Origin of the sequence: Aeromicrobium jepli (assembly GCF_047246605.1) — a bacterium.
GTDB lineage: Bacteria > Actinomycetota > Actinomycetes > Propionibacteriales > Nocardioidaceae > Aeromicrobium.
Genome location: NZ_JBFOKO010000001.1, coordinates 560,072 through 616,971 on the forward strand (window position 1 = coordinate 560,072; position 56,900 = coordinate 616,971).

Consider the following 56,900-nt stretch of genomic DNA (forward strand, 5'->3'; position numbering starts at 1 on the left):
ATCGGCCCGAAGCGCTCGGTGCCGGTCACCCTCCGCCCGACGGCGAAGACGCTGCGTGAGCTTCGTGCGCAGCTGCGCACGAAGCGCGTGGCGACCAAGAAGGTCAAGGTCAACGTCACGTACACCCCGCAGGGCGGCAAGGCGCGCACCCTCTCCAAGACGGTCACGCTGAAGCTGGCCAAGCCCGCCAAGAAGGGCAAGAAGAAGTAGTCCCGGGTCGGCGGTGGGTCGCGGCTGCTGGCCGCGGCCCACCGCTGCGTCGTTCACGGGGCGCGGCGGGCGTAGGCTCGCCCCGGACCGAACGCCGCCGAGAGGAGCCCCGTGCGCGACGACACCCGTGACGCGATCGCGCTCGCGCTCGTGCTTGCCGGTGGCACGGTGGGCACGCTCGCGCGCGCGGCGCTCGAGGAGGGCTTCGGGGCCGGCCGCGGCGAGTGGCCGTGGGCCACGTTCGGGATCAACGTCGTGGGCTCGTTCCTGCTGGGCCTGCTGGTGGCTGTGCTCGTCGTGCGCGGAGGTGACGAGCGCTGGCGGCTCGCGCTCGGGACCGGCGTGCTGGGCGGCTTCACGACGTACAGCACGTTCATCGTCGAGGCCGACCGCCTCGTCGCCGACGGGCACGTGGGGCTGGCCACGGGCTACGCGCTCGGGAGCGTCGTCCTGGGCGTCGCCGCGGCCGCACTCGGCACCGCGCTCGGCCGCGTGGGAGCGGGCCGGTGATCGCGCTCGTGGCGCTCGCCGGCGGGCTCGGGGCGTGCCTGCGGCTCCTCGTGGAGCGATCCGTGAGCCGCCGCGCCCGGATGCCGCTGGGCACGCTCGTCGTCAACGTGACCGGCTCCTTCGCGCTCGGCCTCGCGGTGGCGCTGCTGCCCGACGGCGACGCGCTCGCGGTGCTCGGCACCGGACTGCTCGGCGGCTACACGACCTTCTCGGCCGCCAGCGTCGAGGCACTGGCGCTCGCGCGGGAGTCCCCCGTGCGCGGCGCCGTGCACGCGGCGGCGATGCTGGGGCTCAGCCTCGCCGCCGCGGCCCTCGGCCTGTGGATCGGCTGATCCTCAGAGCACCAGCTCGGCCATGAGCCGCAGCGTCGCCTCGTCGCCGGCGACCATGAGCGTCGTCACGACGGACTCGCGCCACGCGGCGAGGTCGTCGCGGATCTTCTCCTTGGGGCCGATCAGCGCGATCTTCTCGACCAGGTCGAGCGGGACGGCGGCGGTCGCCTCGTCCTTGCGGCCCTCGAGGTAGAGGTCCTGGATCCGCGTGCAGACCTCCTCGTAGCCCAGGCGCGCGACGGCGTCGAAGTGGAAGTTGGCGCCCTTCGCGCCCATGCCGCCGACGTAGAGGGCGATGAACGGGCGGATCCAGTCGGCGGCGGCCTCGAGGTCGTCGGAGACGATGACCTGCACCGGGCACGCGACCTCGAACTGCTCGCGGGGCAGGCGCTCGGCGGCGCGCTTCGCGAAGCCCTCCTCGAGGGCGTTCTGCGCGAACTCCGGATCGTGCGGCGAGTAGAAGAACGGGATCCAGCCGTCGGCGATCTCGGCCGACAGCGCGATGTTCTTGGGCCCCTCGGCGGCCAGCAGCAGCGGGATCTGCTCGCGCACGGGGTGCAGCGTCGAGCGCAGGGACTTGCCCAGCCCGGTCGACTTCATCCCGTAGCGGTCGACGTACGGGATCTGGATCTGGGCGCCGTCGTACGCGACCTTCTCGCGGGCGATGACCTGGCGCAGCACGTCGAAGTACTCGCGCGTGCGGGCCAGCGGACGGGGGTAGGGCTGGCCGTACCAGCCCTCGACGACCTGCGGGCCGGAGACGCCCAGGCCCAGCATCATGCGGCCGTTGGAGAGGTGGTCGAGCGTCATGGCGGCCATCGCGGTGGCGGTGGGCGTGCGCGCGGACATCTGGACGATGCCGGTGCCCAGCTTGATCCGCTCGGTCGAGGCGCCGAGCCACGCCAGCGGCGTCAGGGCGTCCGAGCCGTAGGCCTCGGCGGTCCAGATCGAGTCGTATCCCAGCTCCTCGGCCAGGGCGACCTGCGCGGCCTGTCCCGGCGGCTGTCCCTTGCCCCAGTAGCCGAGGCTGAGTCCGAGCTTCATCCGTTCGCACCTCCGTCAGCGCGCGCACCTCGCACGCGTTCGCCGATCACAGTGCCACATGCGTCACACGCCTGGGAAGGACGTGCCCGCGTCGTCAGCGACGGCGACGCCGGTGGCGCACGAGGAGGCCGATCGCGACGAGCGCCCCGAGGGGCAGCAGCCAAGGGACGAGGAAGCCGACCGCCGCCAGCGCGGCGTTCGCGGCGGCGACGAGGGCGTTCCAGCCGTCGGTCAGCCCACCGGCGAACCCGCCCGGCTCCACCGCCCTGGGCGCCTCGTCCGAGTACAGCGAGACCTGGATCGTGGCGAGCGACGTCCGGTCCGCCAGGACCCTCCGCTGGGCCTGCAGCGACTCGAGGTCGCCTTGGCGCCGGGTCAGCTGCGTCTCGGCCTCGAGCAGGTCCTGCGTGTCGTCGGCCCGGGCGATGATGGCGCGCAGCCGCCGGATCGAGGTCTCCAACGAGGCCATGCGCGCCTCCACGTCGGCCACCTGGGTCGCCACGTCCTCGCGCTGCACGTTCATCGACCGCACGTCACCGGTCCTCTCCACCGCGTCCCGGAGGCCGTCGAGGTGACGGGCGGGCAGCCGGACGGTGAGGTCCGCGTAGGGCGATGAGCCCTGCTCCAGGGTCTCGGCGTCGATGCGGCCCTCGTGCCCGGTGGTGAAGGTGCGCAGGACGCGCACCGCCTCGTCAACGTCGTCCACCTCGGCGGACAGCGAGCCGGTCGTCACGACGGTCTCGGTCTCGACGCCGGTCCGCTCGCCGGCGCCCTCGTCCTGCGGTGCCACCTCGCGGGCCGCGGTGTCGCTCGAGGCGCCCGAGTCCGCCTGCTCGAGCACGGCGCTGCGCTCGCCCAGGACGCCGACGCCCACGACGCCGCCGACGACGACCACGGCGGCGGCCGCGACGGCGCCGAGCGCGAGGCGGGCCCGGCGCCGCCGCGCCCGCCGGTCGGCCTCCACGGCGCCCATCACGCTCGCGCGCATCCGATCGACGCGCTCGGGCTCCAGCACGGCCGGCTCGGTCCGCGTCATGTCACTCACCGTCCTTCGTCAGGTCGCGACGCAGGCGGGCGCGCAGCCGGGAGACCCGGTTCCGCACGGCGCCGTGGGTCACGCCCAGCTCGGCGGCCGCCTGGTCGTAGGTCAGGTCGCCGTCGACGCACAGCTCGAAGAGCCGGCGGTCGACGGGGGAGAGGCGCGAGACCGCCTGCTCGATCGCGGCCGCGACGGCCGCGGCGTCGACCGCGTCCGGCGGCTCGGCGCCGGGATCGAGCGGCTCGTGCTCGAGCGGCACGGACCGCAGGCGGGCGCGCTTGCGGCCGGCGTTGAGGGCCGTGTAGCGCGCCGTGACGAGCAGCCACGGCAGCATCGACCGGTCGACGATCCGGATCTCGTCGAGGCGCCGCCAGGCGGTGACGAACGTGTCCTGCGCGACGTCCTGCGCCTCGTCGGGATCGCGGACCACCTGGTGCGCCTGCCAGTAGACGGCGCTCACATGACGGTCGAACAGCGCGCCGAACGCCGCCGTGTCACCGCGCCGGGCGCGCGCCAGCAGCGCGGTGTCGCTCGCCGGCTCCGTCGCCGGCGCGACCGGTTCGGCCATCGTCTCGATCCTTGCCTCCACGACCTGTCATGTCGCGGACGGCCCGATCGTCTCAGATCCAGCGGTCCCACCAGATGCGATCGCGCCACTGGTCGTACGTGATGATCCGGTTGGACAGGATCGGGTGGAAGTACCAGAACAGCACGACGACGAGCACGACGAACCCGCCGATGCCGATCCACCAGAGCCGGTCGGGGATCCGCCGGCGGATCGCGTTGAACACGAGGCACAGCGCGATGATCATGAACGGCACGATCGCGACGGCGTAGAACGTGAAGATCGGGCGGCCCGAGGTGATCCACCACGGCGCCCACGTGGCCAGGACGCCCACGAGCGGCAGGCTCCAGCGCCACGTGGGGTTGCGGATCCACGCGACGAGGGCGGTCACCAGGCCGAGCGTGCCGACCCACCACAGCGCCGGGTTGCCCAGCGTCAGCACCTGGCGGACGCACTTGGAGCCCTCGGCGGCGCCGCACGCGGAGGCGGCGATGTCGAAGTCGGAGGCGACGTTGGTGGGGCGCCACTGGATGAGCCAGCCGAACGCGTTCGACTGGTACGGGTGCGTCTTCGTGGCCAGGTACTCGCCCGTGTGGAAGCGGTACGTCATGAGGTGGAAGTCCCACCACGAGCGGAACGCGTCGATGATCCCGCCGAGGGGGCCGCGCGTGGGGCTGCTGACGGCGCCCCACACCGGCTCGTCGCCGTACCCGTGGCCGAACCGGGCCTCGAACGCGTCGTGGTGGACGAGCCAGCCGGTCCACGTCAGCACGTAGACGACGAGCGCGACGCCGACGAGCGACACGAACGCCGGCACGCCGACGCGCAGGACGCGCAGCGCGGCGTCCTGCCACGTGGCGACGCGACCGCGCGCCCACACGTCCCACACCACGACCGTGATGCCGAAGGCCGCGAGCACGTAGAGGCCGCTCCACTTCGTGGCGACCGCCATGCCGAAGCAGGCGCCGGCGGCGAGCTGCCACGGCCGCAGCCACATCCACGCGGTGGGACCGACCTCGCGCAGCCGCCGGGTCAGCCAGTCGCGGTCGGCCGCGAGGCACGCCACGGCGCACACGAGCCAGAACGTCAGGAAGACGTCGAGCAGCGCGATGCGCGACATCGTGAAGTGCAGCCCGTCGAGCGTCAGCAGCAGGCCGGCGAGGCAGCCCAGGACGACCGAGCCGGTCAGCCGCAGGACGAGGCGGGCCAGGACCAGCACCGTGAGCGAGCCGAACAGGACGGCGCCGAAGCGCCAGCCGAGCGGCGTCAGGCCGTAGAGCTTCTCGCCGAGGGCGATGAGCCACTTGCCGCCGTCGGGGTGGACGATCCACGTGGGCTCGGTCGTGAAGACGTCCGTCTCGCCGCGCGCGATGCGGCCGTTGGCGTCCTCGACCGCGTCGCGGGCGTAGCCCCACTGCAGCAGTCCCCACGCGTCCTTGGCGTAGTACGTCTCGTCGAACGTCAGCGACCTCGGGCTGCCGACGTTCCAGATGCGGAGCACGAACGCCAGCAGCGCGACCGCGATCGGTCCGATCCATCCCCAGGCCCGCAGGCTGATCCTGTCCAGCAGAGTCACCCGCACACCCTAGCCAGCCCCGGGCCGCAGCGGGAGGGCAAATGAACTCCGAGTTACGTTTCGGGCCGCCACGGTCCGACGGGTGCGTGGCAGGATCGAGGCGTGCTGATCCTCGCCGCGACCCCCATCGGAACCGTCGCGGACGCGTCGGGCCGCCTCGCCACGGCGCTCGCCGATGCGGACGTCGTCGCCGCCGAGGACACCCGGCGCCTGCGCCGCCTCGCGAGCGACCTCGGGATCGAGGTCACGGCGCGCGTCGTGTCCTACTTCGAGGGCAACGAGCAGCAGCGCACCACCGACCTCCTGGAGGACCTGCGCGCCGGTCGCACTGTCGTGCTCGTGACCGACGCCGGCATGCCGAGCGTCTCGGACCCCGGCTACCGGATCGTGGCCGCGGCGGTCGAGGAGGACCTGCCGGTGACCGCGATCCCGGGACCCTCGGCCGTGCTGACCGCCCTGGCCGTCTCGGGCCTTCCCGTCGACCGCTTCTGCTTCGAGGGCTTCCCGCCGCGCAAGCCCGGTGAGCGCGCCCGTGTGCTCGGGGCACTCGCCCACGACCCCCGCACGATGGTGTTCTTCGAGTCCCCGCACCGCACCGCCGCCACGCTGGCCGCGATGGCCGAGGCGTTCGGCGCCGACCGCCGCGCCGCCGTCTGCCGCGAGCTCACGAAGACGCACGAGGAGGTCGTGCGCGGGCCGCTGTCCGAGCTGGCCGCGTGGGCGGGCGACGGCGACCGCGTCCGCGGCGAGATCACGATCGTGGTGGCCGGCGCCGAGCCCGCGCCCGCCGCGGACCTCACCGAGGCCGACCTCGCGGCGATGGTCGAGGAGACCACCGCCGAGGGCGTGAGCCGCAAGGACGCGATCGCCGACGTCGCGCGCCGGACCGGGATCTCGCGCAAAGTGGTCTACGCCGCCGCCCACGCACCGAAGGAGCCGTCATGAGTCAGCCGCTGAAGCTGGGATACAAGGCCTCGGCCGAGCAGTTCGGCCCCCGCGACCTCGTCGAGTACGCCGTCGCGGCGGAGGCGCACGGGATGGAGTCGGTCTGGACGAGCGACCACTTCCAGCCGTGGCGCCATGTCGGCGGTCACGCGCCGTTCTCCCTCGCGTGGATGACGGCCGTGGGGGAGAGGACGCACTCGGTCGTCATCGGCACCTCGGTCATGACGCCGACCTTCCGCTACAACCCGGCGGTCGTCGCGCAGGCGTTCGCCACGATGGGCTGCCTCTACCCGCACCGCATCGTGCTGGGCGTCGGCACGGGCGAGGCGCTCAACGAGATCGCGACCGGGTTCGCCGGCGCGGGCGAGCAGGAGTGGCCCGAGTTCAAGGAGCGCTTCGCCCGCCTGCGCGAGTCCGTGCGGCTCATGCGCGAGCTCTGGACGCAGGAGCGCGTCTCGTTCGAGGGCGAGTACTACTCCACCCACGACGCGTCGATCTACGACCGTCCCGACGAGCCGATCCCGGTCTACGTGGCGGCGGGCGGCCCGATGGTGGCGCGCTACGCCGGACGCGTCGGCGACGGCTCGATCTGCACCTCCGGCAAGGGCGCCGAGCTCTACACCGACAAGCTCATGCCGGCGTTTCGTGAAGGCGCCGAGAAGGCCGGCCGCGACCCCGACGAGGGCGACCGCATGATCGAGATCAAGCTCTCCTACGACACCGACCCGGAGCTGGCGCTGGAGAACACCCGCTTCTGGTCGCCGCTGTCGCTGTCGGCCGAGCAGAAGCACTCGATCACGGACCCGGTCGAGATGGAGAAGGCCGCCGACGCGCTGCCGATCGAGCAGATCGCGAAGCGCTGGATCGTGGGCTCCGACCCCGACGAGGTCGTGGAGATGATCGGCCAGTACGTCGACTGGGGCTTCAACCACCTCGTGTTCCACGCGCCGGGCAACGACCAGACGCGGTTCCTGGAGCTGTTCGAGCGCGACCTGGCGCCGCGGCTGCGCGACCGCTGACCTAGCCGACGATCCCGGCCAGCGACCGGCACATGATCGCGGTCGTGTGGCGCTCCTCGACGGCCACGCGTCCGCGGCCGCCGCGCTGGGCGGCGACGCCGGGGTCGTCCAGCAGGTCGAGGATCGCCGCGGCCATCGCCGGGGCGTCCTGCGGCGGGACGAGCGTGGCGGCGTCGGCGGGGAAGTAGTCCTCCATGCCGGGCGTCGCGCTGACCACGACCGGGCGGCCGGTCGACATCGCCTCGAGCCCCACGGTCATGCCCGAGGCGTGCAGGTTCGGCCGGGTCGCGATCGCGACGACGGTGGCCGAGGCGAGCAGGTCGCGGACCTCGACGTGGGTGAGGCGCGGGACGACCGTGACGCCGTCCGGCGGGGTCTGGGTGCTCGAGGTCTGCACCGTGAGGCGGGCGTCGGGCCGGCGCGTGCGGACGATCTCGAGGGCCGCGAAGAGCGTGCGCGGGTCCCGGTCCCGGTCGCCGCCGACGCTGACGACGTGAGGGGTGGCGGGCTGCTCGGCGGGCGCGTAGAACGTCTCGTCGACCCCGAAGCGCAGGAAGTGCACCGGCGGGGAGTCGGGGCCGAGCCACTCGCGCACGGCCTCCGCCTGCGGGCGGCTCAGCACCCACAGGCCGTCCATCGTGCGCAGCGCGCGCCGGAGGGCGGCCGTCGTGCGGTCCTCGCCGCGTGCCGCGACCTGGTCGGTGACCCAGATGACGCCGGAGAAGTAGGAGCGGGCCCGGACACCGGCGAGCATGGGCAGCGCCGTCGACTCGTCCCAGCACAGCGCCGTGCCGGCACGGCCGCGCCGTCCGGGCGTGCGGACCCGGGCGAGCCGGCCGGCGACCGGGCCGAGCGTCGGCGCCTCGACGGCCCGCACGACGCGCCCGTCCTGGCGCAGCTGGTCGAGGCCGTAGGGCCACGCGCCGGGCACGTGGCTGGCGGCGTGGCGCGCCTGCCAGTGGGGGACGCCCTTGCCCTCGCGGAAGGTCACGAGGAGCTGTCCGTCGCGTGCGTGGGTCGTCATCGCGCCTCCTTCGCCGCCGGGGCGAACAGCCACCGGTCGGCCTCGAGTCGTCCGTCCCGCTCGGGGAGGGTGGCGAGCACCGCCGCCGGGTCGTCGGCCCCGCGCAGCTGCTCGACGATCGCCGCGGCCAGGGCCCCGGGCCGCGTGGGGACGCCCACGACGCCGTGCCCGTGCCGCTCGAGCCACGGGGCCAGCCCGGTCTCGGTCGTGGCGACGACGCGGCAGCCCTGCTCGAGCCCCTCGACGATCGGCAGCCCGACCTGCTCGCGCCACGCCGGCGTGGGCTGCGACGCCAGCACGAGGACGCGGGACGCCGCGAGCTGGCGACGGATCTCGTCGCGGGGCGGGTCGACGACGAGCTCGACCGACGGGTCCCGGTCCGCCAGCGCCCGCGCCACGTCCTCGAGCTCGCCCTTGCCGACGAGGACGAGCCGTGCCTGCGGGACCGCCTGCGTCACGAGCGGCCAGGCCTCGACGAGCTGCGGCAGGCCCTTGCGCTCGGTGAAGGCGCCGACGAACGCGACGCCGGGGCCGCGCGGCGCGGTCGGGACGTCGTCGCTGCGTGCCGGCAGGGCGGGGATCAGGGTGGACTCGGCCCGTGGGGGCCCCAGGACGTCCTCGTAGACCGAGCGCGCCTGGTCCGTGCCGAACGCGACGCGGTCGAGCCGCCGCCAGACGAACCGCGCGAGGGCGAGGTCGAGCCGGGCACGCAGGCGCCGGCGCACGCCTCGCCGCGGCGGCATCCGGAACGGGTCGGCGTTGCCGATCGCGTAGGTCACGACGCGCACGCGCCGCCGGCGGATCCCCAGCAGCGCGAGCACGAGGACCGTGGTCGGCAGGGCGGGCAGCATGAGCGGCTCGTTGACCTCGAGCTCGGTCACGTCGGAGCCGGCGACGAGGCGGGCCGCACCCCACCGCGAGGCCTGCACCAGCTCGAGCCCCTCCGCGAGGTCCTCGTCGAAGTCGTAACGGCGCCCGCGGTGGACGATCGCGGCCGGCGTCAGCCGGTGGGCGCGCTCGAGATGGGCGGTGCGCACGCTCTCGTACACGCGGACCCTCGTGTGCCCCAGTCGCCGCACGTCCCCTCCTCGGTCCCCGCCATCTTGTCAGAGCACGAGCCGGGTCAGGTCGATATCGCCCGGAACGCGGCGCCTGCGCTGTAGGCTTTCGGCGCCGCTCACCATCCACGCGCACGGGGGGACACCGGTGGGAACGACCTCCGACACGACCGCGTCCGTCTGGCGCAAGGTCGGCACCAGCGCGATGGCCAAGGTCGTCGTCATGGGCCTGTCCGGGGTGCTCGGCATCATCACCAGCCGGATCATCATCACGTCCTACGGCGTCGACGCGTACGCGAACTACGGCCTGCTGGCGACGCTGCCGAACCTGCTGCCGTTCGCGGACCTGGGCATCGCGGCCGTCGTCATCAACGCGATCGCCGGCTCCGGCGACCCGCGCCGCGACGAGCTCGTGCGGCGGACCATCACCTCGGCGCTGCGGATCATGATCGTGTCCGGGTCGATCATCGCGCTGGTCTCGGCGCTGCTGTACGTGACCGGCGCGTGGGGAAGCGTGCTGGGGGAGGGGCTGCTCGAGGACGGCGGCGAGCTGTCGGCGTTCCTGTGCCTGCTCGTGTTCGGCCTCGTGCTGCCGCTGACCGTGGGCCAGCGCATCCTCGTGGGCCTGCACCGCAACACGACGCAGGTCGCGGCCCAGTCGGTGGTCGCGCCCTTCATGCTGCTCGTCATCGGCGCGGCCGCGGCGCTGTCGGTGCCGATGGGCGCGTACCTGCCGGTCGTGTCCTACCTCGGCAACGCGATCGTCTCGGTCATCTGCCTGGGCATCGCCGCGCACGCCCTGCGGCCGCAGGTCGGGGCGGCCTTCCGCGACGTCGTGCGGCTTCGGTCGGTGCCGGGCGTGCCGGTGTTCGACCTGGCCTGGCCGATGCTCGTGCAGATGGTGACGCTGCCCATCACGATGCAGACCGGCCGCATCCTGCTGAGCCACCTCGGCGAGGGTCAGGACCTCGCGCAGTACAACCTCGCCTCGCAGCTGTTCGGCCTCGCGCTGCAGACGATCGCGACCGCCGGGATGGCGCTGTGGCCCCACTTCGCGAGCGCCCGGTCGCAGTCGCGGGTGGAGTCGCCGCTCGCGGCCACCGTGTGGTTCATCGCGGGCGGGCTCGTGCTCGCCGGGGCGCTCGCCGCCGTGTCGCCGTGGCTGGCCGACTTCATCTCCGACGGCGAGATCCACCTCGACCTCGCGCTGGTGCTGGCGTACGTCGCCTTCGTCGCACTGCAGGCCTCGAAGTACCCCGTGGGCATGTACATGACCGACGAGCGGGGACTGAGGTTCCAGGTCCTGCCGACGATCGTCATGATCCCCATCGGCCTGGGCGTCGCGTGGGCGCTCATCCCCGCCATCGGCGCGGCGGGCGCGGTCGCGGGTCCCGCGACCGCCGTCCTGCTCTGCCAGGTGGTGCCCAACCTCTGGTACGCCCAGCGCGACGTGGCCAGGCGGCGGCGCGAGCAGGCCGCCGCCTGAGCCGAGCGGCTACAGGGCGATCTCGGGCTTGATCTGCGAGACGCGCCAGATGCGGCGCCGGTACGCCGCCGCGGACGTCAGCGCCAGGCAGCCGACCACGTAGGCGGCCAGCACGGCGATGTCCCTCGGCAGCCCGTCGAGCGAGGCCCCGTACATGAGGTGGCGGATCCCGTCGAGCGCGTACGACATCGGCAGCACCTGGTGGGCGGTCTGGAGGACCGACGGCAGCGTCTGCCACGGGAACGTCCCGCCCGACGCGGCCAGCTGCAGCACCAGCAGCACGAGGCCGAGCAGCTGCCCGACGGGCCCGAGCCAGGCGTTGAGGCAGTGCACGATCGCCACGAACGCCGCCGCGACGAGCAGCAGGAACAGGGCGACCTGCGTCGCGCGCAGCACGTCGATGCCGACCACCGCCATGACCACGCCGAGCATCACGAGCACCTGCGCGGCCGCCAGCGCGAACGGCGTGAGCCAGCCGCCGAGCGCGGTGCGCAGCGGGGACTGCCGGGCCGCGATGGCGCGGTTGGACAGCGGGCGCACGAGCAGGAACATCACGTACCCGCCGACCCACGCGCCGATCGAGAGGAAGAAGGGCGCCAGGCCCGACCCGTAGCTGTCGACCGAGGCCTGCTGGACGTCCTGCGTCCGGATGGGCGAGGCGATCGTGGACGCGGTCTCGTCACGCTGGTCGCTCGTCAGGTCGGGGATCGACCGCAGGCCGTCCTTGAGCCCGTCGGCGAGGCGCGTCGCGCCGGACTCGGCCTCGACGAGCCCCTGCGCGAGATCGGCGCTGCCGTCGCGCAGCCGGTTCGCCCCGTCACGCGCCTCGACCTGGCCGGCCAGCAGCCGGTCCGAGCCGTCCTGCGCGGTCACGAGGCCGCGGTGCAGCGTGGCCGTGCCGTCGGCGACCTGCTCGGCGCCGTCGGCGAGGCGGTCCACCTGCCGCGCGGTGCCCTGCACCCGGTCGTCGATGCGGTCCAGCGGACGGTCGAGGCGGTCGAGCCGGGCGAGGATCCGCTGCTGCTCCTCGTCGCTGAGGCCGGAGTCGGCCAGGGCCTGCTCGATCTCGTCGCGGGCGGTCGCCAGGTCCGCGCGCGCCTGCCGCGCGGCGGCGGCGACCCGGTCGCCGGCGGCGGCCAGCTCGGCCGTCCCGTCCGCGACGCGGCGCGAGCCGGTCTCGAGTCGCGCGCTGCCGTCGACCGCGTCGGACAGGCCGGTGCCGAGCTGCCGCTGGCCGTCGACGAGGTCCTGCTCCCCGTCCGCGAGGGTCGCGGCGCCGTCGGCCAGCTGCCGGCTCCCGGACCGGGCGTCGCCGAGTCCGTCCGCGAGCCGCGCCGCGCCGCGTCCCGCCTCGGCCAGCTGGTCGTGCAGCGTCGAGAACCCGAGCAGGAACTGCGAGGCGGCACGCTCGCTGACGTTCTGGGCGATCGACGAGCTCACCTTCGACAGCACCTGGTCGGCGATCGTGGTGGACAGGTAGTTGTTCGCGGCGTTCGTCGTCAGCAGCAGCGTGCCCTGCTGGGGGTCGAAGTCGGCCGTCGAGGCGAGCGCCTCGGAGAACCCGCGCGGGATCGTGAGCGCGAACAGGTAGTCGCCGTTCTCGACGCCGAGCGCCGCGTCACCGGCCGAGACCTCGCGCCACGCGAACGAGCCGTCCTCGACGAGGTCCTTCGCGACCTCACGGCCGGCGGCGATCTCGTCGCCGCTCGAGCTGGTGGCGGGCCGGTCCTCGACGACGAGGGCCGCCTCGACCTTGGTGAGCCGGCCGTACGGGTCGTGGTTCGCCCACAGGTAGAGCGAGGCGTAGAGCGTCGGGATCAGCACGACCGCCAGGACGGCCAGTCGCGGGAGCCGTCCCGCGCCGAGCCGTCGCAGCTCACTGAGCGCCAGTCGCAGCGAGTTCATCGCGTCCTCCCGAGGGTGGCGCGCGGGACGTCCACGGCGCGCAGGGTGTTCGTCATGAGCTGCAGGCACACCGCGAAGCCGTCGGCGGCCAGCAGGCGGGCCACGCTCAGGGCGGCCTCGGGGCTGGCGCCGTAGCGGTCGGGGCAGCACAGCACGAGGGCGCGGACTCCCGGCCGCCGTGCCGCGAGCAGCGTGAGCAGCCGGATCCGCACGTCCGGCGGCACGTCCTCGACCCGCGTCCGCCGCCACTGCTCGGCGCCGTGGTCGGTGAGCCAATCGCGCACGTGGGAGCGGCCCGCCGGCATGCGCGCCATCGCGAGCTCCTCGCCGATCGCCGTGGCGAGCGAGACCGCCTCGTCGGGCTCGGACACGTCGGGCACGTCGACGACCGCGACCTCGCGGCGCAGGCGCCCGGCGTCCTGCTCACCGTCGACCAGCACCCGGCCCGAGGACGGGATCAGCCGACCGGCCACCGCGAGGCTGAAGGCCGTGTGCCCGGTGCCGGGCGGCCCGTCGACGATCGTGACCGACCCCGACTCGAACTGTGCCGACGTCGGCGCGAGCACGGCCCCGTGGGGTCCGTCCACCGCGACGTCCATCGATTCGACCAGCATGTTCCCTCGCTCCCGGCCTCCCGGACAGGGGCCGACCCTCCACTGTGCTCCATGCCGGCGCGTCAGCCCAAGCCGCGGCGCCGTCCTGTCGCCGAGATCACGGGCGCGCCACCGTCCGCCGGCCGCCACCGCGAGGACCGCGACCGGGACGCGGCCCCGGCGCGCCGCTCACTAGACTCGGAGGCGTGCCCGAGCCCACGTTCTACGCCACGACGCCGATCTACTACGTCAACGACGCGCCCCACATCGGGCACGGCTACACGACCACGATCGGCGACGTCATCACCCGCTGGCACCGCCAGCGCGGCGAGCGCGTCCAGTACCTGACCGGCGTCGACGAGCACGGCCAGAAGGTCCTGCGCAAGGCGCAGGCCAACGGCGTCTCGCCGCAGGAGTGGGTCGACCGCCTGGTCGAGAACGAGTGGCTGCCGATGCTGCGCACGATCGACGCGGCCAACGACGACTTCATCCGCACCACCGAGGCGCGCCACGAGAAGGGCGCGCAGGCGTTCTGGCAGGACCTGTACGACCGCGGCGAGGTGTACAAGGGCGAGTTCTCGGGCTGGTACAGCGTCGGCTCCGAGGAGTTCGTCGCGGACGAGTACGTCACCGACGGCGAGGGCGACGACGAGGGCTTCAAGGTCTCGACGCTCGACGGGAGCCGCCTCGAGCACGTCACCGAGGAGAACTACTTCTTCCCCTTGAGCAAGTACGCCGAGAGGCTGCTCGCGCTCTACGAGGAGCGACCCGACTTCGTCCAGCCCGAGTCGGCCCGCAACGAGGTGCTCGCGTTCGTGCGCGGCGGCCTCAAGGACCTGTCGATCTCGCGCTCCACGTTCGACTGGGGCATCCCGCTGCCGTGGGACGACTCGCACGTCATGTACGTGTGGATCGAGGCGCTGCTGAACTACGTCACGGCCGCCGGCTACGGCGTCGACGACGAGCGCCTCGCCGAGCTGTGGCCCGCGAACGTCCACTTCGTCGGCAAGGACATCGTGCGCTTCCACGCCGTCATCTGGCCCGCGCTGCTGATGGCCGCGGGCCTGCCGGTGCCCCACCGGGTGTTCGCCCACGGCTGGCTGCTCGTCGGCGGCCAGAAGATGAGCAAGAGCAAGGCCAACGGCATCCACCCGACCGAGATCGTCGGCACGTTCGGCTCGGACGCGTACCGCTACTACTTCACGCGCGCGCTCACGTTCGGCAGCGACGGCTCGATCTCGTGGGAGGACATCGGCGCGCGGTACCACGCCGAGCTGGCCAACGGCTTCGGCAACCTCGCCTCGCGCGTGGCCGCCATGATCGGCAAGTACTTCGGCGGCGAGCTGCCGGCGGCGGGCCCGCTGGGCGACGCCGAGCAGCGCATCGTCGAGACGGTCGGGGCCGCGGTCGCCGAGGCCGACGAGGCGATGGAGCGCATCGCCCCGCAGGACGCCCTGGCCGCGATCTGGCGCATCGTCGACGCGCTCAACCTCTACATCACCGAGTCCGAGCCGTGGGCGGTCGCCAAGGACGAGTCCCGGCGCGAGCGCCTCGGCACGATCCTCAACACCGCCGCCGAGGGCCTGCGCGTGCTGGCCGTGACCCTGCACCCGGTCATGCCGAAGGCCACCGGCTCGCTGTGGGAGTCGCTCGGCGCCGAGCCCGACCTCGGTCCGCTGGCGGACCAGCGCATCGACCAGGTCGCCACGTGGGGCCGGCTGCGCCCGGGCTCCACCGTGACGAAGGTGCCCTCGCTGTTCCCGCGCATCGACCTCGCCGAGAGCTGATGACCGCGCTCACCGAGGGCTGGCCCGAGGCGCCCGAGCCGCTGCCGGTCGCCGTGGTGGACAACCACTGCCACCTGGACACCCGCATCCGCGGCGGCGCCCTCATCCCCGTTGACGAGGCGCTCGACCGGGCGGCCGCCGTCGGCGTGACCCGCATCGTCCAGGTCGGCTGCGACCTCGAGGGCTCGCGCTGGGCCGTCGAGGTGGCTCGCCGAGAGCCCAGCATCGTCGCCGCCGTCGCGATGCACCCCAACGACGCCGCCCGCAGCGAGACCCTCGAGGCGGACCTGGCCGAGATCGACCGGCTGGCCGCCGATCCCGTCGTGCGCGCCGTCGGCGAGACCGGCCTCGACTACTTCCGTACCGGAGCCGACATGCGCCCACGGCAGCAGCACTCGTTCCGCGAGCACATCCGGATCGCGAAGCGGCACGACCGGACGCTCGTCATCCACGACCGGGACGCGCACGACGACGTCCTGGCGATCCTCGACGACGAGGGCGTCCCCGAGCGCGTCGTCATGCACTGCTTCAGCGGCGACGCCGAGTTCGCGCAGCGCTGCCTCGACCGCGGCGCGTACCTCTCGTTCGCCGGGACGGTCACGTTCAAGAACGCCGAGTACCTGCGCGAGGCGCTGCGGATCACGCCGCGCGACCGCATCCTCGTCGAGACCGACGCGCCGTTCCTGACGCCCACGCCGCACCGCGGCGAGCCGAACGCCTCGTTCCTCGTGCCGCACACCGTCCGGTCCATGGCGCAGGTGCTGGACGCGGACCTCGCGGAGCTCTGCGCGGACATCGCCGCGAACACCGATCGGGCGTTCGGGGGACAGTGGCCCACGCGGGTCGCTAATGTCTCCTGAGTCACAGGACTTGATAATTGGTGCGACCAACACGCATGGTGGAAAGGTTGTATCTCCAACCCCTGAGGTAGTTTGTGCCCCGCTTCTTGCCCGACATCACTCCCCGGAACACCCTCACGATGGGCGCTGTCGCGCTCGGCATGGTGGTCGCCGTCGGCGGCATCGTGCACGCCTCGACGTTCGATGACCTCGTCACGGTCGACGTCGACGGCGTCGTGACCGACGTGCGCACCGAGAGCGAGACCGTCCGCGAGCTGCTGGCCGAGAAGGGCGTGGAGCTCGACTCGACCACCAAGGTCAGCCCCGCCGTCACGAGCGACATCGACGACGGCGACGTCGTCAAGGTGCGCCGCGCGAAGGCCGTCACGCTCGTCGTGGACGGCAAGATCAGCCAGAACACCGTGCACGACGTCGACGTCGAGAGCGCGCTGCAGACGCTCGGCGTGCAGCCGCGCGAGGGCGCCAGCCTGTCGATGGACCTCGACGAGCGCCTCGGGCTCGACGGCAACAGCCTCGTCGTCAGCAACCCCAAGCGCGTGACGCTCAAGGTCGACGGCAGGAAGCGCGCCGTGACGACCTCGGCGCCCACGATGGAGGCGCTGCTCGCCCAGGAGGGCGTCACGGTCGGCGCGCTGGACGAGGTCAAGCCGGGCCTCGGCGCGTACCTCAAGCCGCGCCAGAGCACGCGCGTCGTGCGCATCAAGAAGGTCACCCGCGTCGAGAAGCTCGCCGTGGACCACGAGGTCACCTACACGAACGACTCGTCGCTGTTCGCCGGGGACACCGAGGTCGTCAAGGACGGTCGTGACGGCCTCGACCGCGCCCGCGTCGAGCTGATCCTGGCCGATGGCAAGGTCCGCGAGCGCCGCATCGTCTCGCGCAGCTCGGTCCGCGAGCCGATCACCGAGGTCGTCAAGCGCGGCACGAAGAACCCCGACTCCGTCGACGGCGGTGTCTGGGACCGGATCGCCAAGTGCGAGTCCGGTGGCAACTGGAGCATCAACACCGGCAACGGCTACTACGGCGGCCTGCAGTTCTCGCTCGCCACGTGGCGCAGCGTCGGCGGCCCCGGGTACCCGCACGAGCAGAGCAAGGCGACGCAGATCAAGTACGCCAAGATCCTGCAGGCGCGCTCGGGCTGGGGCCAGTGGTCCTGCGCGGCCAAGGTCGGCGTCCACTGAGCGCTCCCGGCGGTGAGATCCGCCTGCTGGGCGCGGCCGACATCCGTCGGCTCGCCGAGCAGGCCGGGGTGCGGCCCACGAAGCAGAAGGGCCAGAACTTCGTCATCGACGCCAACACGGTGCGGCGGATCGTCGACGTCTCGGGCGTCGGCGCCGACGACGTCGTGGTCGAGATCGGACCCGGCCTGGGCTCGCTGACCCTCGCGCTGCTGGACCGCGCGAAGCACGTCACGGCCGTCGAGATCGACGACGTGCTCGCGGGCCGGCTCCCCGCGACGATCGAGGAGTTCGCACCCGGCGCCGCCGACCGGTTCGAGCTCGTGCACGCCGACGCGATGCGCGTGACCGAGCTGCCGGGACCGCCGCCCACGGCCCTCGTGGCGAACCTGCCGTACAACGTCTCGGTGCCGGTGCTGCTGCACTTCCTCGAGACGTTCCCGTCCCTGCGCAGCGTCCTGGTGATGGTGCAGGCCGAGGTCGCGCACCGGCTCGCTGCCGGCCCGGGCTCGCGCACGTACGGCATCCCCAGCGTCAAGGCCGCCTGGTACACCGACGTGCGGCTCGCGGGCAACATCGGCCGCAACGTCTTCTGGCCGGCGCCCAACGTCGACTCCGCGCTCGTGTCGCTCGTGCGCCGGGAGCCTCCCGCCGGCGACCGCAAGTCCGTCTTCCGCGTCGTGGACGCCGCGTTCGCCCAGCGTCGCAAGACCCTGCGGGCCGCCCTGTCCGGCGTGGCCGGGGGAGGCGAGGCCGCCGAGGCCGCCCTCGTCGCCGCGGGCATCGACCCGCGCACTCGCGGCGAGCAGCTCACGGTCGAGCAGTTCGCCACCATCGCCGAGCACCTGGCCTGACCCGGGTCCGCCGGCGCCCGGCCCCGCCACCCGGCGATCGAGTGCCGGCGAGCGCAGCGAGACGGTGTATCGAGATCACGTGGATTCGACGTGATCTCGATACACCCGCTCGTTCCTCGCGGGCACTCGATCACCGGGGAGCCCGCACTCGAAGGCCGGGGAGCCCGCCGGGGAGCGTGACCTCCCGGCCGCCCGTTAGGTTGGAGCCGTGGTGTCCAGAGTGACGGTGCGCGTGCCCGCCAAGGTGAATCTGTCCCTCGGCGTCGGCCGGGCCCGCGCTGACGGGTACCACTCGCTCGCGACCGTCTACCAGGCCGTCGACCTCCACGACGAGGTCCGCGCCACCGATCGCGACGACGACGAGGTGACCGTCACGGTCCACGCCGAGATCGACCTGCCCGAGGGGACGGCCGTCCCCGTCGGCGACGACAACATCGCCGTGCGCGCCGCGAAGCTGCTGCGCGAGCACCTGGGGCGTCCCGACCTCGGCGCCGACCTCTCGATCCGCAAGGTCATCCCCGTCGCGGGCGGCATGGCGGGCGGCTCGGCCGATGCGGCCGCCGCGCTGGTCGGCTGCAACGAGCTGTGGGGCGGCGGCCTGTCGCGCCTCGAGCTGGAGCCGCTGGCCGCCGAGCTCGGCAGCGACGTCCCGTTCCTGCTGCACGGCGGCAACGCGATCGGCGGCGGCCGGGGCGAGACGATCAGTCCCATCCTGGCGCGCGGCAGCTACCACTGGGTCTTCGCGACGGCCGGTGAGGGACTCTCCACGGCGGCGGTCTACGCCGAGTTCGACCGGCTCAACCCGCACGGCGTGCTCGAGCCCGAGGTCCCCGACGCGCTGCTGAACGCGCTGCGTGCCGGTGACGCGCATGCCCTGGGCCGGTCGCTGTCCAACGACCTCACCGACGCCGCGCTGTCGCTGCGCCCCGAGCTGGCCGACACGCTCAAGGTGGGCCTCGAGGCCGGTGCGCTCGGCGCCCTCATCTCCGGCTCCGGTCCCACGACCCTGTTCCTGGCCGCGTCCGAGCAGCACGGCCTCGACCTCGCGATGGCCCTCGCCAGCACGGGCACCGCCGCCGACGTCATCCAGTCGCGCGGGCCCGTCACCGGGGCCCGGCTGATCTGATGCCGCCCCTCGTCGTCGCCGAGCGCATCGGCCAGTCCTTCCCGTCCGGCACCGTCCTGTCCGACGTCACCGTCGGCGTGGGCGAGGGCGACCGCATCGGCGTCGTCGGCCGCAACGGCGACGGCAAGTCCACGCTGCTGCGCATCCTGGCGAAGCGCTTCGAGCCCGACTCGGGCCGCGTCACGTGGCGCCGCGACCTGCGCGTCGGCGTGGTCGAGCAGGACGACGTCCTCGACCCCGCGCTGACCGCGATCACGGCGGTCGTCGGCGACCGCCCCGAGCACGAGTGGGCGTCGGACCCGGCGGTCCGCGACGTCCTGGCCGGCCTCATGGCGGACATCGACCACGACGCCTCGGTCACGGCCCTCAGCGGCGGCCAGCGCCGTCGCGTGGCCCTGGCGCGCACGCTCGTGCGGCGCTGGGACCTGCTCGTGCTGGACGAGCCCACCAACCACCTCGACCTCGAGGGCGTCACGTGGCTCGCCGAGCACGTGAAGCGACGCACCGAGGCGCTGCTCGTCGTGACGCACGACCGCTGGTTCCTCGACGAGGTGTGCACCCTGACGTGGGAGGTCCACGACGCGCGCGTCGACGCGTACGAGGGCGGCTACGCGGCCTACGTGCTGCAGCGCGTCGAGCGCGACCGGCAGGCCGCCGCGAGCGAGGAGCGCCGCCAGAACCTCATGCGCAAGGAGCTCGCGTGGCTGCGCCGGGGCGCGCCTGCCCGCACCTCGAAGCCCAAGTTCCGCATCGACGCCGCGAACGAGCTCATCGCGCGCGAGCCTCCCGTGCGGGACTCGGTCTCGCTCGCGAAGCTGGCGACCGCCCGCCTGGGCAAGGACGTCGTGGACATCCTCGACGTCTCGGTGTCGTACGACGACCGTCCCGTGCTGCGCGACGTCGAGTGGCGCATCGGCCCCGGCGAGCGCGCCGGCATCCTCGGCCCCAACGGCGCCGGCAAGAGCACGCTGCTCGGCCTCGTCACGGGTGCGGTCCAGCCGACGAGCGGGCGGGTCAAGCACGGCAAGACCGTGCGGATCGCGGCGCTCACGCAGCAGCTGTCCGACCTCGACGCCGTCGCTGACGACCGCGTCAGCGAGGTCGTCGGCCGCAAGCGCACGTCGTACGAGGCCGACGGCAAGGAGATGACGCCGGGCCAGCTGCTCGAGAGGCTCGGCTTCACCTCGGCCCAGCTCTCGACGCCCGTGCGCGACCTGTCCGGTGGCCAGCGCCGGCGGCTGCAGCTGCTGCTGATCCTGCTCGACGAACCGAACGTGCTGATCCTCGACGAGCCCACGAACGACATGGACACCGACATGCTCGCCGCGATCGAGGACCTGCTCGACACGTGGCCCGGCACGCTGCTGGTCGTCTCGCACGACCGGTACCTCCTCGAGCGCGTCACGGACCACCAGTACGCCGTCCTCGACTCCCACCTGCGGCACCTGCCGGGCGGCGTCGACGAGTACCTGCGCCTGCGAGCCGCCCGACCCGCTGAGTTGCACGATTCGCCCGCGACACGCCGTCCCGAGGTGGCGGAACGTGCAACTCAGCGGGGTGGGGCGAACGAGCGGCAGCTCAAGAAGGACCTCGCGAAGCACGAGCGGCGGATCGAGCGGCTGACCGAGCAGATCGCCGAGCTCGACCGCGCGATGGTCGAGGCCGCCACCGAGCCCGCCAGGCTCATGGAGCTCAACCGCGAGCGCGAGCCGCGCGCGCAGGAGCTGGCCGAGGCCGAGGAGGCCTGGCTCGAGGTGTCCGCCGAGCTGGAGTAGTCAGCCCGTGAAGTGCGAGCTGAGCGCGCGCAGGCCGCGCGCGACGTGCTCGCGCTCCTCGACGGGCAGGCTCTGCAGGGTCGCGTGCTCCAGCTCGAGCAGGGCGTCCAGCGCGCCGTCGACGCGGGCGCGGCCGTCCGGCGTGAGCCGCACGAGGATGCCGCGGCGGTCCGAGGGCGCCGGCCGCCGGACGACGAGGCCGCGCGAGACGAGGCGGTCGACGCGGTTGGTCATCGTGCCGCTCGTGACCATCGTGGTGGCGACCAGCTGGCCGGGGGAGAGCTCGTAGGGCTCGCCCGAGCGGCGCAGGGCGGACAGGACGTCCCACTCCCACACCTCGAGGCCGTGCGACGCGAACGCCTGCTTGCGCAGTCGCTCGAGGTGCTTGGCCAGCCGGGTGAGCCGGCTGAAGATCTCCATGGGCGTCACCTCGGCGTCCGGGCGCTCCCGGCGCCACGCCGCGACGATCTGGTCGACCTCGTCCATGACGCCACGGTAGTCGTTCAAGATTCTTGAGGTCGAGATACTTGCCGCGCGGCGGTCGCGCGGCGCCGCTCCGGTAGCCTGAGCAGCGATGATCCCCGGTTGGTCTGCCGGCAGGGCCCGCCTGACTTTGAATCAGGACTAGCGACGTAGGTTCGACTCCTACCCGGGGAGCCACGTCCGCGGGCGGCTCAGCGGTAGAAGCCCTCGCGCAGGTTGATCCCGTGCTCGACCCACGCCTTGAGGGCGGCGAGCATCCCGGTCCAGCCCTCGCAGTTCCCGAAGGCGCTGCGCGCGCCGTCGGGCGTCACCGTCCACGACTCCTCGGTGATCGTGACGAGGGTGCGGCTCGCGTCGCCCTCGACGGGCTCGAGCTCGAACGTGGTCCGCGTCGACCCCGTGTCGCCGGCGGTCGCCTGCCCGTCCCACTCGATCACGATCCGGTGGGGCGGATCGGCCTCCACGACCGTGACGGGGAAGCGGCCGGGGAAGTCGGCGAAGTCCCACGTGACGTCCGCGCCGGGCTCGAGGCGGCCGCGCGCACCGCCGGTCGTGAAGTAATGGGAGAGCTGCTCGGGGTCGGCGATGGCCTCGTAGACCTCGGCGCACGGTCGCGCGATGCGGCCGGAGACGGTGAACGACAGCGTGTCGAGACGATCGGACGGGCTCATGTTGTAAAGTTACAACATGTCAGCCAAGGGGAACAGTGCCGACGACGACCTCGTCTTCAAGGCCCTTGCCAACCCCGTGCGCCGCCGGATGCTGGACGCACTGCGCGAGGCCCCGCTGACCACGGGTGCCCTGTGCGCCGCCTTCGACGACCTCGACCGCACCACGGTGCTGCAGCACCTGCGCGTGCTCGAGCGGGCCGAGCTCGTCACGGGCCGCAAGGTCGGCCGCGAGCGGCACCTGGCGCTCGCGCCGCTGCCCATCAAGCGCATCCACGACCGCTGGATCAGCGACTACGCCCGCGCGGCCGTGGACCTCCTGCAGTGCCTCGGCGACGACTGACGCGGCATGCGTGCCCGGGGGACACCTACACTCGGAAGGTCCGCCAACCGAGGAGTGATGTGAGCCAGCAGGTCACCGCCATCGTCCTGGCCGCCGGGGCCGGCACCCGGATGAGGTCGCGCCGCGCCAAGGTGCTGCACGAGATCGCCGGGCGCCCCATGCTCGGGCACGCGCTCGACGCCGTCCGCGGCGCCGGGATCGACCACGTGGTCGCCGTCGTGGGCCACGACCGCGAGCAGGTCGAGGCCGCCGTGAGCGCGCTCGACCCCAGCGCCACGATCGCCGTGCAGACCGAGCAGCTGGGCACGGGCGACGCCGTGCGCGTCGCGCTCGACGCGGCCGAGAGCACGAGCGAGACCTACCTGGTCACATATGCCGACGTCCCGCTGCTGGCGGCCGACACGCTGCGCCTGCTGATCGACGAGCACCGCGCCGAGCGGCGCGCCGTCACGATCCTCAGCTCCGAGCCCGAGGACCCCACGGGCTACGGCCGCATCCTGCGCGACGCGAGCGGCGCGGTCACCGCGATCCGCGAGCACAAGGACGCCACCGAGGACGAGCGCGCCACGCGCGAGGTCAACAGCGGCATCCTCGTCGTCGACGGCGCCTTCCTCGACCGTGCCGTCCGCGCCCTCAGCACCGACAACGCGCAGGCCGAGCTGTACCTCACCGACATCGTCGGCCAGGCCGTGAGCGAGGGGCTGCCGGTCGGCGCGCACGTGCTCGAGGACGTGTGGCAGACCGAGGGCGTCAACGACCGCCGCCAGCTCGTGCGCCTGGGCCGCGAGCTCAACCGCCGCACCGTCGACCACTGGCTCGCCGAGGGCGTCACGATCGTCGACCCCGAGACGACGTGGATCGACTCGGCCGTCACGATCGGGCGCGACACGACGATCCTGCCGGGCACGCAGCTGCTCGGCGCCAGCACGATCGGCGAGGGCGTCACGATCGGCCCCGACACGACGCTGCGCAACGTCGAGGTGGGCGACGACGCCACGATCGTGCGCACCCACGGCCAGGACACGGTCGTGGGCCCCGGCGCCACGGTCGGCCCGTTCGCGTACCTGCGCCCGGGCAACCGGATCGGCGAGCGCGCCAAGGTCGGCACGTACGTCGAGCTGAAGAACACCACGCTCGGGGCCGGCACGAAGGTCCCGCACCTGTCCTACATCGGCGACGCCGAGGTGGGGGAGGGCACCAACCTGGGCGCCGGCGCGATCACCGCGAACTACGACGGGGTGAACAAGCACCGCACCACGATCGGCTCGCACGTCAAGACCGGCTGCCACAACGTCTTCGTCGCGCCCGTGACGCTCGGTGACGGCGCTCACACCGGCGCCGGGGCCGTCGTGCGCGAGGACGTGGCGCCGGGGGCGCTGGCCGTCCCGGCGAGTGGACAGAGGACAATCGAGGGGTGGGTCGCGAGCCGGCGGCCGGGCACTCCCTCCGCGCACGCCGCGGACCAGAGCACGCAGGAGAACAGCGGTGGCCAGCACCAAGAGCCTCAGTAAGCGCACGCCCCAGAGCAACCTCATGTTGTTCTCGGGCCGGGCACACCCCACGTTGGCCAAGGAGGTCGCCGAGCTCCTCGAGGTCGACCTCGTGCCCACCACGGCGTACGACTTCGCCAACGGCGAGATCTACGTCCGCTTCGACGAGTCGGTGCGCGGCTGCGACGCCTTCGTCATCCAGAGCCATGCCGCCCCCATCAACGAGGCGATCATGGAGCAGCTCATCATGATCGACGCGCTCAAGCGCGCCTCCGCCCGCCGCATCACGGTCGTCCTGCCGTTCTACGGCTACGCCCGCCAGGACAAGAAGCACATCGGCCGGGAGCCCATCAGCGCGCGCCTCATGGCCGACCTGTTCCTGGCCGCCGGCGCCGACCGCCTCATGACGGTCGACCTGCACACCGCGCAGATCCAGGGCTTCTTCGACGGCCCCGTGGACCACCTGCTGGCGATGCCGATCCTGACCCGCCAGGTGCGCAAGCGCTATGGCAAGAAGCCGCTCGCGATCGTGTCGCCCGACGCCGGCCGCATCAAGGTCGCCGAGCACTGGGCCCGCCAGTTCGACAACGCCCCGCTGGCGTTCATCCACAAGACGCGCGACGTCACGCAGGCCAACGTCACCAAGGCGAACCGCGTCGTCGGCGAGGTCGCCGGCCGCACGTGCATCCTGGTCGACGACCTCATCGACACCGGCGGCACGATCTGCCAGGCCGCCGAGGCGCTCATGAACGACGGCGCGGCCGAGGTCGTCATCGCGGCCACGCACGCCGTCTTCTCGGGCCCGGCCGTCGACCGGCTCAAGAACTCGGTCGCCAGCGAGGTCATCGTCACCAACACGCTGCCGCTGGCCGACGAGCAGCAGTTCGACAAGCTCACGGTCCTGTCGATCGCGCCGCTGCTCGCGCAGGCCGTCTCCGCGGTCTTCGAGGACGGCTCGGTCACCAGCCTGTTCTCCTGATCTCGCACCGATTTCGGGGCACGCGTCCGCGTGCGTTAGGATGGCGGGGTTGCCTCGGCGAGGGTCCGCTCGGACCGTGATCGACAGGGCGCTCCGCAGGAGTGCTGTGTCGAGCGCCGAGCGCCAGGCAAAGAACCAGACCCCTTCGAGGAGAGATTTCCCCGTGTCCGAGATCAAGCTTTCCGCCGAGCAGCGCACCGAGTTCGGCAAGGGTGCGGCCCGCCGCATCCGTCGCGACAACAAGGTCCCCGCCGTGCTCTACGGACACGGCACCGATCCCATCCACGTGACCCTGCCCGGCCACGACACGATGCTCGCGCTCAAGACCCCGAACGCGCTGCTGTCGATCGACCTGGGCTCGGACAACCACCTCGCGCTGCCCAAGCAGGTCCAGCGTGACCCGCTCAAGGGCTTCATCGAGCACGTCGACCTGCTCATCGTCAAGCGCGGCGAGAAGGTCGCCGTCGACGTCCCGATCACCGTGACGGGCGAGGCCGCCGCCGACGCGCTGGTCGTCACCGAGAACGCCACCGTCGCCGTCGAGGCCGAGGCCACCCACCTGCCCACCGAGATCGAGGTCTCGGTCGAGGGCCTCGAGGTCGGCGCCCAGATCGTCGCCTCCGACCTCGAGCTGCCGCAGGGCACCGCGCTCGCCGTCGAGGGCGACCTGCTGATCGTCAACGTGACGCACGCGCCGACGGCGTCCGAGGTCGAGGCCGAGCTCGACGAGGCGGCCGCCGAGGCCGGCATCGAGTACGACGAGGCCGAGACCCCCGAGCCGGAGTCGGCCAACGGCTGATGACCTGGCTCGTCGTCGGGCTGGGGAACCCCGGCCCCTCGTACGCCGCCACCCGGCACAACGTCGGGTACCACGTGACCGATGAGCTGGCCGCCCGCATGGGCGGCCGGTTCTCGTCTCTCAAGGCGGCGCGCGCGGACATCGTGTCCGGCCTGCTCGCCGGACAGCGCACCGTGCTCGGCCGCTCTCGCTCGTACATGAACGAGAGCGGCGGGGCGGTGTCGGCACTCGTGAAGTACTACGACGTGCCCGTCGAGAACCTCATCGTGATCCACGACGAGCTCGACCTGCCGCTGGGCTCGCTGCGCTGCAAGCTCGGCGGCGGCGACAACGGCCACAACGGCCTCAAGTCGATCCGCCAGTCGCTGGGCACGGGCGACTTCCTGCGCGTGCGGTACGGCATCGGCCGGCCCCCGGGACAGCAGCCCGTCCACGACTTCGTGCTCAAGCCGTTCACCAAGGCCGAGCGCACCGAGGCCGACATCGTCACGCAGGAGGCCGCGGACGCGGTCGAGAGCCTCATGACGGTGGGCCTGGCGCAGACCCAGAGCACATTCAACTCCTGAGCCGCGCCGGCCTCAGCCGCGCGTCAGCGTGACCTCGTCGCCCGTCTGCTGCCACACGTTGTCGGCCAGGACCGTCTTGTAGGTCGGCAGGGCGATCACCGCGCAGCGCGGCAGGCGCTGCGTGCCCAGCACGAACTCGTTGCGGGCGATGGACAGCCCCGCGAGCGGCCCGTGGTCCTTGGGTGCCACGTTCACCGAGCACGCGCCGCCGGCGATCGTGTTCTCGCGCACCGTGACGTTGCGGATCGCGCCCTGGTCCTGGCCCAGCATGATCGCCGCGCTGTGCGAGTCCTCCAGCCGCGTGCCCTCGATGAGGATGTCGGTCCCCGAGGTCACCTGGATGTTGTCGTCGTGGCTGGGCTTGCCGCCCCACAGCGGGTCCTGCTCGTAGTGCGTGTTGTCGTGCAGCCACGAGTCGCGGATCGTCACGTGGCCCGCGCCGTGGATGTGCACCTGGTCGACGACCGAGTGGATGCGTACGCGCTCGAGCGTGAAGTTCCAGCCCATGATGCCGTTGGACTCGGGCGTGCGGACGTCGGAGAGGATCTCGGTGTCCTTGATGACGACGCCGGGCTGCTTCGTGTTGACGATGCCCGAGGACGTCGGCGCCTGCGCACGGATGCGCGAGTTCCTGATCGTCACGTTCGGCGCCTTGATGGAGACGCGGCCGAGGATCTCGGCGTTGCTGATGACGGTGCCGGGCTTGGTGATCGTCAGGTCGCCCTTCATCTGCGTCAGCCGGGTGCCGGGCGGCACGCCGGGCGTCGAGGGGTGGTCGACCGGGACGGGCGGCGGCGCAGTCGTGGGCGTCGGCGTGGGACTGGGCGGAGCGCTGGGCTTCGGCGTGGGCGCGGTGGTGGGCCGCGTGGTCGGCGTCGGCGCCGTGGTGGGCCGAGGCGCAGCGGTGGTGGGAGCCGTGGTGGGCCGGGGCGCCGCGGCGGTGGCGGGCGCCGAGGGCACGGGGGCCGGGTTGGCCGGCGGCGGCGACGCGAGGCGGATCTCGCACGCGCTGAGGGACAGGGCCAGGACGGTGGTCGCGCCGGCGAGGACGCGCAGGGTCGTGGTGGAGGGCACTCGGGAACTCCCGCGAGGATCGGAGACGACGGTCCGGGGGGTCCGTGACGCCCGAGAACGACCCGCGCAGGAGCCTAACAACTCACCGGCCGGACAGCGGTGTTCGCTGTCCGACCGGTGAGATGGGCGGGGGAGTGTGCGTCAGCCGCGCGACAGCTTCACGGAGCTGCCGTCGTGGTACCAGACGTTGCTGACCAGCGTCGGCACCGAGGCGGCCGGGGCGATCACCGCACAGCCCAGGTGCTTGGTCTGGTTGCGCTTGAACGTGTTCGTGGTGACCAGGATGTTCTTCAGCGGGCCGTAGCCCTTGACCGCCATGTTGACCGAGCAGGCGCCACCACCGATGGTGTTGCCGCGCAGGGTCACGTTGGAGATGGGGCCCTGGTCCTGGACCATCATCACCGCGGCGCTGTGCGAGTCCTCCAGGTGCGTGCCCTCGATGACGATGTTGTTGCCCTTGACGATCTGGATGTTGTCGTCGTGGCTCGGCTTGCCGCCCCAGTTCGGGTCCTGCTCGTAGTGCGTGTTGGAGTGCAGCCACGAGTCCTTGATCCGGACGTTGTCGCCCGTCACGTGGACGCTGTCGACGACGTCGCGGATCTGGACGCGGTTCAGCGTGAAGCCGTAGCCCATGATCCCGTTCGAGTCGGGGTTGCGCAGGTCCGAGAAGATCTCGACGTCCTTGATCAGGGTGTTCGAGCCCTTGGCCGAGACGATGCCGTTGCCGGCGGGCTTCTGGCCGCGGATGCGCGAGTTCTTGATCGTGACGTTGGCGGCCTTGATCGAGACCCGGCCGAAGATCTCGACGCCGTCGAGGACGGTGCCGTTCTTCGTGATGGTCTGGTCGCCGTAGATCTTGCGCAGCGTGACGCCGGCCGGGACGCCGGGCTTGCCGGGAGGCGTGGTCGGCGTGGTCCGGGTCGTGCCCGAGCCGATGACGTAGCCCTGGACGTTGACCTTCGCCGAGACCGGCGTGGACGAGCGCAGCGTGAGCTTCCTCGAGCCCAGCAGCGGGACGATCGTCTTGGTGGCGGACGTCCGGCCCTTCGTGGCGACGGCGCGGACGGTCGAGCGGCAGCTCGCGGTGTCACGCGTCGAGCACAGGCTCAGGCGGGCGGCCTTCTTGGCGCCCCACGTCTTCATCGTGACGACGGCAGCGGTGGCGCCGGCCGGAGCCGAGGCCAGGGAGACGGACGTGGCGCGGGCGCCACGGACGGTCTTGCTCGCCTTCGCGCCGCGGACCTTCGGGGCCGCGCTCGTGCGGCTGTAGCCGACGATGCGGGCCTGGACCCGGCCACGGGCCGAGCTGGTCAGGACCGCGCGGCCGTTCGAGGCGACGGGCACCAGGATGGTGCGCGCGGCCGGCGACTGGCGCTTGACGGTGACCTTGGCGCGCGAGGCGGCCTTGCGGCCGACTCCGCGGACGCGGATCGTGCCACCCTTGGTGGTGGCCTTGACGTACACGGCCAGGTAGACGCCGCGGGCGCTCTTGGGCGCCTTGGTCGAGAAGGTCTTCTTGGTCCCCGGCTTGACGGCCGTGGAGACGACGGTGCGTGCCTTGACGCTGGTGAAGCTCTTGGTGGCTGCCCCACTCGCGGCCGTCGCGGCGGTCGCGCCGGCGGTGGGAGTCATGAGGGCGGCCGTCGTTGCAAAGACGCCCACCGCGGTGACGGTGAGGCGCTGCCAGAAGTGGCGGTGTGACATTCATTTCCTCCGTGTATCGGTTGGAAAACCCCGATTCGACGAACCCTCGTTCGATGTCAAGGCTAGATAACACGAGTAACACCAAGAACGTGAACCACTTAAATACTGTGAGTCACACCACTCACACGCAAGCAGATTTGGAGAAGGGGAGTCGGGCGCGCGCGTAACACACGTCGCAGCCGTCACCGAGGAAACAGCACGTCCAGCGTGGGGTCAGTGCTGGGAAGGCCTGTCATCGCAGGCGAAATGCGGACCGGAGTCCGGCGTGGCGGCGCTGCGGGCCGTTCGTCAGAAGGGGCCGCGGCCCCAGCGCCGGCACCGGGCGTCCGACAGTGCGCGCCACGTGATCCTCAGCACGGGCCACGGCCGCAGCAGCTGCCGCCGGCCACCGCGCAGGACGATCTCGCGAGCGGCGGGAAGCGCCGTGCGGCTCCAGCGGCGGCGCAGCGGCGGCGACAGGTGCCGCTCGGCGAAGAGCTGGCGGTTCCGGATGTTGAAGTAGTAGTAGAGCGGGGACCGCGCCCGGCCCGTGGTGACCTGCGTCCCGCCGACCTCGTGGATCGCGATGGCCTCCGGGACCACGCGCAGCGTGCCGCCCGCCGCCGTGACGCGGGCCGACAGGTCCACGTCCTCCCAGTAGAGGAAGTACGCGTCGTCGAAGCCGCCGATGCGCTGCCACAGCTCGGCGGTCGCCAGCAGGCACGCGCCGCTGAGCCACGCCATCTCGGAGGTCGACTCCGACGAGGGCGGCAGCATCCGCCCGGTCGTGAGGTCGAGCCGGTTGCCCGCGGTCCACACCGAGCCGTCGGGACGGCGGACGACCGGCGCGGCGAGCGTCAGGGGCTCGCGGGCCACGACGTCCTCCAGCAGGGCGACCGACCGGCCGTCGATCGTGGCGTCGGGGTTGAGCAGCAGCACGCGAGTCGCGCCGCGCGCCCACGCGGCCGCAGCGCCCACGTTGCACCCGGCGCCGAAGCCCAGGTTCTCGTCGGCGGCCACGAGGTGCCAGCCGTGGAGGGCGGCCAGGGCGCCCACGGCGTCGCGCTCTCCGCGCGTGCTGAGGTTGTCGACCACGACGACGTCCGCCCCCGGCAGGTCCCGGGCGGTGGCGACCAGCCCGTCGGCGAGCAGGGCGCTGGCGCCGTAGTTCACGACCACGACCGCGAGTCCGTCGAAGCGCGCGCTCATCGGCGGTCCACCGCCTCGCGGAACGCGGCCAGGTGGGCGGGGCCCGCGTCGGACCAGCGCCGGGCCGACAGGTCGGGAGCGCCGGAGAGACGCGCGGCCCGGGCGGCCTCGGCCTCGAGGACGTCGGCGGTCAGCTCGCCCTCGTACAGCCGGACCCAGTCCGTGCCGACCTCGTCCGCGAGCAGCCGGTTGGCGTCCGTCGCCGGCATGAGCACCGGCCTCGACAGGGACAGCGCCGCCAAGGCCCCGCCCGAGTTCAGGCCGGCCCGGTACGGCAGGACGACCAGCACGCTGCGGCACACGTGGTCGACCAGCTCGGCGTCCGAGAGGTGGCGCAGCCGCACGTCGACGCGGGGGTCGGCCGCCGGCGCGGCGCGCAGTCGCGCCGCGAGCCGCTCGTCCTGCGGACTGCCGGCGATCGCGAGGCGCAGCGACGGCTCCGTCCCGGCGAAGGCGTCGAGCAGGTCCTCGACTCCCTTGTAGGGCCGGATCAGGCCGAAGAAGCCGAGCCGGCCGGCCTCGGGCGACGGCTGGGGGAGCGCGGCGTACCAGTCGCGGTAGTCGCCGTGCAGGATCGCGTGGGCCGCGACCGTGCCCAGGACGGGCAGCCGGTTGAGCGAGATCACGCCCGCGACCTGCCGGTCGAGGCCGCGCAGCAGCGCCTCGGCGACCGTGCCGAGGTCCTCGTGGGGGCGCACGTTGTGCTGGGTCCGCACGACCGGGACGCGCAGCACGCGCAGCCGCACGAGCAGGAGCAGGAACAGCAGCCGTCGCGCCGCCCGGCGCACGCCCGAGCCCTGCATCAGCAGGATCTCGGGCCAGTGCACGTGGAAGACGTCGTACCGCGCCAGCAACGCGCGGCGCCAGGTGAAGGTCAGGGGGACGAGGCAATCGGTCGCCTCCAGCGCGCGCAGCAGCATGACGACGTAGGGGTTCGTGGTGGGGCGGGGCTCGCCGAAGGACTCGAGGACCACGAGGTCGCGGGAGCGAGGGGTCACCGGACCTCCTGCCGCGCCGCGCCGTAGAGGACCTCGGCGATCGTGGTGACGGACTCGCGGATCTGGGCGTACGTGCGCTGATAGACGCGGCGGCGCCGGCGGTAGGGGTCGACGACGTCGAGCTGCTCGCCCGAGACCGACAGGTAGGGCCGCCGCGCGGCGAGCTCGACGAGGTCGGCTGCGGGACCCGTCTCGGCGAGCAGGGCCGCCAGCTCGACGAGCGTGAACGCGCGCGGCAGGACGTCCGGGAAGCGCGTCACGAGCGTGCTGCGGTGCCGCCGCGTCATCGTGACGACGATCGAGGCGCGCGCGAGGGTCGCGGTGTCGATCTCGGTCGAGCGGAAGTCCGGCGCCTCGATGCCGTCGGCGGCCAGCAGCCGCGCCATCGTCTCGTCCAGGGGCAGGTCCGGGTGGGCGCGGACGCCTGCACTGCTGACGCGCGTGCGGTCAGCGTCGCCCAGCCGGTGCCGCAGGATCGCCTCGGCGGCGGGGGACCGGCAGATGTTCGCCGTGCAGACGAACAGCAGGTGCTCGGGCGGTGCCATCACGTCCGGGACCTCCTCGCGAGGCGCCGCAGCCAGGAGCGGCGGGGCTGGTGGGCCACGAGCGCGGCGACGCTGCCACCGTGGCTCTCGATCGTGCGCAGCAGGTGCGTCAGCTGCGTGCCGGTGGTCCGGTGCAGGGCCGCGACGACGAGCGCGTCCGGCACCGCGGCGATCCGGTCGGGCCGCACGACGTCGATGTGCGGCGCCGTGCGCACGGACGCGCCGAACGAGCGCAGCAGCCGCTCGCGCACGGCGAACGCCTCGGTCGCCGACGGCGTCGTGCCGACGAGGTGGGCCTGGACCGAGGCGGCGTCCGCGCGGTCGGCGTCCAGGTGCAGGCGCAGCAGGTGCGCCGCGTGCTCGTCGGCCTCGCCCGCGCGGAAGGTCGCCAGGACGGGGGCCGTCGTGATGTCGGCCAGCTCGTCGGGGCGGCGCAGGACGTCGTCGGTCGCGAAGCGCCACAGCACCCACGCCGCCGCGGCCGCGAGTCCGGCCGCGGCCAGCAGGGCGGGCAGCAGGATCGGGCGGCCGGCCGGGATCTCGGACGCCGACGGGGCCAGGGCCTGGGCGCGGACGAGTGTGCCGACCCGGTCGCCGCGCGGGCCCAGCAGCTCGATGCGGTCGGCCAGGGCGTCGCCGAGCGCGTCCGCGAGCGTGAGCGCCTCGTCGCGGTCGTCGGCCGCGACCTCGAACGACACCAGCTCGCGGCTCTCGGGATGGACGATCGTGATGCGGCTCGCGAGGTCGCGGGTGCTCGTGGACAGTCCGAGCTCGAGGATCACGTCGTTGAGCACCGCGCCGGTCGTGGCGAGCTGGGCGAAGGTGTCGACGTAGCGGCGGGTGTACGCCTCGAACTGGCGCAGGTCGCCCACGGACGCCCGGTCGGGCGGGCGCAGCGCGACCGATCCCGAGCCCACCCAGCCCGAGGCCGGGGGAGGGGTCAGCGCGAACAGCAGGGCGGCGGGGACCAGCGCGATCGCGAACAGCCAGCCGTGCCGCAGCAGCGACCGCAGCAGGTCGACGGTCGCGGCCGGCGGATCCCCAGCGGTCACGGCGACTCGCTCGTGGAGGACTCGGCGGCGGGCACGGTCGCGGGGGCGGCCGGCTGCCGGGCGGGACGCAGCCGGCGCAGCAGCGAGGCGAGCCGGCCCGGCTCGTTCTGCGCGTAGTAGGCGTAGCTGGTCGAGTCGCCCGCGCGCGCCCGCGTGAGGGCGATGCCGATCGGCGTGACGTCGGCGACCCGCAGGGTCTCCAGGGCCGAGGCCAGCTGCTTGCGCCGCGTGCGGCCGCTGGAGGTGACCACGAGCGGGCCGTCGGTGCGCCGAGCCAGGACGGCGGCGTCCACGAGCGACAGCAGGGGAGGCGAGTCGAACACAACGAAGTCGTACGCGGTGCGGGCGTGCTCGATGAGCGTGCCCATCGCGCGCGACTCGATGAGCTGCAGGGGGTTGGGCGGGATCTCGCCGCTCGTGAGGACGTCGACCGTGGTGTCGCCCCAGCGCTGGACCGTGCCGAACAGCTGGGCCTTGCCGATGAGCACGGTCGACAGGCCGAGCGCGCTCTCCAGGCCGGTGGTGTCCGCGACCGTGGGGCGGCGCAGGTCGGCGTCGACGAGCAGCACGCGCGAGCCGTCCTCGGCCATCGCGGCGGCCAGGTTGGCCGCGGTCGTGGACTTGCCCTCGCCGGGCAGGGCGGAGGTGACGACGACGCACGTGGCGCCGCCCTCCTTGACGAACTCGAGGTTGGACCGCAGGCGCCGGTACGACTCCGAGCGGGGGCTGCGCGGGCGCCGCAGGATGCTGACCCGCTCGCTCTCGGGACCGCGCCACAGCGGGATCGCGCCGAGGACGGGCACGTCCGTGAGCGCCGCGATGTCCTCGACACCGCGCAGGCGCGTGTCCAGCAGGTGGCGGGCGAGCGCCAGCAGGACGCCGGCCAGCAGGCCCAGTCCCAGGCCCAGCGCCGTCTGCAGGCGCGTGTTGGGCGAGACGGGATAGGCGGGCACGAGCGCACGCGACACCGTCGTCACGTTGACGGTCGCCTGCGCGTTCTCGCGCGTGGCCGAGAGGGAGTCGACGGTGCGCGGCATCTGGAACGCGATGGCGTTGGCGATCCGCGCGGCGCGCTCGGGGTCGGAGTCCGTCACGACGATCTCGATGATGACGGTGTTCAGCGGGGTCTCGGCTCGCACGGACTTCGCGAGGCTGCGGGCGTCGGTGTCGAGGCCGAGACGCGCGATGACCGGGTCCAGCACGACGGGCATCGTGGCGATCTGGGCGTAGGACTGCACGAGGTTCTGGGTGAAGGTGGAGCCCTGGACGAGCTCGTCGACCGTGCCGCCGGTGGCGACGCCGACGTAGACCTTGCTGCTCGACTGGTACGTCGGGGTGGCCGTCTTGGCCAGGCCGAACGCGACGGCGGCGCCGAGCAGGGCCACGATCGCGATGAGGAGCCAGCTCTTGCGCACCGCATGGACGTAGTCGATGAACTTCATGCGTGCCCTCGCCCTCTCGCGGAATCCCGATCTCCCGACGGGGTGGTTCGAGTCTACGTTTTTTCCCGCGCCGCCGAGGTACCTTAACCCGGTGAGCACGGTCGTGGCAGCGAGTGCCGAACATCGGCTCGCGGCCCGTCGCTACGAGGTCGAACGGTGGGTGGCGGCCGTCGCCGTGCTGCTCAGCTTCACCACGATCAACCTCAGTGTCGCGCGCCTGACGATCCCCACGATGGTCGTCCTCGCGCTCGCGCCGGTGTGGATCGGCAGCCTGCGCCGCTTCTCCGGCGCGCTGCCGCTCGTGTGGGCCTCCGTGGCGGCACTCGCCGCCGGTGCGGCCATGGCGCTGCTCGCCGCACCCGACCGGGACGCCAGCTTCACGGGCGGGCTCGAGGTCGCCCTGCTGCTCGTGACCACGGTCGGCCGGATCGGCGTCCTGCTGTGGGCGCGCACGCGCCTGTCCGCGCCGACGGTCGCGATCCTGGCCGGCGTGGCCATGCTGGCCACCGTCTCGCCGGACAGCTCGCTGTTCGGCAGCAACCCGTGGAAGTTCGGCTTCGCGCTCCCGGTGACCGTCCTGTCGCTCGCGATCGCGTGGCGCATCGGGCGCCGCTGGCTCGAGATGGTCGTGCTCACCGTGCTGGCCGCGATCTCGGCGACGAACGACGCTCGCTCCGGCGGCGCCATCCTCGGCCTCGCCCTGCTCGTGGTCGCCTGGCAGGCGGCCCGGTCGGGTCACGCGGCCGGCGACGAGCGCGCGCGCTGGGCCGGCACCGCGATCGTCGTGGCGGCGCTCGGCTGGGTGGTCTACCACCTCGTCGAGGGGCTCATCCTGGCCGGCGCGCTGGGCGAGTCGACGCAGCAGCGCACGCAGGCCCAGCTCGAGGCGGGCGGCTCCCTGCTGCTCGGCGGTCGTCCCGAGCTCGCCGCGACCGTGGCGCTCATGCGCGAGTCGCCGTGGGGCTTCGGCCTGGGGGTCAAGCCGTCGCTGCAGGACATCCTGGTCGCCAAGTCGGGCATGGCGTCGATCAACTACGACCCCAACAACGGCTACGTCGAGACCTACATGCTGGGCTCGGGGTTCTCGCTGCACTCGATCGTCGGCGACCTGTGGGCCAACTTCGGCGGGGGCGGTGTCGTGCTGTGCGCGGTCCTGGCCTGGGTCACGTTCCGGGCCGTCCTCGTGCGCGTCCGCCTCAAGCGCGCGAGCGGCCTGGTGGTGTTCCTGGCGTGCAGCGCCGCGTGGTCGCTCGGGTTCGGGCCGTTCCGCTCGAGCGTCCTGGTGCTCGCGCTGCTGGTCGGGCTGGCGCTCGTGCCGGCCCGTGAGCACGACGACGCGCGGTGGGACCGGCCGGTCGACGCGGCTTCTGACGGATGAGCCCCCGCGCGGCGCCGATCTGAGTACGATCGGTGCACCTCGCGCCGCGCCCACCCAGGAGTTCCGATGACCGAGCGCTCGAAGCCGAAGCCGGCGCTGCTGGCCGGCGCCGTCGTGGTCCTGGCCGTGCTGGCCCTCGCGGTGTGGTGGCTCGTGGGATCCTCCGACTCCGACGACTCGTCGGCCGAGCCGCAGTACACGCCCGCCACCCCCGCCGTGAGCAGTCCCGCGCCCAGCGAGCCCACCACGGCGACGCCCGCGCCGAAGGTCGTCACGCCGAAGACGGCCGGGCCGCGCAGCCGGCCGCTCACCGACGAGGTCCGACTCGCCGGCGGCGCGACGGCCGAGGTCACGAAGGTCGAGCGCGTGCGCAGCGAGGCCAACCTGCCCGGCGAGGTCTCGGCGCCCGCCCTGCGCTTCACCGTGAGGGCGACCGCGGGGGACGAGGCGCTCGACCTGAGCCGGGTCGTCGTCAACGCGTACTACGGCACCGACCGCACGCCCGCGATCGCGATCACGGAGCCGGGTGGCCGGCCGTTCGAGGGCAGCCTGCGCGCGGGCCGCTCGGCCACCGGCGTCTTCGTCTTCAACGTGCCGCCGCGTGAGCGCGACCGGGTCCAGCTCGAGTTCTCCTGGTCGCCGAAGCAGCGTCCCGTGATCCTGACGGGCGACCTCTCCTAGCCACCCAGGACTCATTCGTCACATGGGTCACGACTTGGGCGAAAGCGCCGATAACCCCTGCGAACGCTGGTGACGATGGGCCCATCGGTGTCTCAGGCATCGGTCCCCCCGCCTCTCCTCGGTGGACGGGTCCGGCGTTGTCGTCTTGGAGTGGGAAATGGCCAGTACATCCGTGCGCATGGGCGCGCTCATCCTCTCGGCGGTCGCTCTCGTGGCGCCCGCGCTCGTCGCCACCACGGCCTACGCGGACATCGACCCGGCCGACCCCTCCCTGCCCACGACCGTCACCGCCGACGCGCTGCCGACCGTGCAGATCGACGGCGTCGTGTGGGACCAGGAGATCGTCGGCAACACCGTCTTCGTCGGCGGCCAGTTCACGACGGCGCGCCCCGCCGGCGCGGCCGCCGGGACCAGCACGCAGGCGCGCTCCAACTTCCTGGCCTACAACCTCACCACGGGCGAGCTGATCACCACGATCAAGCCCGCGTTCGACGCGCAGGTGAAGGCGCTGGCCGTGTCGCCCGACGGCAAGCGCCTCTACGTCGGCGGCAGCTTCACGAAGGTCGACGGCCAGAACCGGTACCGCATCGCCGCCCTCGACACCGCGACCGGCGCCGTGCTCGGCAACACCCCGGGCACCAACGCCACCGTCAACGCGCTCCACGCGACGTCGGACGCCGTCTACGTGGGCGGCGGCTTCTCCACGCTCGGCACGGCGACCCGCGTCAAGGTCGGCGCCTTCAACCCCGCGAACGGTGCGACGCTGCCGTTCAACCCGGTCCTCACCGACGGCAACGTGCAGGGCATCACTGCGAGCCCCGACGGCACGAAGGTCGCCTTCGGCGGCGCCTTCACGAAGGTCAACAACTCGTCCGACCCCGGCTACGGCCTGGGCTTCGTGGACGCCGCCACGGGTGCCACCAACCTGCCCTTCAGCGCGAACTCCGCCATCCGCAACGGCGGCACCGAGGCCGCGATCCTGTCGATCAAGGGCGACGCGCAGGGCTTCTACGGCTCGGGCTACCACTTCGGCGGCGGCGGCAACCTCGAGGGATCGTTCCAGGCCACGTGGGACGGCAACCTCGCGTGGGTCTCGGACTGCCACGGCGACACGTACGACGTCGCGCCGCGCGGCAACACGGTCTACCAGGCGTCGCACAGCCACTACTGCGGCAACCTCGGCACGGGCGGCTTCCCCCAGACCGAGCCGAACTGGAACTTCCACCACGGCACCGCCGTCACCAAGTACGCCACGGGCACCTCGCAGCGCGACGTCTACGGCTACCCCGACCACGTCGGACGGCCGAGCCCGACGCTGCTGAACTTCTTCCCCGACTTCGTCCCCGGCACCTACACCGGCAAGAGCCAGGGGCCGTGGGACGTCGAGGCCAACAGCGACTACGTCGTCTACGGCGGTGAGTTCACGCGCGTCAACAACCAGGCCCAGCAGGGCATCGTCCGGTTCGCACGCAAGGGCGTCGCCCCCGAGAAGCAGGGCCCGCGCGAGAGCGGCGCGGCGCTGGGGCTCAAGGCGCGCAGCCTCGCGAGCGGCACGGTCCGCGTCTCGTGGCCCGGCACGTACGACCGCGACAACGCGACCCTGAAGTACGAGGTCTTCCGCGACACGACGACGAACAAGGTGTGGGAGGGCACGCAGACGGCGCGGTTCTGGGAGGTCGAGCCGATGGGCTTCACCGACACCGGCCTGACGCCCGGCACGCAGCCGCGGTACCGCCTGCGCGTCAGCGACTCCTCCGGCAACACGGCGCTCTCGGACTGGGTGACGGTCACCGTCGCCTCGACCGGCGCGGTCGGGCCGTACGCGCAGCGCGTCTGGGCCGACGGCGCCACCAAGTACTGGCGCCTGTCCGAGACGTCGCGCGACGTCATCGACTGGGCCGGCGTGGACGACACGACCGCCGGAACCGCCGTGACCCGCGGCGTGGCCGGGGCGATGCAGGACGGCTCCGGCGACGCGGCGAGCGGCTTCAACGGCACGGCCTCGAGCGTCACGGTCTCGCCGACGAAGATCTGGGGGCCGCAGAAGTTCACCCTGGAGACGTGGTTCAAGCTCTCGTCCGGCAGCGGCAAGATCGCCGGCTTCGGCTCGGCGGCGTCCGGTGACTCCAACAGCTACGACCGGCACCTCTACATCGACTCGAACGGTCGACTCGTCTTCGGCGTCTACGACGGCGCCACGAAGACCCTGAGCAGCCCCGGCTCGGTCCGTGACAACGCCTGGCACCACGTCGTGGCCACGTTCTCGGGCGGCACGCAGGTGCTGTACCTCGACGGGCGCCGCATCGGCACGCGCAGCGACGTCGGACGGGCGCAGGCCTACTGGGGCTACTGGCGCCTCGGCGGCGACAACACGTGGAACGGCAACAAGTACTTCAACGGCCAGATCGACGACTTCGCCGTCTACCCGAGCGTGCTCAACGCCACCCAGGTCGACCAGCACTGGCGGGCGAGCGGCCGGGCCGGCACGGCCCCGCAGGCGCCGGCCGACCCGTACGGCGCGGCGGTCTACAACGCCGAGCCCGACCTGTACTGGCGCCTCGCCGACGGTGGCACGGGCACCGTGGCGGCGGACTCCTCGATCGTCGGCCTGAACGGCACGTACCTGGGCAACTACACGAAGGGCCGTCCCGGCGCGATCGCCGGCAACAACGCCGTCCAGCTGGGGCGCCCCGTCCCCGGCGGCCTGTTCGGCATCGGCCGCAAGGACGGCGGCAACGTCGTCGCGACGAGCTCCACGACGAACCCGCAGGTGTTCACGCAGTCGGTCTGGATCCGCACGACCGACACGAGCGGCGGCCGGATCTTCGGCTTCGGCTCCAGCGCCAACGGGACGCCCTCGAACAACTACGACCGCCACCTCTACATGCTCGACGACGGTCGTGTGCGGTTCGGCGTCTACAACGGCTCGACCGTCACGATCGACTCCAACGCCGCCCTCAACGACGGGCAGTGGCACCACCTGGTCTCGACGTTCGGCCCGGCGGGCATGCGGCTCTACGTGGACGGCGTGCTGAACTCCTCCGACCCGAACACGGTCGCCGAGAACTACACCGGCTACTGGAAGCTCGGCGGCGACAACACGTGGGGCGGCAACAGCCAGATGTACTTCAACGGCGACGTCGACGAGGCCGCCGTGTTCAGCTCGCAGCTCTCGGCCCAGACCGTGCGGGCGCACTACCTCGCCTCGGGCCGCACGACGAGCAACGCGGCCCCGACGGCCTCGTTCACCGGCACGACCAACGGCGCGACGGTCGCGTTCGACGCGTCGGCGTCGAGCGACCCGGACGGCTCGATCACGAAGTACGAGTGGGACTTCGGCGACGGCGAGACCGGCACCGGCGTCTCGCCCTCGCACACGTACGCGACCAGCGGCACCTACGGCGTGACGCTGACCGTCACGGACGACGCCGGCGCGACGGCCACCACGAGCCGCATCGTCTCGGTCACCGTGCCGAACCAGGCGCCCGAGGCCGGGTTCACGCACACCGTCGACGGACTGAAGGTCGACTTCACGTCGACCTCCTCGGACCCGGACGGCACGATCGCCTCCTACGCCTGGGACTTCGGCGACGGCACGTCGAGCACGCAGGCCAGCCCGTCGCACACCTACGCGAACGGCGCCACGCGCACCGTCTCGCTCACGGTGACCGACGACGGCGGCCTGACGAACACGGTCACCCGGACGGTCGATCCCGACGCGGCGCCGCAGGCCGACTTCACGTTCTCGCGCAGCGGGCTGAACGTGGCGTTCACGTCGGCGGCGACGGACGACGACGCCGTCACCTCCCACGCCTGGACGTTCGGCGACGGTGCCACCAGCACCCAGGCGAACCCGACCCACGCGTACGGCGCCGCGGGCACCTACCCGGTGACGCTGACGGTCAAGGACGCGGCGGGCCAGACCGACTCGGTCACCAAGTCGGTCACCGTCGAGGCGCCGGCCCCGGGCGGCGATGTCGCCCGTGACGCCTTCGGTCGCACCGTGACCGGCGGCTGGGGCAACGCCGACCTCGGCGGGGCCTGGGCGCCCGCGTCCGGAGCAGCGGCGTTCTCGGTCAGCGGCGGCAAGGGACAGGTGTCGCTGCCGGCCGGTGGTGCACGCGAGATCATGCTGCAGGGCTCGGCCTCGCGCGAGACGGACCTGACGTTCGACTACTCGCTGCAGAAGGCGTCCACCGGAGGCGGCAGCGTGCTCGAGGCGTTCGTGCGAGCCGTCGACGCGTCGACGTCCTACCGCGCGAAGCTCGTGTCGCGCGCCGACGGCACGGTGCGCGTCGACCTCGTGCGGGTCGCCGGCGGCACCACGACCACGCTGGGCTCGGTGACCGCACCGGGCGTCACGCAGGCGGCGGGCGACACGCTCGAGGTGCGGGTGCAGGCGGTCGGCACGAGCGGCACGGACCTGAAGGTCAAGGTCTGGAAGGCGGGCACGGCCGAGCCGGGCGCCTGGGCGCTCGAGCGCTCCGACGCCACGGCGGCGCTGCAGACGTCCGGCCGGATCGGGCTGGGCTACTACGTGTCCACCACGACGACCAACGGTCCGCAGGTCTGGTCGATCGACGACCTGGCCGCGGTCGCGCCCGGCGCCCCGGCTCCCAACCAGGCCCCGACCGCGAGCTTCACGGTCGGCGGCTCGGGCACGACGGCCACGTTCGACGCCACGGGGTCGAGCGATCCCGACGGCTCGATCGCGTCGTACGCGTGGAGCTTCGGCGACGGCGAGACCGGCACCGGCGCCACGACGTCGCACACGTACCCGGCGCAGGACGCCTCGTACCAGGTGACGCTCACGGTGACCGACAACCGGGGCGCGACGCATTCGGTCACCCGGACGGTGACCGTGACGGCGCCGCAGCCCGGCGGCGACGTCGCCCGCGACACGTTCGGCCGCTCGGTGACGGGCGGCTGGGGCACGGCGGACGCCGGCGGCACGTGGACGGTGAGCGGCGGCTCGGCAGCGCCCTTCTCGGTCTCCGGCGGCGCCGGCCGGGTCTCCCTGCCCGCCGGCGCCGGTCGCGAGGCGACCCTGAGCGGCTCCTCGGTGCGCGAGTCGGACCTCACGTTCGACTACACGCTCGAGAAGTCGGCGACGGGCGGCGGCACCTTCCTCGAGCCCATCGTGCGGTCGATCGACGGCTCGAACTCGTACCGCGCGAAGATCCTGACGCGCGCGGACAACACGGTGCGCGTGGACCTGGTCCGGATCGCCGGTGGCACGTCCGCGACGCTCGGCTCGGTGACCGCACCGGGCGTGACGATGGCCGGGGGCCAGACCGTGAAGGTCCGGATGCAGGCGGTCGGCACGAGCGGCACCACCCTGCGGATCAAGGTCTGGAACGCCGGCGACGCCGAGCCCGCGGGATGGACCCTCGAACGTTCCGACTCGACGGCGACCCTGCAGGCCCCCGGGCGACTGGGGCTGTGGTTCTACCTGTCCGGCACGACGACGAACGGCCCCCAGGGCTGGTCGATCGACGAGATCACGGTCAAGGACGCGGGCTGAGCGACGAGGTCACCGCAGCCGCGTAGGACTCGGTCGAGAACCGGCGGCGCGCCTCGCGCCGCCCGTTCTCGGCCAGGCGGGCGGCGAGCGCGGGATCGTCCAGCAGCCGGGCGATCGCGGCGGCCAGCGAGGCGGCGTCGCCCGGCTCGGCCTGCAGGCCCGTGACGCCGTCCTCGACGATCTCGCGCAGGCCCTGCGTGCGGGACGCGACGAGCGGTCGCCGCGCCCACAGCGCCTCGACCGCGGTGTTCCCGAACGGCTCGACCCGCGAGGGCACCAGCACGACGTCCGCCCGCTCCAGCACCGACCACACGGGGCGCACGAAGCCGAGCAGGCTGACGGCGCCCGCGAGGTCGGGGGCCTGTGCACGGGCGCGAAGGTCGCGCTCGAACCACTCGTAGCCCTCGAACGTGCTGCCGCACAGTTCGATCCGGACGTCACGCCCCTGCGACCGCAGCCGGGCGACCGCCTCGAGCGCGACGTCGGTGCCCTTGCGCGGTGACCACCGGCCGACCAGCGCGAGCGTGGCCGGGTCGCCGGGTCGGCGCGGTCGTGGGGCAGTGGGCTCGCCGGGTGGTCCCTCGACGCCGTTGTGCACCACGGTCGCGCGGTCCTCCAGCGCGGGCAGGACCGAGGTCAGGCTGCGGCGCGCGGCCTGGCTGTTGCACACGATCCGGTGCGCGAGCAGCAGCGGCAGCGCGAGGGCGGTCCGGACCAGCCGGTGCCCCTCGTCCTCGGCCTCGTGGACGTGGCAGACGGTGTCGCGACGGCGCACCCGGGCGACCGCGAGCCACGCGGGGACCGTGATCGTGTTGACCCACACGACGTCCGCGGCTCCCACCGCCCGCCACAGCCGTGGCAGCGAGCCAGCCGTCGCGACCGCGAGGCGGACGAGACCGAGTGGGTTGAGGAACGCCTTGCGCAGGACCGGGAACGCGGCCACGACCGTGCGGGCCCCACGCTCCTCGAGCACAGCGACCAGCGGTCCCGGCTCGGGCAGCGCGACCGTCACGTCGTGACCGGCCTCGACGAACGCGCCGACCGTCTCGGCGAGCTGCAGGTCCGACCCGTAGAGCTCGGCCGAGGGATGGGCCAGCGTGACGCGCAGGGTCACCGGCGGCGTCCCGACAGCCGCGGCCGGCGGACGACCCGCCGCCGCAGCCGGTCGGCCAGGTCCCGATAGGAGCGGGCGACGTCGTCCCAGTCGTAGTGGGTGCGGGCGCGCTCGCGGATCGTCTTCACGCGGCCGGCGTACGCCTCGGGCTGCTCGTCGAGCTCGGCCTCGACCTCGGCGAGCACGTCGGCGAGCTGGTCGGGGGAGGAGAACCAGCGACCCGCGTCGCCGAGGACCCCGCGGTTGAACGAGACGTCGTACGCGGCGACCGTGGTGCCGGCGCCCATCGCGCGCAGCAGCGACGGGTTGGTGCCGCCGACCGAGTGCCCGTGCAGGTAGCAGGCGGCGTTCGCGTAGAGCTGGTCGAGCAGGTCCTGGTCCCACACGCCGCCGAGCATCGTGACGCGCTCGTCGCCGGCGGCGAGGCTCTCGATCCGCGCCGTGTACTCATCGGAGTAGGGCGCCGACCCGACCACCACGAGCGGCAGCCGGGCGGCCGACGCGGTGTAGCCCTCGACGATCTCCAGCACGTGGTTCTCGGGCTCGAAGCGCGCCACGACGAGGTGGTAGCCGCGCGGTCCGAGGCCCGTCTCGCGGCGCAACAGCGCGGCGTCGTCGTCCTCCAGGATGGGCGCGCCGTACGCGATCTCCTCGGTGGGGGCGCCGAACTCGTCGCGGTAGTACTGCGCGATGCCCTCGGCGTCCGCGATGAGCGCGTCGGCCCAGCGGACCGCGAGCGCCTCGGCCATGCGGTAGTAGCGCCGGCCCCAGCGGCCCCACTTGGCGCGCTTCCACTCGAGGCCGTCGACGTGGACCGCCGTGGGGATGCCGCGCAGGCGCAGCAGCGGGACGAAGACCGCATTGGCGGCGTTGAACACGATCGCGGCGTCCGCGGTGCGCCGGCGGGCGACGGCGTGCAGCACCGACAGGAAGGTGTGCGAGAGCGTCTCGACCGCCTTCGACCGGACGGCGGGCAGGTGCACCAGCTCCATGCCGAAATACTCGGGGATCGGCTCCTCGGCGCCGCGGCAGTAGACGACGACCTCGTCGCCGCCGGCCGCGATCCGCCGGCCGATCTCCTCGATCGCGGTCTCGAAGCCGCCGTAGCGGGCCGGCACGCCGCGGGTGCCGATCATGGCGATCCTCATGCGGGTCCTCCCGCGTCGATCGCCCGCAGCTCGCGCCACCACTTGCGCAGCGCCACGGCCAGCAGCGCGGCACAGCACGCGAAGACGGCCGTGTAGACGGCGGCGAAGACCTGCGTCCAGCCCAGCAGGACGAACATCCAGCACTGGAAGCCGTAGTCCTGCGGCAGCAGCAGGAACTGGCGCAGGGGGTGCTCGGTGCCGGGCTGCGCCGCCGGCTGCCGGGGCCGCAGCGTCGGCATGATCAGGATGCCGAAGTACGTCACGACCGCCACGACGGTGAACCCGAGCGGCACGAGGAGCCAGGCGTCGTCCTCGGTCCAGCCGAAGCGGTACCAGCTGACGAGGACCGCGAGGTGCAGCGTCGTGGTCTTGACGGTGTCGATCGTGTGGTCGAGCCACTCGCCCGAGACCGAGCCGCCACCCGACAGCCGGGCCAGCTGTCCGTCGACGGAGTCGAGCACGTACCCGACCGCGAGCAGCAGCGCGACCAGGATGCCGAGACCGACGCTCGGACGGACGATCGCCAGCAGGGCGATGCCGCTGAACGAGAACAGCGCGCTCACGACCGAGACCTGGTTGGGCGTCATGCCGCGCGTGTTGGCGGCGGCGGCCACGTAGCGGCCGGCGGGCCGATTGACGTGCCGCGAGTACGCGGCGGTGCCGCGGGACGGCTTCTGGGCGGCGCGCAGGGCCTCGAGACCCTCGCCGAACGTGGCTCGCGTCGTCATGGCCCCCCTCCGTCTCACCGTCCGACCCTAGCGATCGGCGCTGCTCATGGGGACCGAAAACGCGCGTTTCTGCGGCGCGAACGCAGGGTCGCCACGACGATGCGGGCGCGGGCTCGTCCCAGGAACCACAGGGGCCCCACGCGACTCATGAACAGGCCGCGCCCGCGCCACCAGGACGCCAGCGCCAGGCACGCCGCGGGGCCGAGCCGGACGAGCGCCGAGCGGTGCACCGCGAAGAACGGGGCGTCACCGGCGCCCGCCACGAGCGAGCGGACGGTGGCGGCGTCGCGCGAGCTCGCCCACACCGTGGGACAGCGCAGCTCCTCGCGGTCGTGCAGCTCGTCGAGCGTGCCCCGGCGGAGCAGCCACAGGGCGTACAGCGGGAACTCGATGAGGCCGGCGGACCGGAACGCCTCCCCGAACGACGTGCCCTCGCGGTCCTCGACGTACGCCACGAGCCGGCGCACCTCCTCGGTCACGAACGTGAACGGCGTCGTGGTGGCGGGCAGCTCCTGCCGGGCGGCCTCCTCGGGCAGTCCGAGCCAGCTCGCCGTGCGCAGGACGCGCGCCTCCATCGGGTGGCCGGCGTAGCGGTACCAGCGCAGGTGCGCGCGCCCGTCCGGCGCGAGGAACGTGTCGAGGCCGAGCGGCGCGACGGCGTGGTTCTTGGCATCGAGCGCGACGTAGTGCGGTGTCGTCACCTCGCGCGCGATGCCCAGCTTGAGGACCTGCTGGCCGACCCAGCCGTCGGGGCCGGGCGGACTCGTGACGATCTCGACGCGATCGGCGAGCGGTCCGTACGCCCGCAGCAGCCGCCGTCGCGCGCGTCCCGACAGGGCGGGACGCGACTGGTCCAGCACGACGATCCGCGCCACGATCGCCGGGTCGAGGTGGCGGGCGAGGGACGTCGCCTGCAGCCACAGCAGGTCGTGCTCGGCCTCGAAGACGACGACGACGAACGTCAGCTGCGTGGCGGGAGCCGGGGCCATGGTCGAACTCTGGCAGAGCGGCACCGTCCCTGTCCCGTACTCGGATGGGGCGATCACCGCCGCCGCCGTAGGCTTGACAGGTCATGGTCCAGCCCCAGTTGTCCGCGGCCGTCGCCGCCGAGCCCCATCTCGCCGCGTTCGTCGCCGACCTGCGCGAGGGCGCCGACGGTGCCAAGCTCACGGCCCCGCCCGCCCTGCAGCCGTTCGTCGCCGCCGCCCTCAGCGACGGCCCCGGCGTCACGGTCGCCGTCACCGCCACCGAGCGCGAGGCCGACACGCTGGCCGCCGCCGTCGCGACGCTCATCGGCCCGGAGGCCGTCGCGGTCTTCCCGGCCTGGGAGACGCTCCCGCACGAGCGCCTGTCGCCGCGTTCGGACACCGTCGGCCGCCGCCTCGCCGTGCTGCGCCGCGTCGTCCACGGCGGCGACGAGCGCCCCAAGGTCGTCGTCGCGCCCGTCCGCTCGATCATGCAGCCGCAGGTGAAGGGTCTGGCCGACCTCGAACCGGTCGACCTCGTCGCCGGACAGGAGGTCGAGCTCGACGACGTGGTCCGCCGGCTCGCCGGCGCGGCGTACGCGCGTGTCGACCTGGTCGAGCGCCGCGGCGAGTTCGCCGTGCGCGGCGGCATCGTGGACGTCTTCCCGCCCACCGAGGACCACCCGCTGCGCATCGAGTTCTGGGGCGACACGGTCGACGAGATCCGCCGGTTCGCCGTCGCGGACCAGCGCACCCTCGAGCCGGTCGAGCGGCTGTGGGCGCCGCCGTGCCGCGAGCTGCTGCTGACCGACGAGGTCCGCGCGACGGCCGCCCGCTACGCGACGTCGCACCCGTCGATGGCCGAGCTGTTCACGAAGCTCGCCGAGGGCCACGCGGTCGAGGGCATGGAGTCCCTCGCGCCCGTCCTCGCCGGCGAGATGGAGCTGTTCGTCGACCTGCTGCCCGAGGGCTCCACCGTCATCGCGAACGACCCCGAGCGCATCCGGTCGCGCGCGGCCGACCTGTTCGCCACGAGCGAGGAGTTCCTCGCCGCCTCGTGGGCCACGGCGGCCGACGGCGGCGAGAGCCCGATCGACCTGGGCTCGGCCGGCTTCCACGACCTCGAGGACGTCCGCAAGCACCTCGTGACGCTCGGCCTGGGCTGGGGCGAGGTGTCGCCGTTCGCGCTCGACGAGTCCCGGCTGGTCGACGCCGAGCCGGCGCCGCAGTACCGCGGCGACACGTCCGCCGCGCTCGCCGACGTGGTCCGCTGGCGCGGCGAGAAGCGCCACATCGTGATCGTCGCGCCCGCCCACGGCCAGGCGCAGCGCACCGTCGAGTGGCTCGCCGAGCAGGACGTGGCGGCCACGATCGTCGAGCACGCCGACGGCGCGGACCGCGCCGAGCAGCAGGTCGTCCAGGTCGTCTGCGCGGACCTGCCGCACGGCTTCGTGTCGGACTCGCTCAACCTCGTCATGCTGACGCTCGACGACCTCGTCGGCCAGCGCGCCGCCGAGCGCACCGAGCGGTCGATGCCCGCCCGCCGCCGGCGCCAGATCGACCCGCTCGAGCTCAAGCCCGGCGACGCGGTCGTCCACGAGCAGCACGGCGTCGCGCGCTACGTCGAGCTGGTCAACCGCGTCGTGCACGGCGCCGCCCGCGAGTACCTCGTGCTGGAGTACGCGCCCAGCAAGCGGGGCCAGCCGCCGGACCGGCTGTTCGTGCCGATGGACCAGCTCGACCAGGTCAGCCGGTACGTCGGCGGCGAGGCCCCGTCGCTCGACCGCCTCGGCGGCGGCGACTGGCAGAACCGCAAGAGCCGCGCCCGCAAGGCGGTGCGCCAGATCGCCGACGAGCTCATCAAGCTCTACGCGGCCCGCCAGTCCACGAAGGGCCACGCGTTCGGTCCCGACACGCCGTGGCAGGCCGAGCTCGAGGACGCCTTCGCGCACGTCGAGACGCCCGACCAGCTCGCCACGATCGACGAGGTCAAGCGCGACATGGAGCGCACCGTGCCGATGGACCGCCTCGTGTGCGGCGACGTCGGCTACGGCAAGACCGAGATCGCGGTGCGCGCGGCGTTCAAGGCGATCCAGGACGGCAAGCAGGTCATCCTGCTCGTCCCGACCACGCTGCTCGTGCAGCAGCACTACGCGACGTTCGCGGAGCGGTTCGGCCAGTTCCCGGTGACCCTCAAGCCGCTGTCGCGCTTCCAGACCGACAAGGAGGCCAAGGCGACCCTCGAGGGCCTGGCCGACGGCTCGGTCGACATGGTCATCGGCACGCACCGGCTGATCCAGCCGGGCGTGAAGATCAAGGACCTCGGCCTGGTCATCATCGACGAGGAACAGCGCTTCGGCGTGGAGCACAAGGAGGCGCTCAAGCACCTGCGCGCCGCCGTCGACGTGCTGAGCATGTCCGCGACGCCGATCCCGCGCACGCTCGAGATGGCCGTCACGGGCATCCGCGAGATGAGCACGATCGCGACGCCCCCCGAGGAGCGCCACCCGGTGCTGTCGTTCGTCGGCCCGTACGAGGACAAGCAGATCATCGCCGCGATCCGTCGCGAGCTGCTGCGCGAGGGCCAGGTGTTCTACCTGCACAACCGCGTGCAGAGCATGGACAAGACGGCTGCGCGCATCCGCGAGCTCGTGCCCGAGGCCCGCGTGGCCGTGGCGCACGGCAAGATGAGCGAGCACCAGCTCGAGGAGGTCATGGTCGACTTCTGGGAGAAGCGGTTCGACGTGCTGGTGTGCACCACGATCGTCGAGTCCGGCCTGGACGTCTCGAACGCCAACACCATGATCATCGAGCGGGCGGACACCCTCGGCCTGTCGCAGCTGCACCAGCTGCGCGGCCGCGTCGGCCGTGGCCGCGAGCGCGCCTACGCCTACTTCCTCTACCCGCCGGACAAGCCGCTCACCGAGACGGCGCACGACCGCCTCGTCACGATCGCCCAGCACTCCGAGCTGGGCGGCGGCATGGCGGTCGCGATGAAGGACCTCGAGATCCGCGGCGCGGGCAACCTGCTCGGCGGCGAGCAGTCGGGCCACATCGCCGATGTCGGCTTCGACCTCTACATCCGGCTCGTGGGCGAGGCCGTCGCGGAGTTCCGCGGCGAGGCCGGCCCCGAGAAGGAGGTCAAGCTCGAGCTGCCCGTCGAGGCGCACCTGCCGCACGACTACGTGCCCAGCGAGCGCCTGCGCCTGGAGATGTACAAGCGGCTCGCGGACGTGCGCGCGACCTCCGACATCGAGGAGCTGCGGACCGAGCTGGCCGACCGCTACGGTCCGCTGCCCGAGCCGGTCGAGGCGCTGCTCGACGTCGCGGTGCTGCGGGTCAAGGTCCGCGCGGCGGGCCTGAGCGAGGTCACGTCGGCCGGCTCCAACATCCGCTTCGCGCCGGTCGAGCTCAAGGAGTCCGCGAAGCTGCGGATCAACCGCATCTACCCCAAGGCGCTCTACAAGGAGGCCGTCAAGGTGCTGCTGGTCCCGGCCCCGCGCGCGGCCGGCATCGGCGGCCAGCCGCTGCGCGGCCGCGAGCTGCTGGACTGGGCCGGCCGCGTCATCGACGCGATCACGGGCTGACGGGGCGCGCGTACTCCTCGTACGCGTGCCCCCACGCGCCGGCCGCGATGCCGGCGCCGCGGCGCAGCGTGCGGTGACCTTGCGCGTGCCACGAGGTCGATCCCGTGAGTCGGCCGGCGATCGCCCGGACGGCCCCGAAGGCGACCCGGGCGGCCCCGGCGGCGGTCAGCCTCAGCCGCGTGACGAGGCGACCCGGGCCCGGTGGGGTCACGGCCAGCAGCGTCCTGCTCCAGCTGTTGCCCATCCGGTAGGTGCGGTTGAGCGCCCACTCGCGCGTCATCCGCTCGGGCGGGACCGCGTCGAGGACGAGCGCCTCGGCGCAGAACCGGAAGCTCAGCCCGCGCCGGCGGGCCTCGTGGCTGAAGAGCGTGTCCGATCCGCCGGAGAGGCCGAACCTCTCGTCGAAGCGCAGGGACTCGCGCTCCAGCAGGCCGCGGTCGAGCAGGAGGTTGTTCGTCGACACGACGAAGATCTCGGTCCCGGTGGGCGGGCACAGCCGCTCGAAGAACCGGCCGGCCACGATCCACGGATCGGGCGTGCTGCTGAACTCGGACTCGACCAGCCCCAGGACGCCGAGCGTGCCGGGATGCGCGAGGTACGTGTCGACGAGCAGGCGGAGCCAGTCCGGGGTCGGCCGCTCGTCGTCGTCGATGAAGACCAGCAGGTCCGTGTCGCACTCGGCGAGGGCGCGGTTGCGCGCGGCGGCGATGCCGGGCGTGGGCTCGACGACGTAGGAGACGCGGTCGGCGGTGAACGGCTCGACGGTGCTGCGCGCGGAGCCCTGGGGGTCGTTGTCGACCACGAGGACGGAGGCCTCGCCGGGGTAGCGGGCGGCCTGGTCCACGAGCGCCAGGAGGCTGGCCTGGATGTCCTCCGGTCGCAGGTAGGTCAGCACCGCGATCGTGACGGACGGCGGGGGAGTGCTCATGCGCCGACCCGCTCGACGAGGTCGGCGATCTCGGGCTCGCCCAGGCGCGCCACCTCGACGAACCGGCCGTCCTCACGTCGCCACACCCCGGCGCGAGGGCGCGGGTCGGCCAGGCGCGGGTTGTCGACGATCATCAGGTGGCCGCCCTCGGGCAGGCTGGCGTGCACGGCGTGCAGCGCGCGCAGCAGGTCGGCGTCGTCGAAGTAGAGCCGGCGCAGCAGGTTCGCGATCTTGATGACGTCGGGACGGTCGCCCTCCCACACGGTGAACACGTCGTGCGTGCGGTGGCTGACACGCGGGTCGCTCGCGATCAGGCGACGGGTCTCGGGGTTGAGCAGCAGCACCTCGCGCCCATCCGAGCGCAGCCGCGCGGCCGCCCGGGCGATGACCCTGCCGTACAGCGCGCGCACGACACGGCTCAGCTCGGGCCACGCCATCAGCCGCCGGCCCACCACGAGCACGCAGCGATCCTGTGCGTCGAACAGGGCCGTGCGGCTGCCGACCCGCACGGCCCGCAGGGTCAGGTAGAGGTCCGCGATGACGTAGGCCGCGAAGTCCGGCAGTCGTCCGATCAGATCGACCGAGGTCGACCCGTCCGACGCGCCGATGTCGGCGATCCGCGCGTTCGACAGGTCGACCGCGCCGATGAGCAGCTCGTCCGTCTCGGGGTGGCGGTCGCCCCCGGTGATCTTGATCGTGCCGCCGACGTGGATGGAGCTCATCGCCTCGCGGAACGCCTCGGGCGAGGCGTCGTCGTCGAGGATCGCGAGCGGGTCGAGCCGGAAGAACCGGCGCAGGGGCGCGAGGCCCTCGAGCCAGGACGGCCAGCGGCCTCGGATCGGGCGGATCGGCGCACGCATGCCGGAATGCTATCCACGCCGGCACCGCGTGGAGCCGGCTTTCGCGCACTCGGCGGGGCGATGACGGGCCGGATCGTCGTCTTCCGTCACTCCCGTCACAAGCGTGGGGAAACCGCCATCATCCGCGCCGGGACCGGCCTATCGTCAGGCCGTGATCACCGACGATCCTCCGGTCGAGCGGCCGGGCCCGCAGCCGCGGTCGCGCTGGCGGCGGGTCGGCCGCAGCCTGCTGATCGTCCTCGCGATCGTCGTCTCGGTGTCCGTCGTGGCCGCGCTCGGCGCCGACTACTGGCTGCGCAGCCACCTCGGTGGGCAGGTCCGGGAGCTGCCGTCCGCCATGCCGGTGGGGGAGCGGCCCCAGAGCGCCCCCGCCGACGCGATGAACATCCTGCTGATGGGCAGCGACAAGCGCGTCGACGGGTCCATCGCGGGCCAGCGCAGCGACACGATGATGGTCGTCAACATCCCCGCCGACCGGCACTCCGTCGGGGTCGTGAGCATCCCGCGCGACTCCTGGGTGCAGGTCCCCGGGCACGGCCCCGCCAAGATCAACGCGGCCTTCTCGTGGGGCGGTCCCGCGCTCGCCGTCGAGACCGTCGAGAAGCTGACGGGCGTCCGCATGGACCACGTCGCGGTGATCGACTGGGAGGGCTTCAAGGAGCTCACCGACCTGCTCGGCGGCGTCCGCGTGAACATCCCGCGCACCGTCACCGACCCGTACAGCGACCGGACGTGGAAGGCGGGCACGTACCGCATGGACGGCGAGACGGCACTGGCCTACGTCCGGCAGCGGGCGGGCCTGCCGCGCGGCGACATCGACCGCATCGAGCGCCAGCAGGCGTTCCTGCGCTCCCTCGCCGGGCAGACGCTCTCGCGCTCGACGTTCACCAGCCCGAAGCGGCTCTACGAGGTGCTCGACGCCGTCACCGCCAACCTCGCGGTCGAGGAGGGCTGGTCCGCGGCCGACATGCGCAACCTCGGCTGGTCGCTGCGATCGGTCCGCTCCGACGACATCGCGTTCACGGTCGTCCCGCTGAAGGGGCTGGGCATGGAGGGCTCGCAGAGCGTCGTCTACCTCGACCGCCCCGCCGGCGAGGACCTGTGGCAGGCCGTGCGGGAGGACCGGCTGGCCGAGTGGATCGACGAGACCGGCACGGGTCTCGGTGACGTCGTCGACTGACCCGCGCCCGCTACGCTGACGCCATGTCGAAGACCCGCCTTGTCGTCCTCGGGCTCGCGGCGCTCGCGCTGTCCGCCTGCGGACCGGTCCACCCCGGCGCCGCCGCGGTCGTGGACGGATCCCGGATCGCCATGTCCGACGTCGACGACGTCGCCGCCGTCTACTGCGCCGCCTCGCTGTCCGGTGGGACCGCCGAGGGCCAGAACCAGGCCGGCATCGACACGATCGGCCTGCGCCGCCAGGCCATCGCCGACCTGCTGGCTGGCGAGGTGGCCGACTCGATCGCGCAGGAGCGCGACTACGACATCACGGTGCCGAAGGTCAGCGGCCAGGACCGCGCCCAGCTCGAGGAGATGTTCGGCGACGACCTCGACGGCGCCCTCGCGCTGATCGAGCGCAACCAGCGCACCTCGGCGATCGTCGTGGAGATGGCGCGCGAGCAGAACCCCGACGTCACCGACGAGCAGCAGCTGCTGCAGGCGGGCCAGCAGCTGCTGGGCCAGGCCGTCAACGACCGCGACATCACCGTCGACCCGCGCTTCGGCCTCGACGAGACGCTGCAGCAGATCGGCGACACCGGCTCGCTCTCGGTCCCCGCGGTCTCGCTCGAGGGCACGGCGGTCGAGGACCGTCCCGAGGCCCTGCAGTGCACCGCCTGACGTGAGCCGGGAGTTCGACCGCCTCGTCGAGGTCATGCGCCGGCTGCGGGCCGAGTGCCCGTGGACGCGCGAGCAGACGCACGCCTCCCTGCGCCGCTACGTCATCGAGGAGGCCTACGAGACGGCCGAGGCGATCGACCTGGCCGACGCCGACCACCTGCGCGAGGAGCTGGGCGACCTGCTCATGCAGGTCGTCATCCACGCCGCGATCGCCGAGTCCGACGACGAGGGCTGGACGACCGACGACGTCGTGCGCGACATCGCCGACAAGCTCGTGCACCGCAACCCGCACGTCTTCGGCGACGTCACGGTCGCGTCGGCGGCCGAGGTCGACGCCAACTGGCAGCGCCTCAAGGCCGAGCGCAAGCAGCGCACGCATCCCGCCGAGGGCATCCCGGCCGACCTGCCGGCCCTCATGGCCGCGGACAAGGTGCTCGGCCGCGTCGACCGGCCCGTCGAGGGCGACGACCTCGGCGCCGAGCTGCTGCGCCTCGTCGAGCGCGCCCGCGCCCAGGGCCTCGACGCCGAGGCCGAGCTGCGGGCCGCGACCCGCCGCCACGCCGACGGCGACTGAACCCCTCCGGGATGTCCGGGGTCCCGCGCGCGTGACGTTCGGGTAACCGCCAGACGTCTGTCGCCGACGGTTCACCCCGGCGTCATCGGTGGGCGGTGGCCTGTGGCCATGACACGTATGCGCAACCGCACCCGCACGCTCGTCACCGTGGGCACGGCCGGGCTGCTCCTCGGGGGAGCAGTCGTCGGCTCGATCGCCTCGGGCGAGCGCGACCTGAGCCGCCACGGCGGCGCCGCCCGGCTCGCGGGCGACCAGACCAAGGCCGTCAAGAAGGCCATCGACGGCAGCCGGCCCGACAACGTCATCCTGATCGTGGGCGACGGCATGGGCGACTCCGAGATCACGAGCGCCCGCAACTACGTCCACGGCGCCGCAGGCCGGTTCCCGGGCATCGACGCCCTGCCGCTCACCGGCCAGTACACGACCTACTCGCTGACCAAGGACGGAAAGCCGGACTACGTGCCCGACTCGGCCGCCACCGGCTCGGCATGGGCGACGGGCACCAAGACCTACGACAACGCGGTCAGCGTCGACATCGAGGGCAAGCCGCAGCGCACGCTGCTGGAGTTGGCGAAGCGGGCCGGCTACAAGACCGGCAACGTCTCGACCGCCGAGCTGCAGGACGCGACGCCGGCCGTGCAGGTCGCGCACGTGACGGCGCGCAGCTGCTACGGCCCGGTGGCCACGACGAGGACGTGCCCGGCCAACGCCAAGGAGAACGGCGGCGCCGGCAGCATCACCGAGCAGCTGCTCGACACCCGGCCGGACGTGAGCCTGGGCGGCGGCGCCGCGACCTTCGCCGAGACCGCGACGGCGGGCCGCTGGAAGGGCCAGACGCTGCGTCGGCAGGCCGAAAGTCGTGGCTACCGCATCGTCGAGGACCTCGACGCGCTGTCCTCGGTGCGCTCGGCGGACCAGGACCGCCCGCTGCTCGGCCTGTTCGCGCCGGGCAACTTCCCCGTGCGCTGGACCGGTCCGGCCGCCACGCCCGACGGTGGTCGCAAGGCGCCCGTCGCGTGCGAGGAGAACCCGGCGCGGACCGCGTCGCTGCCGTCGCTCGCGGACATGACCGAGAAGTCGATCGAGCTGCTCGACCGCCGGAACCGCAAGGGCTTCTTCCTCCAGGTCGAGGGGGCCAGCATCGACAAGCGCAACCACTCATCGGACGCCTGCGGCCAGATCGGCGAGACGCTCGACCTCGACGAGGCCGTGAAGGTGGCGCTGGACTACGCGAAGAAGGACGGGAACACGACGGTCATCGTGACGGCGGACCACGCGCACACGAGCCAGATCGTCGAGGCCGGCTCGACGACGCCCGGCTCGACCGTCAACCTGCTGACGCGCGACGGCCAGCCGATGACGATCAACTACGCCACGAGCGCGAGCGCGGGCTCGCAGCAGCACACGGGCAGCCAGCTGCGGATCGCGGCGTACGGCCCGCGGGCGGCCAACGTGGTCGGCCTGACGGACCAGACGGACGTGTTCTTCACGATCCGCGACGCGCTGCGGCTGGGCCGCTGAGCGGTCGGCTCAGGCCGCGTCCCCGGCCAGGTCGGCCAGGGCGTGGTCCCACGCCGCGTCGTACTCGAGCTGCCGTGCCGGCAGGGGAGCAGGCACGAGCCGGGCGAGGACCACGGCGCCGGTGAGGGCCACCGCGACGGCGGCGAGCATCACCAGGGCAGCGGTGGTGGCCCCCCAGCCGGAGAGCTGGGGGGCCACGACCATCGCGAAGAACACCAGCAGTCCGGTCGCAGCATGACCGGCGATGTTGCCCACGTTCATACGAATCCGATCTCCCTCAAGTCGGCCCCCCGGTGGGACGATCATGCACCCCCGCGAGGACTTTGTGACACAGATCACCCAGATTCTGAAAGTATCTGTTTACTATCCGCGGCGCGGCCCGGAATCCCGGCGTTTTCCGACGGTGCCTCCGGTGTGCCGTCCGGACCCTTCCACGCCGGATCACCGCAGCGACGCCGGTCTTCGCCCGCAGCGGTAGTCTCGACGCGTGGCCAGCGTGGACTTCTCCGAACAGATCAAGCACCTCGGTGCGACGCTCACGTCGATCGAGAAGGTGCTCGACATCCCGGCGATGAAGGCCGAGATCGCGGACCTCCAGGAGCAGGTGGGCGCCCCCGACCTGTGGGACGACCAGGCCAACGCGCAGCGCGTCACGGGCCGCCTCTCCGTCCTGCAGGCCGAGATCGAGCGCGTCACGACGCTGCGCCAGCGACTCGACGACGTCGAGGTCCTCGTCGAGCTGGCCGCCGAGGAGGGCGACGCCGACTCCACCGCCGAGGCGGAGGCCGAGCTCGGCCGACTCGAGGCCGCGATCGACAGCCTCGAGGTGCGCACGCTGCTCTCGGGCGAGTACGACGAGCGCGAGGCCCTCGTCACGATCCGCTCCGGCGCCGGCGGCGTCGACGCCGCGGACTTCGCCGAGATGCTGCAGCGCATGTACATCCGCTGGGCCGAGCGCCACAAGTACCCGATCGAGATCTACGACACGAGCTACGCCGAGGAGGCGGGCCTGAAGTCGACGACGTTCGCGATCAAGGCGCCCTACGCTTACGGCACGCTCTCGGTCGAGGCCGGCACGCACCGCCTCGTGCGCATCAGCCCCTTCGACAACCAGGGCCGCCGCCAGACCTCGTTCGCCGCGGTCGAGGTCGTCCCGGTGCTGGAGGAGACCGACAACATCGAGATCCCCGAGGACGAGATCCGCGTCGACGTCTACCGCTCCAGCGGCCCCGGCGGCCAGAGCGTCAACACGACCGACTCGGCCGTGCGTCTGACCCACATCCCGACCGGCGTGGTCGTCAGCTGCCAGAACGAGAAGAGCCAGCTGCAGAACAAGGCCAGCGCCATGGTGATCCTCAAGGCGAAGCTGCTCGCGCTGAAGAAGGCCGAGGAGCGCGCCCAGCTCGACGAGCTGCGCGGCGACGTCGCCGCCAGCTGGGGCGACCAGATGCGCAACTACGTCCTCAACCCGTACCAGCTGGTCAAGGACCTGCGCACCGAGCACGAGACCGGCAACACGCAGTCCGTGCTCGACGGCGAGATCGACGAGTTCATCGAGGCCGGCATCCGCTGGCGCCGCAACCAGTCCACGGCCGCCTGACGCGCCGATGCTGACGGTCGTCGGTGTCGCCGGCCTGCCCGAGATCGGCACCGGCGACGACCTCGTGCCCCTCATCGCCGAGCGCGCCGACCTGGCCGACGGCGACATCGTCGTGGTGACGTCGAAGATCGTCAGCAAGGCCGAGGGCCGGCTCGTCGCCGCCGCGGACCGTGAGGCCGCGATCGAGGCCGAGACGGTGCGCATCGTCGCCGAGCGCGGTCCCGTCCGGATCGTCG

51 protein-coding genes and 1 tRNA gene (2 of these 52 running past the window's edge) are annotated in these 56,900 nt (G+C 72.8%); 28 read left to right on the top strand and 24 right to left on the bottom strand.

Annotated features, from left to right (window positions below; all coding sequences use genetic code 11):
- The 3 genes from AB3M81_RS02745 to AB3M81_RS02755 form a co-directional block, all read left to right on the top strand.
- Positions 1–210, top strand: the final stretch of a protein-coding gene (locus AB3M81_RS02745; protein ID WP_412902368.1) for a hypothetical protein. The gene continues 936 nt to the left of window position 1, outside the view; 210 of the gene's 1,146 nt are visible here — the last part of the coding sequence; its start codon lies off the left edge, out of view; its stop codon occupies positions 208–210.
- A 111-nt stretch (positions 211–321) separates the two neighbouring features.
- Complete coding sequence (locus AB3M81_RS02750; protein WP_412902369.1) at positions 322–720, top strand: FluC/FEX family fluoride channel; 399 nt, start codon at positions 322–324, stop codon at positions 718–720.
- Entirely contained in the window at positions 717–1,052 is a 336-nt protein-coding gene (locus tag AB3M81_RS02755) for a fluoride efflux transporter FluC (RefSeq protein WP_412902370.1), read from the top strand. Before AB3M81_RS02750 ends, AB3M81_RS02755 begins: the two co-directional genes overlap by 4 nt.
- A gap of 3 nt (positions 1,053–1,055) precedes the next feature.
- Here the strand turns inward: AB3M81_RS02755 and AB3M81_RS02760 are convergent, their stop codons facing one another.
- The 4 genes from AB3M81_RS02760 to AB3M81_RS02775 all read right to left on the bottom strand — a co-directional run bounded on the left by AB3M81_RS02760 (position 1,056) and on the right by AB3M81_RS02775 (position 5,276).
- Positions 1,056–2,096 carry an LLM class F420-dependent oxidoreductase gene (locus tag AB3M81_RS02760; RefSeq protein WP_412902371.1) on the bottom strand — a complete coding sequence of 347 codons (1,041 nt, stop codon included), beginning with the start codon at positions 2,094–2,096 and terminating at the stop codon, positions 1,056–1,058.
- 94 nt (positions 2,097–2,190) lie between these two features.
- Entirely contained in the window at positions 2,191–3,132 is a 942-nt protein-coding gene (locus AB3M81_RS02765) for a DUF4349 domain-containing protein (RefSeq protein ID WP_412902372.1), read from the bottom strand.
- 1 nt (position 3,133) lies between these two features.
- Complete coding sequence (locus AB3M81_RS02770; RefSeq protein ID WP_412902373.1) at positions 3,134–3,703, bottom strand: RNA polymerase sigma factor; 570 nt, start codon at positions 3,701–3,703, stop codon at positions 3,134–3,136.
- Between the two features lie 52 nt (positions 3,704–3,755).
- Entirely contained in the window at positions 3,756–5,276 is a 1,521-nt protein-coding gene (locus AB3M81_RS02775; protein ID WP_412902374.1) for a dolichyl-phosphate-mannose--protein mannosyltransferase, read from the bottom strand.
- 102 nt (positions 5,277–5,378) lie between these two features.
- Between AB3M81_RS02775 and rsmI the strand changes: the two genes are divergently transcribed.
- Positions 5,379–6,221, top strand: coding sequence for a 16S rRNA (cytidine(1402)-2'-O)-methyltransferase (rsmI, locus tag AB3M81_RS02780; protein WP_412902375.1), 843 nt, complete (start codon positions 5,379–5,381; stop codon positions 6,219–6,221).
- Positions 6,218–7,240, top strand: coding sequence for a glucose-6-phosphate dehydrogenase (coenzyme-F420) (gene fgd, locus AB3M81_RS02785; RefSeq protein WP_412902376.1), 1,023 nt, complete (start codon positions 6,218–6,220; stop codon positions 7,238–7,240). The genes rsmI and fgd overlap by 4 nt, the downstream gene beginning before the upstream one ends.
- A 1-nt stretch (position 7,241) precedes the next feature.
- On the opposite strand, the gene AB3M81_RS02790 is transcribed toward fgd, so the two are convergent.
- Positions 7,242–8,264 (bottom strand): glycosyltransferase family 4 protein, encoded by a 1,023-nt coding sequence (locus AB3M81_RS02790; protein ID WP_412902377.1) that lies wholly within the window; start codon positions 8,262–8,264, stop codon positions 7,242–7,244.
- Positions 8,261–9,343 (bottom strand): glycosyltransferase family 4 protein, encoded by a 1,083-nt coding sequence (locus AB3M81_RS02795; RefSeq protein ID WP_412902378.1) that lies wholly within the window; start codon positions 9,341–9,343, stop codon positions 8,261–8,263. The genes AB3M81_RS02790 and AB3M81_RS02795 overlap by 4 nt, the downstream gene beginning before the upstream one ends.
- Before the next feature lie 127 nt (positions 9,344–9,470).
- Between AB3M81_RS02795 and AB3M81_RS02800 the strand changes: the two genes are divergently transcribed.
- A complete protein-coding gene (locus AB3M81_RS02800; protein WP_412902379.1) occupies positions 9,471–10,808 on the top strand; it encodes an oligosaccharide flippase family protein in 1,338 nt (445 codons plus the stop codon).
- A 9-nt stretch (positions 10,809–10,817) separates the two neighbouring features.
- Here AB3M81_RS02800 and AB3M81_RS02805 read toward each other — a convergent pair whose 3' ends face one another.
- Both AB3M81_RS02805 and AB3M81_RS02810 read right to left on the bottom strand, forming a co-directional pair.
- Positions 10,818–12,713, bottom strand: a complete 1,896-nt coding sequence (locus tag AB3M81_RS02805) for a YhgE/Pip family protein (protein ID WP_412902380.1) — start codon at positions 12,711–12,713, stop codon at positions 10,818–10,820.
- A complete protein-coding gene (locus AB3M81_RS02810; RefSeq protein ID WP_412902381.1) occupies positions 12,710–13,327 on the bottom strand; it encodes an ATP-binding cassette domain-containing protein in 618 nt (205 codons plus the stop codon). The genes AB3M81_RS02805 and AB3M81_RS02810 overlap by 4 nt, the downstream gene beginning before the upstream one ends.
- A gap of 185 nt (positions 13,328–13,512) precedes the next feature.
- Between AB3M81_RS02810 and metG the strand changes: the two genes are divergently transcribed.
- From metG to AB3M81_RS02840, 6 genes are all read left to right on the top strand, one after another.
- Entirely contained in the window at positions 13,513–15,093 is a 1,581-nt protein-coding gene (gene metG / locus AB3M81_RS02815) for a methionine--tRNA ligase (protein ID WP_412902382.1), read from the top strand.
- A complete protein-coding gene (locus AB3M81_RS02820; protein WP_412902383.1) occupies positions 15,093–15,953 on the top strand; it encodes a TatD family hydrolase in 861 nt (286 codons plus the stop codon). Before metG ends, AB3M81_RS02820 begins: the two co-directional genes overlap by 1 nt.
- Before the next feature lie 119 nt (positions 15,954–16,072).
- The gene (locus AB3M81_RS02825; RefSeq protein WP_412902384.1) at positions 16,073–17,134 is read left to right on the top strand and encodes a resuscitation-promoting factor; all 1,062 of its coding nucleotides are present in this window, start codon (positions 16,073–16,075) and stop codon (positions 17,132–17,134) included.
- The gene (gene rsmA / locus AB3M81_RS02830; RefSeq protein ID WP_412902385.1) at positions 17,101–17,985 is read left to right on the top strand and encodes a 16S rRNA (adenine(1518)-N(6)/adenine(1519)-N(6))-dimethyltransferase RsmA; all 885 of its coding nucleotides are present in this window, start codon (positions 17,101–17,103) and stop codon (positions 17,983–17,985) included. Before AB3M81_RS02825 ends, rsmA begins: the two co-directional genes overlap by 34 nt.
- Positions 17,986–18,196: 211 nt before the next feature.
- A complete protein-coding gene (locus tag AB3M81_RS02835) occupies positions 18,197–19,111 on the top strand; it encodes a 4-(cytidine 5'-diphospho)-2-C-methyl-D-erythritol kinase (protein WP_412902386.1) in 915 nt (304 codons plus the stop codon).
- Complete coding sequence (locus tag AB3M81_RS02840) at positions 19,111–20,886, top strand: ABC-F family ATP-binding cassette domain-containing protein (RefSeq protein ID WP_412902387.1); 1,776 nt, start codon at positions 19,111–19,113, stop codon at positions 20,884–20,886. The genes AB3M81_RS02835 and AB3M81_RS02840 overlap by 1 nt, the downstream gene beginning before the upstream one ends.
- On the opposite strand, the gene AB3M81_RS02845 is transcribed toward AB3M81_RS02840, so the two are convergent.
- Entirely contained in the window at positions 20,887–21,372 is a 486-nt protein-coding gene (locus AB3M81_RS02845) for a MarR family winged helix-turn-helix transcriptional regulator (RefSeq protein WP_412902388.1), read from the bottom strand.
- 92 nt (positions 21,373–21,464) lie between these two features.
- Here AB3M81_RS02845 and AB3M81_RS02850 point away from each other — a divergent pair.
- Positions 21,465–21,546, top strand: a tRNA-Gln gene (locus AB3M81_RS02850).
- 14 nt (positions 21,547–21,560) lie between these two features.
- Here AB3M81_RS02850 and AB3M81_RS02855 read toward each other — a convergent pair.
- Complete coding sequence (locus AB3M81_RS02855; RefSeq protein ID WP_412902389.1) at positions 21,561–22,040, bottom strand: SRPBCC family protein; 480 nt, start codon at positions 22,038–22,040, stop codon at positions 21,561–21,563.
- A gap of 16 nt (positions 22,041–22,056) precedes the next feature.
- On the opposite strand from AB3M81_RS02855, the gene AB3M81_RS02860 reads away from it, so the two are divergent.
- From AB3M81_RS02860 to pth, 5 genes are all read left to right on the top strand, one after another.
- A complete protein-coding gene (locus AB3M81_RS02860) occupies positions 22,057–22,380 on the top strand; it encodes an ArsR/SmtB family transcription factor (protein ID WP_412902390.1) in 324 nt (107 codons plus the stop codon).
- A gap of 59 nt (positions 22,381–22,439) precedes the next feature.
- Complete coding sequence (gene glmU, locus AB3M81_RS02865) at positions 22,440–23,891, top strand: bifunctional UDP-N-acetylglucosamine diphosphorylase/glucosamine-1-phosphate N-acetyltransferase GlmU (RefSeq protein WP_412902391.1); 1,452 nt, start codon at positions 22,440–22,442, stop codon at positions 23,889–23,891.
- Positions 23,892–23,913: 22 nt separating this feature from the next.
- Positions 23,914–24,849, top strand: coding sequence for a ribose-phosphate diphosphokinase (locus tag AB3M81_RS02870; protein WP_412902562.1), 936 nt, complete (start codon positions 23,914–23,916; stop codon positions 24,847–24,849).
- Positions 24,850–25,012: 163 nt separating this feature from the next.
- Positions 25,013–25,648, top strand: a complete 636-nt coding sequence (locus AB3M81_RS02875) for a 50S ribosomal protein L25/general stress protein Ctc (RefSeq protein WP_412902392.1) — start codon at positions 25,013–25,015, stop codon at positions 25,646–25,648.
- Entirely contained in the window at positions 25,648–26,214 is a 567-nt protein-coding gene (pth, locus tag AB3M81_RS02880) for an aminoacyl-tRNA hydrolase (RefSeq protein ID WP_412902393.1), read from the top strand. Before AB3M81_RS02875 ends, pth begins: the two co-directional genes overlap by 1 nt.
- Before the next feature lie 12 nt (positions 26,215–26,226).
- On the opposite strand, the gene AB3M81_RS02885 is transcribed toward pth, so the two are convergent.
- The 7 genes from AB3M81_RS02885 to AB3M81_RS02915 form a co-directional block, all read right to left on the bottom strand.
- Positions 26,227–27,288, bottom strand: a complete 1,062-nt coding sequence (locus tag AB3M81_RS02885) for a right-handed parallel beta-helix repeat-containing protein (RefSeq protein WP_412902394.1) — start codon at positions 27,286–27,288, stop codon at positions 26,227–26,229.
- A 141-nt stretch (positions 27,289–27,429) separates the two neighbouring features.
- Positions 27,430–28,992 carry a right-handed parallel beta-helix repeat-containing protein gene (locus AB3M81_RS02890; RefSeq protein WP_412902395.1) on the bottom strand — a complete coding sequence of 521 codons (1,563 nt, stop codon included), beginning with the start codon at positions 28,990–28,992 and terminating at the stop codon, positions 27,430–27,432.
- A gap of 288 nt (positions 28,993–29,280) precedes the next feature.
- The gene (locus AB3M81_RS02895) at positions 29,281–30,180 is read right to left on the bottom strand and encodes a glycosyltransferase (protein ID WP_412902396.1); all 900 of its coding nucleotides are present in this window, start codon (positions 30,178–30,180) and stop codon (positions 29,281–29,283) included.
- Entirely contained in the window at positions 30,177–31,178 is a 1,002-nt protein-coding gene (locus tag AB3M81_RS02900) for a glycosyltransferase family protein (RefSeq protein WP_412902397.1), read from the bottom strand. Before AB3M81_RS02900 ends, AB3M81_RS02895 begins: the two co-directional genes overlap by 4 nt.
- Entirely contained in the window at positions 31,175–31,723 is a 549-nt protein-coding gene (locus AB3M81_RS02905; RefSeq protein WP_412902563.1) for an arsenate reductase/protein-tyrosine-phosphatase family protein, read from the bottom strand. The genes AB3M81_RS02900 and AB3M81_RS02905 overlap by 4 nt, the downstream gene beginning before the upstream one ends.
- On the bottom strand, positions 31,723–32,775 hold the full coding sequence (locus AB3M81_RS02910; RefSeq protein ID WP_412902398.1) for a YveK family protein: 1,053 nt from the start codon (positions 32,773–32,775) through the stop codon (positions 31,723–31,725). Before AB3M81_RS02910 ends, AB3M81_RS02905 begins: the two co-directional genes overlap by 1 nt.
- The gene (locus tag AB3M81_RS02915) at positions 32,772–34,217 is read right to left on the bottom strand and encodes a tyrosine-protein kinase domain-containing protein (protein WP_412902399.1); all 1,446 of its coding nucleotides are present in this window, start codon (positions 34,215–34,217) and stop codon (positions 32,772–32,774) included. Before AB3M81_RS02915 ends, AB3M81_RS02910 begins: the two co-directional genes overlap by 4 nt.
- A gap of 91 nt (positions 34,218–34,308) precedes the next feature.
- Here AB3M81_RS02915 and AB3M81_RS02920 point away from each other — a divergent pair, with 91 nt between their 5' ends.
- The 3 genes from AB3M81_RS02920 to AB3M81_RS02930 all read left to right on the top strand — a co-directional run bounded on the left by AB3M81_RS02920 (position 34,309) and on the right by AB3M81_RS02930 (position 41,800).
- Positions 34,309–35,595: a hypothetical protein gene (locus AB3M81_RS02920; RefSeq protein ID WP_412902400.1), complete on the top strand. Its 1,287-nt coding sequence runs from the start codon at positions 34,309–34,311 to the stop codon at positions 35,593–35,595.
- A 66-nt stretch (positions 35,596–35,661) separates the two neighbouring features.
- Positions 35,662–36,276: a hypothetical protein gene (locus tag AB3M81_RS02925; RefSeq protein WP_412902401.1), complete on the top strand. Its 615-nt coding sequence runs from the start codon at positions 35,662–35,664 to the stop codon at positions 36,274–36,276.
- A 157-nt stretch (positions 36,277–36,433) separates the two neighbouring features.
- On the top strand, positions 36,434–41,800 hold the full coding sequence (locus tag AB3M81_RS02930) for a PKD domain-containing protein (RefSeq protein ID WP_412902402.1): 5,367 nt from the start codon (positions 36,434–36,436) through the stop codon (positions 41,798–41,800).
- On the opposite strand, the gene AB3M81_RS02935 is transcribed toward AB3M81_RS02930, so the two are convergent.
- Genes AB3M81_RS02935 through AB3M81_RS02950 form a run of 4 tightly spaced genes read right to left on the bottom strand, consistent with a single transcriptional unit; the run spans position 41,784 to position 45,779 of the window.
- A complete protein-coding gene (locus AB3M81_RS02935; protein WP_412902403.1) occupies positions 41,784–42,914 on the bottom strand; it encodes a glycosyltransferase family 4 protein in 1,131 nt (376 codons plus the stop codon). The two genes, AB3M81_RS02930 and AB3M81_RS02935, sit on opposite strands and share 17 nt — an antisense overlap.
- Complete coding sequence (locus tag AB3M81_RS02940; protein WP_412902404.1) at positions 42,911–44,062, bottom strand: DUF1972 domain-containing protein; 1,152 nt, start codon at positions 44,060–44,062, stop codon at positions 42,911–42,913. The genes AB3M81_RS02935 and AB3M81_RS02940 overlap by 4 nt, the downstream gene beginning before the upstream one ends.
- Positions 44,059–44,790 (bottom strand): CDP-alcohol phosphatidyltransferase family protein, encoded by a 732-nt coding sequence (locus AB3M81_RS02945; RefSeq protein ID WP_412902405.1) that lies wholly within the window; start codon positions 44,788–44,790, stop codon positions 44,059–44,061. The genes AB3M81_RS02940 and AB3M81_RS02945 overlap by 4 nt, the downstream gene beginning before the upstream one ends.
- 44 nt (positions 44,791–44,834) lie before the next feature.
- Positions 44,835–45,779, bottom strand: coding sequence for a DUF6492 family protein (locus AB3M81_RS02950; protein WP_412902406.1), 945 nt, complete (start codon positions 45,777–45,779; stop codon positions 44,835–44,837).
- Positions 45,780–45,862: 83 nt separating this feature from the next.
- On the opposite strand from AB3M81_RS02950, the gene mfd reads away from it, so the two are divergent.
- A complete protein-coding gene (gene mfd / locus AB3M81_RS02955) occupies positions 45,863–49,342 on the top strand; it encodes a transcription-repair coupling factor (protein ID WP_412902407.1) in 3,480 nt (1,159 codons plus the stop codon).
- On the opposite strand, the gene AB3M81_RS02960 is transcribed toward mfd, so the two are convergent.
- Complete coding sequence (locus AB3M81_RS02960) at positions 49,332–50,270, bottom strand: glycosyltransferase family 2 protein (protein WP_412902408.1); 939 nt, start codon at positions 50,268–50,270, stop codon at positions 49,332–49,334. The two genes, mfd and AB3M81_RS02960, sit on opposite strands and share 11 nt — an antisense overlap.
- Complete coding sequence (locus tag AB3M81_RS02965; RefSeq protein ID WP_412902409.1) at positions 50,267–51,130, bottom strand: hypothetical protein; 864 nt, start codon at positions 51,128–51,130, stop codon at positions 50,267–50,269. Before AB3M81_RS02965 ends, AB3M81_RS02960 begins: the two co-directional genes overlap by 4 nt.
- 151 nt (positions 51,131–51,281) lie before the next feature.
- On the opposite strand from AB3M81_RS02965, the gene AB3M81_RS02970 reads away from it, so the two are divergent.
- From AB3M81_RS02970 to phoA, 4 genes are all read left to right on the top strand, one after another.
- Positions 51,282–52,310, top strand: coding sequence for an LCP family protein (locus tag AB3M81_RS02970; RefSeq protein ID WP_412902410.1), 1,029 nt, complete (start codon positions 51,282–51,284; stop codon positions 52,308–52,310).
- A gap of 23 nt (positions 52,311–52,333) precedes the next feature.
- Entirely contained in the window at positions 52,334–52,969 is a 636-nt protein-coding gene (locus tag AB3M81_RS02975; protein ID WP_412902411.1) for a hypothetical protein, read from the top strand.
- A 1-nt stretch (position 52,970) separates the two neighbouring features.
- Positions 52,971–53,543, top strand: a complete 573-nt coding sequence (locus AB3M81_RS02980; protein WP_412902412.1) for a nucleoside triphosphate pyrophosphohydrolase — start codon at positions 52,971–52,973, stop codon at positions 53,541–53,543.
- Positions 53,544–53,651: 108 nt separating this feature from the next.
- On the top strand, positions 53,652–55,064 hold the full coding sequence (gene phoA, locus AB3M81_RS02985; protein WP_412902413.1) for an alkaline phosphatase: 1,413 nt from the start codon (positions 53,652–53,654) through the stop codon (positions 55,062–55,064).
- A gap of 9 nt (positions 55,065–55,073) precedes the next feature.
- On the opposite strand, the gene AB3M81_RS02990 is transcribed toward phoA, so the two are convergent.
- Complete coding sequence (locus AB3M81_RS02990; RefSeq protein ID WP_412902414.1) at positions 55,074–55,325, bottom strand: hypothetical protein; 252 nt, start codon at positions 55,323–55,325, stop codon at positions 55,074–55,076.
- A gap of 226 nt (positions 55,326–55,551) precedes the next feature.
- On the opposite strand from AB3M81_RS02990, the gene prfB reads away from it, so the two are divergent.
- The gene (prfB, locus tag AB3M81_RS02995; RefSeq protein WP_412902415.1) at positions 55,552–56,664 is read left to right on the top strand and encodes a peptide chain release factor 2; all 1,113 of its coding nucleotides are present in this window, start codon (positions 55,552–55,554) and stop codon (positions 56,662–56,664) included.
- Between the two features lie 7 nt (positions 56,665–56,671).
- A protein-coding gene (gene cofE / locus AB3M81_RS03000) for a coenzyme F420-0:L-glutamate ligase (protein WP_412902416.1) crosses the window boundary here: on the top strand, positions 56,672–56,900 show its 5' end (the start). 449 nt of this gene lie beyond the right edge of the window; 229 of the gene's 678 nt are visible here — the first part of the coding sequence; it begins with the start codon at positions 56,672–56,674; its stop codon lies beyond the right edge, outside the window.

Excerpts from the sequence above, each read along its gene's own strand:
- AB3M81_RS02905 (WP_412902563.1), bottom strand. The coding sequence starts at position 31,723 with ATGGCACCGCCCGAGCACCTGCTGTTCGTCTGCACGGCGAACATCTGC.
- AB3M81_RS02765 (WP_412902372.1), bottom strand. The coding sequence starts at position 3,132 with ATGACGCGGACCGAGCCGGCCGTGCTGGAGCCCGAGCGCGTCGATCGG.
- AB3M81_RS02965 (WP_412902409.1), bottom strand. The coding sequence starts at position 51,130 with ATGCGTGCGCCGATCCGCCCGATCCGAGGCCGCTGGCCGTCCTGGCTC.
- AB3M81_RS02975 (WP_412902411.1), top strand. The coding sequence starts at position 52,334 with ATGTCGAAGACCCGCCTTGTCGTCCTCGGGCTCGCGGCGCTCGCGCTG.
- AB3M81_RS02810 (WP_412902381.1), bottom strand. The coding sequence starts at position 13,327 with ATGCTGGTCGAATCGATGGACGTCGCGGTGGACGGACCCCACGGGGCC.
- AB3M81_RS02915 (WP_412902399.1), bottom strand. The coding sequence starts at position 34,217 with ATGAAGTTCATCGACTACGTCCATGCGGTGCGCAAGAGCTGGCTCCTC.
- AB3M81_RS02945 (WP_412902405.1), bottom strand. The coding sequence starts at position 44,790 with ATGACGACGCGAGCCACGTTCGGCGAGGGTCTCGAGGCCCTGCGCGCC.
- AB3M81_RS02990 (WP_412902414.1), bottom strand. The coding sequence starts at position 55,325 with ATGAACGTGGGCAACATCGCCGGTCATGCTGCGACCGGACTGCTGGTG.
- AB3M81_RS02950 (WP_412902406.1), bottom strand. The coding sequence starts at position 45,779 with ATGGCCCCGGCTCCCGCCACGCAGCTGACGTTCGTCGTCGTCGTCTTC.
- fgd (WP_412902376.1), top strand. The coding sequence starts at position 6,218 with ATGAGTCAGCCGCTGAAGCTGGGATACAAGGCCTCGGCCGAGCAGTTC.
- AB3M81_RS02925 (WP_412902401.1), top strand. The coding sequence starts at position 35,662 with ATGACCGAGCGCTCGAAGCCGAAGCCGGCGCTGCTGGCCGGCGCCGTC.
- AB3M81_RS02840 (WP_412902387.1), top strand. The coding sequence starts at position 19,111 with ATGCCGCCCCTCGTCGTCGCCGAGCGCATCGGCCAGTCCTTCCCGTCC.
- AB3M81_RS02895 (WP_412902396.1), bottom strand. The coding sequence starts at position 30,180 with ATGAGCGCGCGCTTCGACGGACTCGCGGTCGTGGTCGTGAACTACGGC.
- phoA (WP_412902413.1), top strand. The coding sequence starts at position 53,652 with ATGACACGTATGCGCAACCGCACCCGCACGCTCGTCACCGTGGGCACG.
- mfd (WP_412902407.1), top strand. The coding sequence starts at position 45,863 with ATGGTCCAGCCCCAGTTGTCCGCGGCCGTCGCCGCCGAGCCCCATCTC.
- AB3M81_RS02790 (WP_412902377.1), bottom strand. The coding sequence starts at position 8,264 with ATGACGACCCACGCACGCGACGGACAGCTCCTCGTGACCTTCCGCGAG.
- AB3M81_RS02760 (WP_412902371.1), bottom strand. The coding sequence starts at position 2,096 with ATGAAGCTCGGACTCAGCCTCGGCTACTGGGGCAAGGGACAGCCGCCG.
- AB3M81_RS02770 (WP_412902373.1), bottom strand. The coding sequence starts at position 3,703 with ATGGCCGAACCGGTCGCGCCGGCGACGGAGCCGGCGAGCGACACCGCG.
- AB3M81_RS02940 (WP_412902404.1), bottom strand. The coding sequence starts at position 44,062 with ATGAGGATCGCCATGATCGGCACCCGCGGCGTGCCGGCCCGCTACGGC.
- AB3M81_RS02870 (WP_412902562.1), top strand. The coding sequence starts at position 23,914 with ATGTTGTTCTCGGGCCGGGCACACCCCACGTTGGCCAAGGAGGTCGCC.
- AB3M81_RS02805 (WP_412902380.1), bottom strand. The coding sequence starts at position 12,713 with ATGAACTCGCTGCGACTGGCGCTCAGTGAGCTGCGACGGCTCGGCGCG.
- AB3M81_RS02825 (WP_412902384.1), top strand. The coding sequence starts at position 16,073 with ATGGGCGCTGTCGCGCTCGGCATGGTGGTCGCCGTCGGCGGCATCGTG.
- AB3M81_RS02855 (WP_412902389.1), bottom strand. The coding sequence starts at position 22,040 with ATGAGCCCGTCCGATCGTCTCGACACGCTGTCGTTCACCGTCTCCGGC.
- AB3M81_RS02845 (WP_412902388.1), bottom strand. The coding sequence starts at position 21,372 with ATGGACGAGGTCGACCAGATCGTCGCGGCGTGGCGCCGGGAGCGCCCG.
- AB3M81_RS02930 (WP_412902402.1), top strand. The coding sequence starts at position 36,434 with ATGGCCAGTACATCCGTGCGCATGGGCGCGCTCATCCTCTCGGCGGTC.
- AB3M81_RS02960 (WP_412902408.1), bottom strand. The coding sequence starts at position 50,270 with ATGAGCACTCCCCCGCCGTCCGTCACGATCGCGGTGCTGACCTACCTG.
- pth (WP_412902393.1), top strand. The coding sequence starts at position 25,648 with ATGACCTGGCTCGTCGTCGGGCTGGGGAACCCCGGCCCCTCGTACGCC.
- AB3M81_RS02890 (WP_412902395.1), bottom strand. The coding sequence starts at position 28,992 with ATGTCACACCGCCACTTCTGGCAGCGCCTCACCGTCACCGCGGTGGGC.
- AB3M81_RS02860 (WP_412902390.1), top strand. The coding sequence starts at position 22,057 with ATGTCAGCCAAGGGGAACAGTGCCGACGACGACCTCGTCTTCAAGGCC.
- AB3M81_RS02820 (WP_412902383.1), top strand. The coding sequence starts at position 15,093 with ATGACCGCGCTCACCGAGGGCTGGCCCGAGGCGCCCGAGCCGCTGCCG.